53 protein-coding genes and 1 tRNA gene (2 of these 54 running past the window's edge) are annotated in these 56,444 nt (G+C 63.7%); 28 read left to right on the top strand and 26 right to left on the bottom strand.

Annotated features, from left to right (window positions below; translation table 11 throughout):
* The 4 genes from RBH77_RS22955 to RBH77_RS22940 all read right to left on the bottom strand — a co-directional run.
* Positions 1-366, bottom strand: partial view of a glycosyltransferase family 4 protein gene (locus tag RBH77_RS22955; protein WP_311029891.1) — the 5' end (the start) only. Its footprint begins 789 nt before the window's first position; 366 of the gene's 1,155 nt are visible here — the first part of the coding sequence; it begins with the start codon at positions 364-366; its stop codon lies off the left edge, out of view.
* Between the two features lie 73 nt (positions 367-439).
* The gene (locus tag RBH77_RS22950) at positions 440-1,597 is read right to left on the bottom strand and encodes a glycosyltransferase family protein (RefSeq protein ID WP_311029890.1); all 1,158 of its coding nucleotides are present in this window, start codon (positions 1,595-1,597) and stop codon (positions 440-442) included.
* The gene (locus RBH77_RS22945) at positions 1,594-2,859 is read right to left on the bottom strand and encodes a glycosyltransferase family 4 protein (RefSeq protein ID WP_311029889.1); all 1,266 of its coding nucleotides are present in this window, start codon (positions 2,857-2,859) and stop codon (positions 1,594-1,596) included. Before RBH77_RS22945 ends, RBH77_RS22950 begins: the two co-directional genes overlap by 4 nt.
* Positions 2,856-4,076 carry a glycosyltransferase family protein gene (locus RBH77_RS22940; RefSeq protein WP_311029888.1) on the bottom strand — a complete coding sequence of 407 codons (1,221 nt, stop codon included), beginning with the start codon at positions 4,074-4,076 and terminating at the stop codon, positions 2,856-2,858. The genes RBH77_RS22945 and RBH77_RS22940 overlap by 4 nt, the downstream gene beginning before the upstream one ends.
* A 238-nt stretch (positions 4,077-4,314) precedes the next feature.
* Between RBH77_RS22940 and RBH77_RS22935 the strand changes: the two genes are divergently transcribed.
* The 5 genes from RBH77_RS22935 to RBH77_RS22915 all read left to right on the top strand — a co-directional run bounded on the left by RBH77_RS22935 (position 4,315) and on the right by RBH77_RS22915 (position 9,452).
* Complete coding sequence (locus RBH77_RS22935; protein WP_311029887.1) at positions 4,315-5,277, top strand: DMT family transporter; 963 nt, start codon at positions 4,315-4,317, stop codon at positions 5,275-5,277.
* A gap of 129 nt (positions 5,278-5,406) precedes the next feature.
* Positions 5,407-6,501, top strand: coding sequence for a polyamine ABC transporter substrate-binding protein (locus RBH77_RS22930; RefSeq protein ID WP_311029886.1), 1,095 nt, complete (start codon positions 5,407-5,409; stop codon positions 6,499-6,501).
* A 70-nt stretch (positions 6,502-6,571) separates the two neighbouring features.
* On the top strand, positions 6,572-7,714 hold the full coding sequence (locus RBH77_RS22925) for an ABC transporter ATP-binding protein (RefSeq protein ID WP_311029885.1): 1,143 nt from the start codon (positions 6,572-6,574) through the stop codon (positions 7,712-7,714).
* A gap of 8 nt (positions 7,715-7,722) precedes the next feature.
* Positions 7,723-8,634, top strand: a complete 912-nt coding sequence (locus RBH77_RS22920; protein ID WP_311029884.1) for an ABC transporter permease subunit — start codon at positions 7,723-7,725, stop codon at positions 8,632-8,634.
* Positions 8,631-9,452 (top strand): ABC transporter permease, encoded by an 822-nt coding sequence (locus tag RBH77_RS22915; RefSeq protein ID WP_311029882.1) that lies wholly within the window; start codon positions 8,631-8,633, stop codon positions 9,450-9,452. The genes RBH77_RS22920 and RBH77_RS22915 overlap by 4 nt, the downstream gene beginning before the upstream one ends.
* Before the next feature lie 131 nt (positions 9,453-9,583).
* Here RBH77_RS22915 and RBH77_RS22910 read toward each other — a convergent pair whose 3' ends face one another.
* Positions 9,584-11,485: an AsmA family protein gene (locus RBH77_RS22910; RefSeq protein WP_311029881.1), complete on the bottom strand. Its 1,902-nt coding sequence runs from the start codon at positions 11,483-11,485 to the stop codon at positions 9,584-9,586.
* A gap of 181 nt (positions 11,486-11,666) precedes the next feature.
* Here RBH77_RS22910 and RBH77_RS22905 point away from each other — a divergent pair, with 181 nt between their 5' ends.
* Entirely contained in the window at positions 11,667-13,622 is a 1,956-nt protein-coding gene (locus RBH77_RS22905) for an acetoacetate--CoA ligase (RefSeq protein ID WP_311029880.1), read from the top strand.
* A 272-nt stretch (positions 13,623-13,894) separates the two neighbouring features.
* On the opposite strand, the gene RBH77_RS22900 is transcribed toward RBH77_RS22905, so the two are convergent.
* The gene (locus tag RBH77_RS22900) at positions 13,895-17,611 is read right to left on the bottom strand and encodes a PAS domain S-box protein (protein ID WP_311029879.1); all 3,717 of its coding nucleotides are present in this window, start codon (positions 17,609-17,611) and stop codon (positions 13,895-13,897) included.
* 287 nt (positions 17,612-17,898) lie between these two features.
* Between RBH77_RS22900 and RBH77_RS22895 the strand changes: the two genes are divergently transcribed.
* Positions 17,899-18,351: a phasin gene (locus RBH77_RS22895; protein WP_311029877.1), complete on the top strand. Its 453-nt coding sequence runs from the start codon at positions 17,899-17,901 to the stop codon at positions 18,349-18,351.
* 237 nt (positions 18,352-18,588) lie between these two features.
* Positions 18,589-18,665: transfer RNA gene (locus tag RBH77_RS22890), tRNA-His, on the top strand.
* Positions 18,666-18,818: 153 nt separating this feature from the next.
* Here RBH77_RS22890 and RBH77_RS22885 read toward each other — a convergent pair.
* From RBH77_RS22885 to RBH77_RS22870, 4 genes are all read right to left on the bottom strand, one after another.
* Entirely contained in the window at positions 18,819-19,598 is a 780-nt protein-coding gene (locus RBH77_RS22885) for an anti-sigma factor family protein (protein ID WP_311029876.1), read from the bottom strand.
* Positions 19,595-20,101, bottom strand: coding sequence for a sigma-70 family RNA polymerase sigma factor (locus RBH77_RS22880; RefSeq protein ID WP_311029874.1), 507 nt, complete (start codon positions 20,099-20,101; stop codon positions 19,595-19,597). The genes RBH77_RS22885 and RBH77_RS22880 overlap by 4 nt, the downstream gene beginning before the upstream one ends.
* 3 nt (positions 20,102-20,104) lie before the next feature.
* A complete protein-coding gene (locus tag RBH77_RS22875; protein WP_311029873.1) occupies positions 20,105-20,491 on the bottom strand; it encodes a COG4315 family predicted lipoprotein in 387 nt (128 codons plus the stop codon).
* Between the two features lie 89 nt (positions 20,492-20,580).
* On the bottom strand, positions 20,581-21,147 hold the full coding sequence (locus tag RBH77_RS22870; protein WP_311029872.1) for a YceI family protein: 567 nt from the start codon (positions 21,145-21,147) through the stop codon (positions 20,581-20,583).
* Positions 21,148-21,330: 183 nt separating this feature from the next.
* Here RBH77_RS22870 and RBH77_RS22865 point away from each other — a divergent pair, with 183 nt between their 5' ends.
* Positions 21,331-21,501, top strand: a complete 171-nt coding sequence (locus tag RBH77_RS22865; RefSeq protein WP_311029871.1) for a hypothetical protein — start codon at positions 21,331-21,333, stop codon at positions 21,499-21,501.
* A gap of 112 nt (positions 21,502-21,613) precedes the next feature.
* Here the strand turns inward: RBH77_RS22865 and RBH77_RS22860 are convergent, their stop codons facing one another.
* Positions 21,614-22,045: a hypothetical protein gene (locus RBH77_RS22860; protein ID WP_311029870.1), complete on the bottom strand. Its 432-nt coding sequence runs from the start codon at positions 22,043-22,045 to the stop codon at positions 21,614-21,616.
* A gap of 861 nt (positions 22,046-22,906) precedes the next feature.
* Between RBH77_RS22860 and RBH77_RS22855 the strand changes: the two genes are divergently transcribed.
* The 3 genes from RBH77_RS22855 to RBH77_RS22845 all read left to right on the top strand — a co-directional run bounded on the left by RBH77_RS22855 (position 22,907) and on the right by RBH77_RS22845 (position 24,711).
* Complete coding sequence (locus RBH77_RS22855; RefSeq protein ID WP_311029869.1) at positions 22,907-23,914, top strand: acyltransferase family protein; 1,008 nt, start codon at positions 22,907-22,909, stop codon at positions 23,912-23,914.
* Entirely contained in the window at positions 23,896-24,192 is a 297-nt protein-coding gene (locus tag RBH77_RS22850) for a hypothetical protein (protein WP_311029868.1), read from the top strand. The genes RBH77_RS22855 and RBH77_RS22850 overlap by 19 nt, the downstream gene beginning before the upstream one ends.
* Before the next feature lie 192 nt (positions 24,193-24,384).
* The gene (locus tag RBH77_RS22845; protein WP_311029867.1) at positions 24,385-24,711 is read left to right on the top strand and encodes a GCG_CRPN prefix-to-repeats domain-containing protein; all 327 of its coding nucleotides are present in this window, start codon (positions 24,385-24,387) and stop codon (positions 24,709-24,711) included.
* Positions 24,712-24,898: 187 nt separating this feature from the next.
* Here the strand turns inward: RBH77_RS22845 and xseA are convergent, their stop codons facing one another.
* Together xseA and RBH77_RS22835 are read right to left on the bottom strand one after the other, a co-directional pair.
* Positions 24,899-26,455 carry an exodeoxyribonuclease VII large subunit gene (xseA, locus tag RBH77_RS22840; RefSeq protein WP_311029866.1) on the bottom strand — a complete coding sequence of 519 codons (1,557 nt, stop codon included), beginning with the start codon at positions 26,453-26,455 and terminating at the stop codon, positions 24,899-24,901.
* 37 nt (positions 26,456-26,492) lie between these two features.
* Positions 26,493-27,449: a LysR substrate-binding domain-containing protein gene (locus tag RBH77_RS22835; RefSeq protein ID WP_311029865.1), complete on the bottom strand. Its 957-nt coding sequence runs from the start codon at positions 27,447-27,449 to the stop codon at positions 26,493-26,495.
* Positions 27,450-27,624: 175 nt separating this feature from the next.
* On the opposite strand from RBH77_RS22835, the gene RBH77_RS22830 reads away from it, so the two are divergent.
* Complete coding sequence (locus RBH77_RS22830) at positions 27,625-27,903, top strand: YjiS-like domain-containing protein (protein ID WP_311029864.1); 279 nt, start codon at positions 27,625-27,627, stop codon at positions 27,901-27,903.
* Positions 27,904-28,585: 682 nt separating this feature from the next.
* On the opposite strand, the gene RBH77_RS22825 is transcribed toward RBH77_RS22830, so the two are convergent.
* Positions 28,586-30,010: an MFS transporter gene (locus RBH77_RS22825; RefSeq protein WP_311029863.1), complete on the bottom strand. Its 1,425-nt coding sequence runs from the start codon at positions 30,008-30,010 to the stop codon at positions 28,586-28,588.
* 465 nt (positions 30,011-30,475) lie between these two features.
* Positions 30,476-31,360, bottom strand: a complete 885-nt coding sequence (locus RBH77_RS22820) for a DUF937 domain-containing protein (protein WP_311029862.1) — start codon at positions 31,358-31,360, stop codon at positions 30,476-30,478.
* 148 nt (positions 31,361-31,508) lie between these two features.
* Between RBH77_RS22820 and RBH77_RS22815 the strand changes: the two genes are divergently transcribed.
* The 3 genes from RBH77_RS22815 to RBH77_RS22805 all read left to right on the top strand — a co-directional run bounded on the left by RBH77_RS22815 (position 31,509) and on the right by RBH77_RS22805 (position 34,573).
* Complete coding sequence (locus RBH77_RS22815; RefSeq protein ID WP_311029861.1) at positions 31,509-32,771, top strand: ABC transporter substrate-binding protein; 1,263 nt, start codon at positions 31,509-31,511, stop codon at positions 32,769-32,771.
* Positions 32,772-32,870: 99 nt separating this feature from the next.
* The gene (locus tag RBH77_RS22810; RefSeq protein ID WP_311032659.1) at positions 32,871-33,743 is read left to right on the top strand and encodes a carbohydrate ABC transporter permease; all 873 of its coding nucleotides are present in this window, start codon (positions 32,871-32,873) and stop codon (positions 33,741-33,743) included.
* A complete protein-coding gene (locus tag RBH77_RS22805; RefSeq protein WP_371832812.1) occupies positions 33,740-34,573 on the top strand; it encodes a carbohydrate ABC transporter permease in 834 nt (277 codons plus the stop codon). The genes RBH77_RS22810 and RBH77_RS22805 overlap by 4 nt, the downstream gene beginning before the upstream one ends.
* Positions 34,574-34,585: 12 nt before the next feature.
* Here the strand turns inward: RBH77_RS22805 and RBH77_RS22800 are convergent, their stop codons facing one another.
* Positions 34,586-35,530 (bottom strand): DMT family transporter, encoded by a 945-nt coding sequence (locus RBH77_RS22800; protein ID WP_311029860.1) that lies wholly within the window; start codon positions 35,528-35,530, stop codon positions 34,586-34,588.
* 192 nt (positions 35,531-35,722) lie between these two features.
* Here RBH77_RS22800 and RBH77_RS22795 point away from each other — a divergent pair, with 192 nt between their 5' ends.
* Positions 35,723-36,421 carry a DUF899 family protein gene (locus RBH77_RS22795; RefSeq protein WP_311029859.1) on the top strand — a complete coding sequence of 233 codons (699 nt, stop codon included), beginning with the start codon at positions 35,723-35,725 and terminating at the stop codon, positions 36,419-36,421.
* A 12-nt stretch (positions 36,422-36,433) separates the two neighbouring features.
* On the opposite strand, the gene RBH77_RS22790 is transcribed toward RBH77_RS22795, so the two are convergent.
* On the bottom strand, positions 36,434-37,807 hold the full coding sequence (locus tag RBH77_RS22790; protein WP_311029858.1) for a glutamate--cysteine ligase: 1,374 nt from the start codon (positions 37,805-37,807) through the stop codon (positions 36,434-36,436).
* Positions 37,808-37,931: 124 nt separating this feature from the next.
* On the bottom strand, positions 37,932-38,666 hold the full coding sequence (locus RBH77_RS22785) for a 16S rRNA (uracil(1498)-N(3))-methyltransferase (RefSeq protein ID WP_311029857.1): 735 nt from the start codon (positions 38,664-38,666) through the stop codon (positions 37,932-37,934).
* A 126-nt stretch (positions 38,667-38,792) separates the two neighbouring features.
* On the opposite strand from RBH77_RS22785, the gene RBH77_RS22780 reads away from it, so the two are divergent.
* Together RBH77_RS22780 and RBH77_RS22775 are read left to right on the top strand one after the other, a co-directional pair.
* Entirely contained in the window at positions 38,793-39,938 is a 1,146-nt protein-coding gene (locus RBH77_RS22780; protein ID WP_311029856.1) for an Acg family FMN-binding oxidoreductase, read from the top strand.
* Positions 39,938-40,384: a MarR family winged helix-turn-helix transcriptional regulator gene (locus RBH77_RS22775; protein WP_311029855.1), complete on the top strand. Its 447-nt coding sequence runs from the start codon at positions 39,938-39,940 to the stop codon at positions 40,382-40,384. Before RBH77_RS22780 ends, RBH77_RS22775 begins: the two co-directional genes overlap by 1 nt.
* Positions 40,385-40,391: 7 nt before the next feature.
* Here the strand turns inward: RBH77_RS22775 and RBH77_RS22770 are convergent, their stop codons facing one another.
* Positions 40,392-41,039 (bottom strand): hypothetical protein, encoded by a 648-nt coding sequence (locus RBH77_RS22770; RefSeq protein ID WP_311029854.1) that lies wholly within the window; start codon positions 41,037-41,039, stop codon positions 40,392-40,394.
* A 5-nt stretch (positions 41,040-41,044) separates the two neighbouring features.
* On the bottom strand, positions 41,045-41,464 hold the full coding sequence (locus tag RBH77_RS22765) for a GNAT family N-acetyltransferase (RefSeq protein WP_311029853.1): 420 nt from the start codon (positions 41,462-41,464) through the stop codon (positions 41,045-41,047).
* 400 nt (positions 41,465-41,864) lie between these two features.
* Here RBH77_RS22765 and RBH77_RS22760 point away from each other — a divergent pair, with 400 nt between their 5' ends.
* On the top strand, positions 41,865-42,005 hold the full coding sequence (locus RBH77_RS22760; protein WP_311029852.1) for a hypothetical protein: 141 nt from the start codon (positions 41,865-41,867) through the stop codon (positions 42,003-42,005).
* Here RBH77_RS22760 and RBH77_RS22755 read toward each other — a convergent pair.
* The 4 genes from RBH77_RS22755 to RBH77_RS22740 all read right to left on the bottom strand — a co-directional run bounded on the left by RBH77_RS22755 (position 42,002) and on the right by RBH77_RS22740 (position 45,907).
* Positions 42,002-42,763, bottom strand: a complete 762-nt coding sequence (locus RBH77_RS22755) for a metallophosphoesterase (RefSeq protein WP_311032656.1) — start codon at positions 42,761-42,763, stop codon at positions 42,002-42,004. The two genes, RBH77_RS22760 and RBH77_RS22755, sit on opposite strands and share 4 nt — an antisense overlap.
* A gap of 9 nt (positions 42,764-42,772) precedes the next feature.
* The gene (locus RBH77_RS22750; protein WP_311029851.1) at positions 42,773-43,447 is read right to left on the bottom strand and encodes a LutC/YkgG family protein; all 675 of its coding nucleotides are present in this window, start codon (positions 43,445-43,447) and stop codon (positions 42,773-42,775) included.
* Entirely contained in the window at positions 43,444-44,880 is a 1,437-nt protein-coding gene (locus tag RBH77_RS22745) for a LutB/LldF family L-lactate oxidation iron-sulfur protein (protein ID WP_311029850.1), read from the bottom strand. The genes RBH77_RS22750 and RBH77_RS22745 overlap by 4 nt, the downstream gene beginning before the upstream one ends.
* Positions 44,881-45,133: 253 nt before the next feature.
* Positions 45,134-45,907: a (Fe-S)-binding protein gene (locus tag RBH77_RS22740; RefSeq protein WP_311029848.1), complete on the bottom strand. Its 774-nt coding sequence runs from the start codon at positions 45,905-45,907 to the stop codon at positions 45,134-45,136.
* 217 nt (positions 45,908-46,124) lie between these two features.
* Between RBH77_RS22740 and RBH77_RS22735 the strand changes: the two genes are divergently transcribed.
* From RBH77_RS22735 to glcF, 5 genes are all read left to right on the top strand, one after another.
* Entirely contained in the window at positions 46,125-47,621 is a 1,497-nt protein-coding gene (locus tag RBH77_RS22735; protein WP_311029847.1) for an FAD-linked oxidase C-terminal domain-containing protein, read from the top strand.
* Between the two features lie 152 nt (positions 47,622-47,773).
* The gene (locus tag RBH77_RS22730; RefSeq protein WP_311029846.1) at positions 47,774-48,130 is read left to right on the top strand and encodes an endonuclease domain-containing protein; all 357 of its coding nucleotides are present in this window, start codon (positions 47,774-47,776) and stop codon (positions 48,128-48,130) included.
* Positions 48,131-48,211: 81 nt separating this feature from the next.
* Complete coding sequence (glcE, locus tag RBH77_RS22725) at positions 48,212-49,426, top strand: glycolate oxidase subunit GlcE (RefSeq protein ID WP_311029845.1); 1,215 nt, start codon at positions 48,212-48,214, stop codon at positions 49,424-49,426.
* A gap of 35 nt (positions 49,427-49,461) precedes the next feature.
* Positions 49,462-49,839, top strand: coding sequence for a DUF4870 family protein (locus RBH77_RS22720; RefSeq protein ID WP_311029844.1), 378 nt, complete (start codon positions 49,462-49,464; stop codon positions 49,837-49,839).
* Between the two features lie 12 nt (positions 49,840-49,851).
* Positions 49,852-51,207, top strand: a complete 1,356-nt coding sequence (gene glcF / locus RBH77_RS22715) for a glycolate oxidase subunit GlcF (protein ID WP_311029843.1) — start codon at positions 49,852-49,854, stop codon at positions 51,205-51,207.
* Here the strand turns inward: glcF and RBH77_RS22710 are convergent.
* Positions 51,168-52,124: a bifunctional 5,10-methylenetetrahydrofolate dehydrogenase/5,10-methenyltetrahydrofolate cyclohydrolase gene (locus RBH77_RS22710; RefSeq protein ID WP_311029842.1), complete on the bottom strand. Its 957-nt coding sequence runs from the start codon at positions 52,122-52,124 to the stop codon at positions 51,168-51,170. The genes glcF and RBH77_RS22710 overlap by 40 nt on opposite strands.
* A 165-nt stretch (positions 52,125-52,289) precedes the next feature.
* On the opposite strand from RBH77_RS22710, the gene RBH77_RS22705 reads away from it, so the two are divergent.
* On the top strand, positions 52,290-52,445 hold the full coding sequence (locus RBH77_RS22705) for a hypothetical protein (RefSeq protein WP_311029841.1): 156 nt from the start codon (positions 52,290-52,292) through the stop codon (positions 52,443-52,445).
* Between the two features lie 109 nt (positions 52,446-52,554).
* On the opposite strand, the gene RBH77_RS22700 is transcribed toward RBH77_RS22705, so the two are convergent.
* Positions 52,555-53,400, bottom strand: a complete 846-nt coding sequence (locus tag RBH77_RS22700) for a L,D-transpeptidase (RefSeq protein ID WP_311029840.1) — start codon at positions 53,398-53,400, stop codon at positions 52,555-52,557.
* Positions 53,401-53,659: 259 nt separating this feature from the next.
* On the opposite strand from RBH77_RS22700, the gene RBH77_RS22695 reads away from it, so the two are divergent.
* A complete protein-coding gene (locus RBH77_RS22695) occupies positions 53,660-54,298 on the top strand; it encodes a DNA-3-methyladenine glycosylase I (protein WP_311029839.1) in 639 nt (212 codons plus the stop codon).
* Positions 54,299-55,254: 956 nt separating this feature from the next.
* Positions 55,255-56,444: the 5' portion of a histidine--tRNA ligase gene (gene hisS, locus RBH77_RS22690; protein ID WP_311029838.1), read on the top strand. Its footprint extends 436 nt past the window's final position; the window shows 1,190 of its 1,626 coding nt (coding positions 1-1,190); it begins with the start codon at positions 55,255-55,257; the stop codon falls past the right edge of the window.

Below are 56,444 nucleotides of genomic sequence, written 5' to 3'. Positions count from 1 at the left end.
CTGATGCGTCCGGCAGGCTTCCGCCGTAACGTACGGGATGGAAAGCGCGCGCGCGACTTCCGGCCCGATCCAGTCCGGCGCCTTGCAATAGGGATGGTAGGTGAACCAGATGTCCGGAGCGGTGCGGCGTCCGCAGCGCGCGGCCGCAACGATCCGCGCCGCTTCTGCTTCGCCCTCAACTTTGAGAGCCAGGAAACGCGCCTGGTCCGGCAGCTTCTGGTAGGAAATGAAGCGTGAGGCGGTTTCGACCTCGAAGCCGGCCGCTTCCAGCGTGGTCACCATCAGCCGGGCAATCTCGCGGTCGCCGGAAGCGATAGCGTGATCGGGTGGCTTCATTGGCGCGTAGAAAGCAATCCGTGCGGGCATGTTCTCTGCGCTCGATCGTCTGAAACTCAAGTGCGATCTACGCCGTCGCAGGCGCTCCGGCAATCTCGACGCTTCAGCGATATCGGTCGACCGGTTCGCCGGCGACAAGCCGCTTCAGTATCTGCGCCGAGTTGCGTGCCCCATCCAGATTGAGGGATGAGCGGTTCGGCGCCGGGCGCGCCATGGCGCGGTCGATGGCCGCAGCGACCGCCTCGGGCGTCTCGTTCTCATGGCCGATCGTCTCGGCAAGACCGCGTTCGGCGAGCAGTTCAGCCCGCCGGATCTGCTCTGTCTCTATTCCGTCGGAGAACGGTACGACGATCGCCCGGCATCCGGCCCGGTAGATATCGGCGATGGTGTTGTAACCGACCCGCGAGATCGAAAGCTGCGCGCCAGCGAGGATCGCCTGCAGATTGGGTAGGAATGCCTCGACCGTCACACCGCCGTCGATATAGGTGTTCAGTTCCGCCCGGTGTTCGGCCGAGAATTTGATCCCGGTCACGATCAGCCAGCGCGCATTGCGCAGGCTGGAGATCGCCTTCGCCTGCGCCGAAGCCATGAGCAACCGGTGACCGAGCGCGCCGCCGCCGACCGACACGACGACGTCGAACTGCCGATCCGCCGCCGGAGGGCAGGGCTCTGGCGCCACGATGCCCGTATAAAGCAGCTTGTCGGAAATTTCGCCCGTCAGCGGAAAGGTCCGTTCGAGCCTTACCAGGTTCGGGTCGGCATGGACCAGCACATGGTCGAAATGAGCCTTGAGCAGTTCGACGGTTTCACGATCCTTGTAGGCCTTGGCGTTCTCCTGAAGGATATCGCGCACAGAGCCGACAATGAGCGGCCGGTTCGGTCTTGCCTTCGCCCGTTCGAGCAAGGGCAGGAGTTCGAAGCGCATCTGCCGGCGGCCGAAGGGAAAAGCCTCCGTAATGACGATATCCGGCGCCGCCCGATCGAAAAGCGAAAGCAGCATGGCCCGCCGCCGCTCCTTATAGGTGTCGTCGATCGGGTTGCCTTCGGAATCCTCCAGCCGATTGAACACCTCGCCGCCGGCCCTCACCGGCGGCAGATAGTGGATGCGCGCGCCGGGAATATCGAAGCCGCCGATCGGCTCGCCGCCATAGGCGACATCGGCGTCGAGGCCGCCGGCGACGAGCGCGCGCACGATACGCGCGGCGCGAAAGACGTGCCCGACACCTTGCAGGTGCTGGACGTAGAAGAGGATACGCGTCACGCCGCCGCCCTTTCGTGACCGGCGGCCGCGCCGGTACCCATGCTTTCGAAGAGCGCGATCAGCCGCCCGATCGTCGCCCTGTGGTCGAATTCCGCATGGACTCGTTCCGCGCCGGCGGCGCCCAGCCTTTCACGAAAGTCCGGATCACGAATCGCACGTGCGATCGCGGCGGAAAGCGCCTCAGGGTCGTCGGGCGGTACGAGCAGTCCGTTCACTTCGTCGGTCAGGAGTTCCGTTATGCCCGAGACCGGGGTCGATATGCAGGCAAGCCCCTGGCTCTGCGCTTCGACCAATACGTTGGGCAGGCCGTCGCGATCTCCGTTCGGTGCGATCCGGCAGGGCAGCACGAAGAGGTCGGAGGAGCGGTAGGCTGAAAGGATTTCCGTCTGCTCGCGAGAGCCGAGCAGCGTCACGTGGCTGTCGAGTCCGAGCCGGCCCACCTGCGCCTTTAGCGCTTCATGTAGTTCGCCGCCACCGATATGGGTCCATTGCCATGAAAGATCGCTCGGAAGGAGCGCCAGCGCCTCAACCAGCGTATCGAGCCCCTTCTTGGCGACGGCGCGCCCGACGGTGAGCAACCGAGCCGGATCGCTCTTGTCCAACCCGTTCCGGCTCAAGACGCGGTTGGCAGGGTACGGAAAGCGCGACAGGTCGAGTCCGTGATAGACGAGGTTCACCTTTTCAGGGGCTGCCGCGAGTGTCCTTAGATGGGCCGCGCCGCCCGCCGTGCAGGTCACGGTCCATTCCGCCGAGCCCAGCTTTTCGGAAAGCTCCCAATCGGGCGAGGTCCAGATGTCCTTGGCATGGGCCGAGGCGCACCATGAAAGATCGCGCATCTCCGCCGCGTAGCGCGCGACGGATGAGGGCGTGTGGATGAAATGACTGTAGATCCAGCCGGCGTTTTCGGGGAATTCCGCGGCCAGCACCAGCGCCTGCCCGAAGCGGCGACCGCGATTGGCGGTGAAATCACGTCGAAAATCGGCGAGCCACTGGTTGCGCGCCTTGCGGTAGCCGGGCAGCTTCCGCGCCTTCCGCCACGCGCGGAAGACGCGCAAAGGCTCCTGGTAGAGATATTCGGGAAGGTAGACCACCGGCGCCCGGATCTCGTCATTGACGGGGTGGGTCTTCTTGTCCGTCGGATGACGGAGTGAGACCAGGGTGAGATCGAATCCCGCGCTTTCCAGTGCGTGGATTTCCTGGGCGATGAAGGTCTCTGAAAGGCGCGGATAGCACTTCAGCACCACCGCGATCGAGCTTTTCATATCTGCGCGGCTTTGGGCAGGCGCCCGGCCGCTTCGGCCTCGAAACGGTCGAACAGGATTTCGGTAAGCGCGCAGACGCGGTTGAGTCCGTCGAGGTCGGGCCGCGCGACCGCCTCGGAGGGAAGGGGACCACGCGTGAGCTGGTTGACGGCGGCGCGGAAGGCGGAGCCGTGCTTGGCGTCCTCGATGTCGAGCACGTTGACCCAGCCGAACTCTTCGGCGCGATAGGCGCGGATGCTTTGCTCGCGTCGGGGCGCCGTGCGCGGCACGAAAAGTGCGCGCTTGTCGAACGACATCACCTCGCAGAACGTGTTGTAGCCGCACATGCCGACGACGGCCCGCGCATTGGCCACCAGCGTTTCCAGATTGGCGAGGAAGTCGACGATCTCGATGTTGGGCACGCTTTCCGCGCGAGCCATGATCTCGAAGCGCTGCCGGTCGGTCATGAAAGGGCCGAGCACGAAGAGATAGCGGGTCTCGCGATCCGGCCCTTGTTTGATGGCCGAGAGCGCCGCCGCCATGAGGTCGTGCCCGTCGCCGCCGCCACCGGCCGTGACCAGCACGAAATCCTTGCCGTAGCGCGCAGCCGTCCCGTCATCGAGATCAGGCAGCGAACGGCGCAGGAAACCCGTATAGCGGGTCCGCGAAAGCACCGGCTCATGCAGGTCTATGCCCGCGAGCGGGTTGTAGAAGCTGCCCGGCCCGTAGATCCATATCTCGTCATAGAGTTCCTCGAGATAGTCGGTGATGTGCTTGCGTTCCCACTCCTCGTTGAGGAGTTCAGGCGCGTCGAGCACATCGCGCAGGCCGAGCACGCAGATGGCGCCGCGATCCTTCAGCATGCGCAGTGTAGGCAGCATCTCGCGCGCCAGGCCGAGAGGCTCCTTGTCCACGATGACCATGTCGGGCCCGAGCCGATCCGCTGCCTCCCGGATGATCGCCTCGCGCGCGGCGATCGTCTGTTCGAAGGAGCGTGCATCGTTACCGGATGCGTAATCGCCGTTCGAGAGCTTCTTGGCGGCAGGCATCTGGACATAGCTGACGCGCGGCTCGAAGGAGAAGGCGTCGACAACCGGCGAACCGGAGATGATCGAGACCTCGGCATTCGGGAAATGTGCCACCAGCGCATGCGCGATCGTGCGGCTGCGGCGCAGATGCCCCAAACCGAACGTGTCGTGGCTGTACATCAGGATCTTGAAGTTTGCAGCCGGGTCCATCGAGGTCTGAAGTGACTGTTCAAGAAAAGGCGAGCGCGGCTTGATAGTCGAAATCCGCAACGAGCGCAACGAAGGGTCGCCCGGCGGAGATATGGCCGCCGTACGGAAAGTAAACCCAGGGTGAATTGCAACGCCGGATTTCCGGCCAGCAGCATCGGATTGATAGGCCAGCCGAAAACGGCGATCAAGTGTCGCAAAGGATATGTTACTCGACGGAAAATGACGGCACGGTGCAGGAATGAACGAACGAAGTTCGCCAACGTCAGCCATGCCGGCCGCTTCTTCGGGCGCGGCCTCGCGCGAGGAACGTCTCGGCGTCATCCTCGTCTTCCTTTCTGCGCTTCTATGGAGTCTCGGCGGCACCATCGCGCGCTTCATCGAGACACCGGATCATTGGGCGGTTGTGTTCTGGCGCTCGATGTGGGCGATCGCGTTTCTGGTCGCCTTCATGCTGTGGCGCGACGGGGTGCGGCGCAGCCTGGTCCTTTTTCGTGAAATGGGCGCTCCGGGTATCGTCGTAGCGCTATGTTTCGCCACCGCATCGACGGCCTTCGTCGTCGCGCTCGGCTATACGACCGTGGCCAATATCCTGCTGATGCAGGCAGGCGCACCGCTGATCGCGGCCCTGCTGGGATGGCTGGCCTTCCGTGAGCCCGTCGGTTGGACGACATGGCTCGCTATCGCCGCCGTCATCTTCGGCATCGTCGTAATGGTCTCTGATTCGCTCGACGGGGGGATTTCCCCCCTCGGCGACGGCCTTGCGCTGGTGATCGCTGTCTCACTCGCCGTCGCAACCGTTCTGACGCGCCGCTACGCGCATGTGCGGATGACGCCGGCCGTCTGCCTTGGCACGATCATCGCGGGAGTGCTGGCTGCGACGCAGACGACGAATTTTGCCGTGACCAGGGCCGATATGGGCTTCCTGTTCGCCTTCGGCGCCATCAATCTAGGGCTTGGTCTTGCCCTGTTCGCCTCCGGCGCGCGGTTGATACCGGCGGCGCTCGCGGCACTCCTCGGCACATTCGAACCCATCCTCGGGCCGATCTGGGTCTGGCTAGTACATGGCGAGGAACCGTCCGAACGTACTCTGGTCGGCGGTGCTATCGTCTTCGCCGCCGTCCTTGTCCATATCACGCTCGAATTCAGGCGCCGCGCGCGCCCGCGCAAACCTGGGGTCACCGGTCTTCCCACTCCCCATTGAGGTGAGGATGGCGGCAATTCGACGCTTGTCGCACTGCAAAAAGGCCAATAGGGTCGTCGCAAAAAGGCCCGCCATCCTCGGACGGGCCAAGTGGGTGAAGTCCCCTGGGGCAGAGATGAGGAGTACCCGATGATCCGCAAAGCATTGCTGGCTGCAGCCGTCGCATCGGCCGCCGTCTGGACAGGTCCGGCGCATGCGGAGGATCGCGTCGTCAATGTCTACAACTGGTCGGACTATATCGACGATTCGATCCTGAAGGACTTCACCAAGGAGACCGGCATCAAGGTCACCTACGACACGTTCGATTCCAACGAGATCCTGGAGACCAAGCTTCTCGCCGGCGGCACCGGCTATGACGTGGTGGTTCCGACCGCCAGCTTCCTCCAACGCCAGGTCCAGGCGGGCGTCTTCCAGAAGCTGGACAAGTCGAAGCTGCCGAACCTGAAGAACATGTGGGATTTCATTTCCAAGCAAACCGCCCGCTACGATCCCGGCAATGAATATTCGATCAACTACATGTGGGGCACGGTCGGCATCGGCTACAATAAGAAGATGGTCAAGGCGGCGCTTGGCACCGACACGATCGATAGCTGGAAAGCCGTCTTCGATCCCGAGACGATGGCCAAACTCAAGGATTGCGGCGTGCATTTCCTCGATTCGCCGACGGATGTCGTTCCCGCCGCGCTGCAATATCTCGGCCTCGACCCGGACAGCCACAAGAAGGACGATCTCGACAAGGCCGAGGAACTGCTTTTGAAGATCCGGCCTTACGTGCGCAAGTTCCATTCCTCCGAATACATCAACGCGCTGGCGAACGGCGATATCTGCGTGGCGATCGGCTATTCGGGCGACGTGCTGCAGGCGCGCGACCGCGCCGATGAGGCCAAGCAGGGGGTCGAGATCGGCTATGCCATCCCCAAGGAAGGGGCGCAGATGTGGTTCGATCAGTTGGCGGTTCCGGCCGATGCCCCGCATGTCGCGGAGGCTTATGAATTCATCAATTATCTGATGAAGCCGGAGGTCATCGCCAAGTCGTCCAACTATGTCTACTACGCCAACGGCAACAAGGCCTCGCAGCAATTTGTCAACAAGGACGTGCTGGACGATCCCAACATCTACCCGACCGAGGAGGTGCTGCAGAAGCTCTATACGACCTCGCCGCTCGATCCGAAGACGCAGCGGCTCATGACCCGCATGTGGACCAAGGTCGTCACGGGCCACTGACCGGTTTCGCGTGCCCTCGCGGACAACCGGGGGCGCGCTGATGACGAAACGATGAACAGGCGGAGGGGCCATGCCGTCGTTAGGAAGCATCCGCCGCAGCTTCGCTCCCTGGAACGATCCCGCCGCGAAGCCCTATATCGCCTTCGAGAACGTCACCAAGAAATTCGGCGATTTCACCGCCGTCGATAACCTCTCGCTCGTCATCTACGAGCGAGAGTTCTTTGCGCTGCTCGGCGCTTCCGGCTGCGGGAAATCGACACTTCTGCGCATGCTCGCCGGCTTCGAGGAACCTACAGCCGGCCGCATCCTGCTCGACGGCCAGGATTTGCGTGGCATCCCGCCTTACCGTCGGCCGGTCAACATGATGTTCCAGTCCTACGCGCTCTTCCCGCATATGACGGTCGAGCAGAACATCGCCTTCGGGCTGAAGCAGGACCGCATGCCGAAGGCCGAGATCGCCGAGCGCGTCGCCTCCATGCTGAAGCTTGTAAGGCTGGAGCAATTCGCGCGCCGCAAGCCGCACCAGCTTTCCGGCGGCCAGCGCCAGCGCGTGGCGCTCGCCCGCTCGCTCGCCAAGCGGCCGAAGGTGCTGCTTCTCGACGAGCCGCTCGGCGCGCTCGACAAGAAGCTGCGCGAGGAGACGCAGTTCGAGTTGATGGACCTTCAGCACGAGCTCGGCCTCACCTTCATCGTCGTCACCCACGATCAGGAGGAGGCGATGACCATGGCCGACCGCATCGCCATCATGGACAAGGGCGAGGTCATGCAAGTGGCGACGCCGGGCGAGATCTACGAGGCGCCGGTGACCCGCTTCGTCGCCGATTTCGTCGGCACGGTGAATTTGTTCGAGGGCAAGGTGGCCGACAGGCAAGGCCAGACGGGGAGGCTCGTCGGCACCGACGGGTCAAGCCTGCGCATCGATAATCTGGCCGGGGCGGAGAACGGCGCCGCAGCCTGGTTCGCCGTCCGGCCCGAGAAGATCGGCATCTCGGCCGCCAAGCCGGAGGACGAGAGTCTGAATGCGATCGACGGCGAGGTCTGGGACATCGCCTATCTCGGCGACATGACGATCCATCATGTCCGGCTCGACGACGGTCGCATCGTGCGCACGAGTTCCATCAACGACCGGCGCGCCGCCGCCGAACAACTCACTTGGCACGACCGCGCCTGGATATATTTCCGGCCGGATGCCGGCATTGTGCTGACGCGGTAGGGGGCGGGATGCGGCGCATCGCTTCGGCCATCACGGAAAGGCTCGTCATCGCCATTCCATATGCGTGGCTGCTGGTCCTCTTCCTCGTCCCCTTCTTCATCGTCTTCAAGATATCGCTGTCAGAGACGGCGATCGCCATGCCGCCCTACAACCCGGCTTTCTCCTTCGCCCATGGTTTCGCGGGCGTCTGGGAGAAGATGAAGGAACTTAGCTTCGACAACTACGTCTGGCTGACCCAGGACAATCTCTACCTCCTCTCCTATCTGTCGAGCGTGAAGATCGCGGCCATCTCGACGCTTTTGACGCTGATCTTCGGCTATCCGATAGCATACGGCATCGCGCGGGCGCCCTCGACCATCCGCCCGACGCTTTTGATGATGGTAATCCTGCCCTTCTGGACGAGCTTCCTCATCCGCGTCTACGCTTGGATCGGCATCCTGAAGCCGGAAGGGCTGCTCAACCAGTTGCTGATCTCGCTGAACGTGATCGACGACCCGCTGATCATCATCAACACGACGAAGGCGGTCTATATCGGCATCGTCTATTCCTACCTGCCCTTCATGGTCCTGCCGCTCTATTCGACGTTGGAGAAGATGGACCATTCGCTGATCGAGGCGGCGGAAGATCTCGGCTGCACGCCGATCTCCGCCTTCTGGAAGATCACTTTCCGCCTGTCGCTGCCGGGCATCGTTGCCGGCTGCCTGCTCGTCTTCATCCCGGCCGTCGGCGAATTCGTCATCCCCGATCTTCTCGGCGGGTCACAGACGCTGATGATCGGCAAGACACTGTGGAAGGAATTCTTCGAGAACCGCGACTGGCCGGTGGCTTCGGCCGTCGCGATCATCCTGCTCCTGATCCTCGTTATCCCCATCGTCTATTTCCAGCAGGCGCAGGCGCGCGCCCAGGGGGAAGGGCGATGAACGGGCAGAGATGGAGCCGCTTCAACATCACCTCGGTCACGCTCGGCTTTGCCTTCCTTTATCTGCCGATCGTGCTTCTGGTGATCTATTCCTTCAATGCCTCCAAGCTGGTGACGGTCTGGGCCGGCTTCTCGACCAAATGGTATGTCGCGCTCCTGAGCGACCGGGCAATGCAGGACGCCGCCTGGGTAACGCTGCGCGTTGCGCTGATCTCGGCGAGTGTCGCGACGGTCCTCGGCACGATGGCGGCCATCGCCCTTGTCCGCTACACGCGTTTTCGCGGCCGTCTCCTCTTTTCCGCGATGATCTACGCGCCTCTGGTGATGCCCGACGTCATCATCGGCCTGTCGCTCCTGCTTCTCTTCGTGGCGACCGGCCTCGATCGCGGCTTCTTCACCATCGTCCTCGCCCACATCACCTTCTCGATGTGTTTCGTCGCGGTGGTCGTGCAATCGCGGCTCCTGACCTTCGACCGCTCGCTCGAGGAAGCGGCGATGGATCTCGGTGCGCCGCCGGTGAGGACATTCTTCCTGATAACGCTGCCCATCATCCTGCCGGCCGTCGTCTCGGGCTGGATGCTCGCCTTCACGCTTTCGCTCGATGACCTCGTCGTGGCGAGCTTCACGTCGGGTCCCGGCGCGACCACGCTGCCGATGAAGATATACAGCCAGGTCCGCCTCGGCGTGACACCGGAGATCAACGCGGTCTGCACGATCCTGATCGCCATCGTCACGACCGGCGTCGTCATCGCATCGATCGTCAACAAACGCCGCGAAGTAAGACGCCTGCGCGACGAGCAGGCCGCACGGCGGGCGTAAGTGCATGGTTCGAGGCTCGTCCACGGGCTCGCACCTCACAATGAGGGAGGATGGCGCCACCAACGGTCCTCATCCTGAGGTGCGAGCGAAGCGAGCCTCGAAGGACGCACCGGGAGCGATAAGCGAAAAGCCTATTCCGGCATCATCGAGGGATAGATCGGCGAGATGTAGGGCGCGCTCCAAGAGCCGCCGACGAAGAACGCCGCGGTTGGCCGCGTGTCGGTAGCCGGGGCCGCCGGTTGGGCCGGGTCAACGGCCGGTTTGGCGGCATCCTTGCTGGTGGGCGCCGGCTTTGGCGTGGGATAGATCGTCCCCGACAACGCCAGGCCACGGTCGACGAAGGGCACCAGCCCGGCAAGCGAAATGATCTGGTCGCCGCTCTTCGCCTCGGCCTTGTCGAGCGTTGCCACTCCTCCCGCTATGGTCGCCTTGAGATCGAGCTTGTCGAGGGCAAGCGTGCCTTTTCCCACCGCGCTCAGCGGAAAGAAGCCCGCGCTTTTGGCGCGCTTGATGAAGCCGGCCAGATCGATGCCGGGAACCTTGCCGGCGCCGAAGCTCACCGATATCTGCCCTTCGCCGGTATCCAGCACCGTCTCCCAGTCCCTACCCATTCCCTTCAGCATCAGCGAGGCGTTTCCGGTCGCCTGCGGAAACAGTCGCGTCAGGCCGAATGCCTTGGCGATCTGCGCCCCGTCGATATCGGTCGCGTGAAAGCGCAATTCGACCTGGTTGCCGTTCGGCTTGCGGTCGATACGCACGCCTGTCTGCAGATCGCCGCCGAAGGCAGAGGCGTCCGATACGTCGAAGACGGCGAGCCCCTGCTTCACCTGCGCCGTCGCGGCGACGTTGGCGAGCGTCACGGGTCCCGCCGTCGCCTTCACCGCCGACAACCTGAGATCGACATTGGTGCCCTGGATAAGCCCGGCGCCCGAAGGCGGGCCGGGATTTCCGTCCTCGAGCGAGGCAAGCGGCGTGAAGGCGGCAAGGAAGGAATGCAGATCGATACTATCGAAGGCGAGCGTGCCCGATATGCCGGGTACGGCACTCCCGATCGAAACGTCGAGCGCGCCGATGCCGGGATTGCCGTCGAGCGTGATTTCGGCATGGTCGAACTTCAGGCGCTGCGCATTGCCGCTGACCTTGCTGTTCACCGAGATCGACCCGATCGACGCCCTGGCCGAGACGTCCGCGCGCGACCATTCCAACATGCGCCGGAGCGACGGCGAGGAGAATTTCACCGTACCGTCGACGAAGGCGCCCTCGGAAATGTTCGTTGTTCCGTCGAAGGAAACCGTCAGCGGCGCGGATTTCATGCCGAGGTTGACCGGCGCGTTGCCGCCGGCAAACAGGATCAGCGGCTGGTCCGAGGCGAGTGTGAGGGCAACGTTCTCGCCGCGCCAGATGCCCGTCGCGGTAAGCGATGCCGCCCGGTTGAGCGCCGCCCAACTCACATTTCCGGCGATACCGGTGATCAGTTCCGCTTCCTTGCCGCCGGCCATGGTGATGATGCGGCCGTCCGAAAACTCGATCGTGCCGAAAGGATCGGTCGCAAGCGCGGCCGGATCGGGGCTGGCCGGATTTGCCTTGACGGCGGCGCGCGCAAGCTGGATCGAGCGAGCGATGCGGCCGCCGCTCGGCATCGGTGGGAGATAAAGGTCGGCAGAACGGCGCTGGACATAGAGCGTCGGGCGGAAAAGCCGCACCCGCGAAAAGGACACTTCGCCGCGCAGCGCGGCAATGGCCGACAGGTCTATCTCGACCCGCTCCGCCCGTATGACCGGCGAGCGTCCGTCGGTCCCCCATTCGGCCAGCGTCACGTCGTTCAGCGTGGCGTGGAAATTCGGCCATACGCGGATTTCCGGCGCCTGGCCGAGAATGACCCGATAGCCGCTCCAGGCGCCCATCTCCTGGGCGATCCTGTTACGGACGATCTGGGTCGAGGCGATCAGCGGCAAGGCGGCCGCCAGGAGCATGGCAGCGAACACCGCTAGAACCGCGGCCCATATCGTTCTTCTGACCGTAATCAACGGCATATTGTTCCTGGCCCCTTCGGATATGAGCGCTAAAGGGGCGGTCATGCCATTTCAAGTCATTGTGGCCCGGCGATGACGATTGCGAACAGGATGTAACAATTCTCGACAGGCCACGGATGCCATATTGCCCTTGATGGTTGCCATATGCATAACCGGCGCATCCATTCTCCGGAGGTCCGTTATGTCCGAAGCCCCGCTCTGGTCTCCTTCACCAGCCGCGATTGCAGCGTCACCGATGACGGCCTTCATGAAAGCGGCCGCGCGTGCGAGCGGAAGCGACATCGGCGATTACGGCCGGCTGCACCAATGGTCCATTGAGGACCGCGAGGCGTTCTGGGGCCTTGTATGGGATCAATGCGGCGTCATCGGGGAAAAGGGCAGCCGGGTGATGGTCGACGGCGACCGGATGCCCGGGGCTTCCTTCTTCCCTGATGCAAGGCTGAACTTCGCCGAGAACCTCCTACGCAAGAAAGGCGGCGAAGACGCGATCGTGTTTCGCGGCGAGGACAAGGTGGAACGTCGCCTGTCCTGGGACGACCTCCACGCGCTCGTGTCGCGCATGCAGCAGTTGTTCCGCGCCGAAGGCGTGAAGGCCGGGGACCGCATCGCCGGGATGATGCCCAACATGCCCGAAGCCGTGGCGGCGATGCTGGCCGCGGCTTCTCTTGGCGCCATCTGGTCGTCCTGCTCGCCGGATTTCGGCGTTCAGGGCGTGCTCGACCGCTTCGGCCAGATCGAGCCGGTTCTCTTCATCGCGCCGGACGGCTACTGGTATGCCGGCAAGCGCATTGATGTCGGCGAGAAGGTCGCCCAGGCCGTGGCTAGGATGCCGAGCGTCCGCAAGGCGCTGATCGTCGATTATCTTGGCGCCGCCGATGAGGTGGCGAAGGCCACGCCGCGCGGCGAGGCGCTGACGGCAGCACTTTCACGCTTCACCCCGGCCGAGGTCACGTTCGAGCTTCTGCCCTTTTCGCATCCGCTCTACATTCTCTATTCCTCTGGCACGACCGGCATCCCGAAATGCATCGTCCATTCCGCCGGCGGCACGCTCATCCAGCATCTGAAGGAGCAACGGCTCCATTGCGGTATCGTCGAGGGCGACCGCTTCTTCTATTTCACCACCTGCGGCTGGATGATGTGGAACTGGCTCGTCTCCGGCCTCGCCTCCGGCGCGACGCTGCTTCTCTATGATGGTTCGCCCTTCCATCCGGACGGGCGCGTGCTCTTCGATTTCGCCGATGCCGAGAAGATGACCTATTTCGGCACTTCCGCGAAATTCATCGATGCGGTGCACAAATCGGGCCTGAGACCGATCGATACGCACGATTTATCCACCGTGCGGCTGATCTCTTCGACCGGCTCGCCGCTGTCGCCGGACAGCTTCGTCTTTGTCTATGAAGGCATCAAGAAGGACGTGCATCTCGCCTCGATATCGGGCGGTACCGATATCGTCTCCTGCTTCGTGCTCGGTATTCCGACCAAGCCGGTATGGATCGGCGAGATCCAGGGGGCGGCGCTCGGCATGGCAGTCGATGTCTGGGACGAGGAGGGGCGCCATATCGCCGGCGAGAAGGGCGAACTCGTCTGTACGCGCGCCTTTCCTTCCATGCCGATCGGCTTCTGGAACGATCCGGACGGCGCGAAGTATCGCGGCGCCTATTTCGAACGCTTCGACAATATCTGGTGCCATGGCGACTTCGCCGAATGGACGAAGCATGGCGGCATCATCATCCACGGCCGCTCCGACGCGACGCTCAATCCCGGCGGCGTCCGCATCGGAACCGCGGAGATATATAATCAGGTCGAGCAGATGCCGGAGATCGCCGAGGCGATCTGCATCGGCCAGGACTGGGACGGCGATGTGCGCGTCGTCCTGTTCGTGCGGCCGGCCAACGGGGTGACGCTAGACAAGGACCTCGAACAGCGCATCCGGGCCAAGATACGCTCCGGCGCCAGCCCGCGCCATGTACCCGCGAAGATCGTCGCCGTGCGCGACATTCCGCGCACCAAATCCGGCAAGATCACCGAGCTTGCCGTGCGCGACGTGGTGCACGGCCGGGCGGTGAAGAACAAGGAGGCGCTCGCCAATCCGGAAGCGCTCGAACTCTACAAGGATATCCCCGAATTGCAGGCCTGAGCATGGGCATCGTGGTTAACGATTTCCTGCTGCGTTATTTACCTCGATTGCACGGATGAAACAGTTTGGTAAGATTTCTTTCGGGCAGGTAAGTATCTATTAACAAATGATGCCGATAGTCGCGGGTGACTTGGGGATAAGTCCGCCAATGGAACGGTCCCCGAGGCTGAATTCGCCCCATACCCCATTGTGACAGCATTCTATCTTAGGCGCCTTCGCAGGCGCCTTTTTCTTGTGCGGCGGAACGCAGAAATGGCTGCGGCGTTGTGTTGTCAATCCGCCAGGACGCGGGTCGACGGGAAGGTGACTTCCACCAGCGTTCCGGCGCCCGGCGTGGAACTGATTGAGAAGCGGGCACGGTTCGCCTCCACCATCGCCTTGGTCAGCGGCAGGCCAAGCCCGGTGCCGTCCCCGCGTGGCCGCCTCAGCGTATTGACCTGCTTGAACGGCTTCATCGCCTGTTCGATCTCCGGCTGGCTCATGCCGACCCCGGTATCGCGCACGCGCATGACGATGTCGCCGTTCGTCTCGTAGGAGGTCGAGACGATCACCTGTCCGCCGGCCTGCGTATAGCGGACGGCATTCGACAGGAGGTTGAGCGCGATCTGCCTGACGCTGCGCAAATCGGCCACGACTTCCGGCAGCCGGGAAGGGAAGCTCGAGCGGATGATGACGCGCTCGCGGTTGGCCTGCGGCTGCATCATGGCGACAGTCTCGGCGAGCGTGTCGTTGAGCGACACCGCCTCGTAGTTCATCTCCTGTTCGCCCGCCTCGATCTTGGATATGTCGAGCAAATCGTTGACGAGGTCGAGGACGTGGCTGCCCGAGCGATTGATATCGCGCAGGTAGTCGCGGTAACGGTCGTTGCCGACCGGCCCGAATTTCTCGTCGATCATCAACTCCGAGAAGCCGATAATGGCGTTGAGCGGCGTACGGATCTCGTGGCTGACGCGCGCCAGGAATTCCGTCTTCTGCGAGGACGCGACCTCCGCCTGCGACCGCGCCTGTGTCAGTTCTTCCTCGGCGCGTTTCCATTGGGTGACGTCGCGCAGCACGGCGCAGAACCCGTTGTCGCCGGGCAGGCGGCCGATCGTCATGAAGAGCGGGATGAAGCGGCCCTGCGCCTCGCGCCCGATGACCTCGCGCCCGTCATTCAGCACGCTGGCGACGCCGTTGTCCGACAGCCCGTTCAAATAATCCTGTGCGGCGCGCTGGCTTTCGATGGCGAAAAGTGCGGCAAACTGCTTGCCGGCGACCTCGTCGCTGTCGAAGCCGAAAAGAGCCTCGGCCGGCCGGCTGATCGAGCGTATTGTCCCTTCCGGCGATATGAGCACCACACCGTCAGTCGCCGTGTCGATGATGGCCCGGAGCTCCTCGACCCGCGCTTCGGGGCTGCTCTTCGTTTCGGCGTCGCTCTTCGTTTCAGACGCGGTCTGGGGGAGAGGAAATTGCCGGATTTCCGCCGATGTTTCCTGCTCGGCCGGCTGCGCAACCGGGCGGAGCGCCAGCATCAGCGCCTTGCCGCTCTTCCACGGCACCGATTGCAGGAGCGCCTCGACCGGCCTTGTGTCGCCGGATGCCGTCCTGAGGCAGAGCTTGCGGCCGCCGGCCTCGCCTTCGGCGTCATAAGGGTCGGCGAAAAGCTCGCCCAGCCCACCGGCGGAGCGGATCGCCTCGAGAGACGGATAGCCGGTCAGGCGCAGGAATTCGTCATTGGCATAATGCAGTTCGTCGCCGGAATGGACGAGCACCGGCGTCGGCAGCTTAGACAGGATAGCCTGATAAAGGCGAGGCTGCGCGGCGGCCTCCTCCGCGACAAAATCGGGAGACACGAAAGCAGAAGGAATTACCGGCTCTTGCTCGACCGCTGCTTTCTGCTCCTTGGCGGGGGCGCCGTCTTCGGTGGCGTCCGTCTCCTCGCTGGCTTTCGTGGTTCGTTGACTGGAATCCCCTGACGTCCCGGTTTCATCGCCGGCGACCGTCGTCTTCACGCCATCGTCCATGGCGGCGTCGGAAGGGATGGGCATATCCTCGGCGTCGGTGTTCGCCGCTTCCATCGTACTCACGGTGTCGCCGGCTTCGCCCGGTGGGGATTCCGGCGGAAGACTTTCGGGCGCGCCGGCTTTTTCGGCTGCTTCCGCGTCATCCGGGGTGCTGCTGGCCTCCGCCGATGTCGGCGCATCTTCGGTGTCGGCGCCGGATTGCCCGGTTTGCGGTTCCGAGAATTTCAGCCAGTCGCGCTTGCCGAAACTTTCCCGTACGATCGGCAAAACCTTGTCGGCGTCGGTTTCTTTTTCAGCGACGCTCTTTTCAGGGGCCTCATGAGGCTGCTCCGCGTCGCGGCGCTTCTCGCTGTCCTTCCTGAGGCGGGCGCCGATCTCGCGGAAGGCGTTGCGTTCCGTCTGCGACAGGCCGTCCTCGGTGGGAGCCGCCGGCCGGTGCTCGGCCAGGCGGATGATCTTGTCGCTGTAGCGCCGTTCCGGCTTCGGGACGATGGCGAGTGCGGGAATCTCACCCTGGAAAGGATCGGCCTTTTCCTTTGCAGTCTCTTCCGCCGCCGGTGCGGCGGCCTCGTCTTCGTTGATTTCGGGCGAGGGTGGTTTGCCTCCGCCCGCTGCTGCCTCCTCGGCTTGCGACGCGGCCGGTTCCGGCGCTGGTGCCGCCACCGCATCGGCCGTGCGCGCGACCCCGAAGCCACGGAACCCTTCGAAGTTGCGGTCGCGCCCATAGATCGGCAGCGCGGCAAGATCGACAGGCACGCGCATGTCCGCGCCGATGACCGGCCACAGGACAGAGCGGCCCGACCATGTGTCGCGCCGTTCGAGCAGGCCGGCGATCTCGCCATCCGTGTCGAAACCGAACGCCTGCGCGACTTCCACGAACGGGCGACCGACGATGTCGGCCGAAGCATCGCCGAGCGCTGCTGCGAATTCATCCGAGATGGACGTGAAGCAGCCGTCGGCGCCCGTGCGCCAGACGAATTTCACCGGCGTCGTGCCAAGGTCCGCCTGGCGCGGCGGGGACATCGTCGCGGCGGGCTCCGCAGCCGGTTCGCCGGATTGGTCCACGACCGGCGCAGCCTCCGGTTCTCGCTTATTTTCCTCGTCGTGAAGGAAATACCAGCGGTCGACCGAACCATGCTGGACCGCCTTGTCCTCGGTTGCCTTCTCAGCGGCTGGCGCATCTCCGGACGTTGTCGGCTTGTCTTCGGCTGCGGTCGCTTCGTCGGCCGGATCGGCAGCTTCGAGAGGTTCCGTAGCGGCCGGCGTCGACCCGGGTTCGGGCGCCTGCGTGTCAGCCGCTTCGGTCCTCGGTTCCTCGGCCTCCTCGCTATCGTCCACGACGACGATGAGATGTGTTGCCGGTTCGTCGGTCAGCCGCGCCATGCCGGCCGGCATCATGAGGGTGCGGACCGGAATGCGCCGCTTCGCCAGACGCTCCGGGCCCTGCACCTCCCGAATGAGGCCGAGAAGCGTCGCCTCGCCGATCGCCAGAGACGCGAAATCCGGCGAGGCGGCCACGATCTTACCTTCGCCGTCCACCAGTGCCGTGAACTGACCTTCTCCGCCAAAGCCCTCGATCGCGCGCTTGGCTCGTACGCCGGCGTCTGCGGAAGGCCCTTCGCTGGCCGGTACGGCAAGCAGGATCGCCCTCTCGCCGTCCGGCATGGCGATGCAGGAGGCGAGCGGGCGAACGACATGGCTGGTGAAGCCGTTGGTGATGCGGACGGCTATCGACCGGTCGCGACCGATATGCGGATAGCCCGGCGTCGACGATATCTGGCGCTCGGCGGGCAGGCCCATCTTGGGGGGCGCACCGATGATACTGCCGATATCGCGATAGCCGAAGAGTCGCGCGCCGGGCCCGTTCGCCCAAAGCACCTCGCCGAGATCGGCCGACAGCACGACCAGCGCGTCGCCATCGGCGAAGCGGCTCCGGATTTCATCCAGAACCACGATGTCCATGAAGGAATACTGGCTCGATCCCATAAGCTGACCCGGATCTGCTCCCGCAGTTTGGCTAATATTCCGTTAATAAGTGGAACGCGCAACCGCGTCCACAAAGAGGCGGAGCCGTCAAAATCCTTTTTCGGTCATGTGGTTAACGCGGCTCGAATGCTGCATTGCAAAAAAAATGTTGCAATGCACAAAAACTGTGCCTATATGCTGGCCAGGAGCAAGCGCCGGCCCCAATGCCGCCCCGAAGGCCGATCCAGTGTCGTCCCGGAGCAGGATCAGCCAAGATCAGGCGAGAGCAACACGAAAGGACGAGTTTCATGGCCAAGACCGAGAAAGTAAGCGAAACCATCGAATTCCCGAGCTTCGACGCGAGCAAGGCGACCGACCAGTTCCGCGCCTTCACCGAGAAGGGCGTCGAGCAGTCGAAGGAAGCCTATGCCAAGTTCAAGACCGGCACCGAGAACGCCCAGAAGGCGCTTGAGACGAGCTTCGAGACGGCCAAGTCGGCCGGCAGCGACCTGTCGCTGAAGACCATCGCCGCTCTCCGCGCCAACGCCGAGACCGATTTCGCCCATCTCGAGGCGCTGGTCGGCGTCGCTTCCGTTTCGGAGCTGTTCGAGCTGCAGACCTCCTACCTCCGCAAGCGCGTCGAGCTGGCCGTCAACCAGGCGAAGGAACTGCAGTCCGCGTCGGCCAAGGCCACGGAAGAGGTCGTGAAGCCGGTCAAGGACATCTTCGAGAAGTCCTTCAAGGAACTGAAGGTCGCGTAACGCGTTATCAAGCGTTCCTTCGCGCGGTATCCTCCCGCCGCGCGGAGTGGCGGCTCCGACGCTCTATGAGCTGAAAGCCGCGGTTTAAAGGCCGGTCCTCCCCCGGCCTTTTTCTTTGCCCGCTTTTTCCTTGCCCCCGGAAAGGGTCGCCGAAGCCTTGGCGATTGGCCTTGAAAAAACTCGGCTTTGCTTTTATTGACCCGGGCGTCGGCTTCGCGCGCGTCGCGGCTGCGGCATGCGGTTGTAGCTCAGTTGGTTAGAGCGCCGGATTGTGGATCCGGAGGTCGGTGGTTCGAGCCCACCCAACCGTACCAATCTTTTCAAAGGCTTCCATGCGAATCTCGATCGAGCCGAAACGGCATGGAGCCCCGATAAAATCTGGCCAGAGAAAAGCAGCGCGATCGTCCAGTGAAAGATGATCGCCACGAAGCCGAAGGTTTCCCGGCTGTTACGTCACGTGGCGATGCCTAGCCCAGTTGCTTGTATGTCTGCGTGGCGATCTCATGCAGCCGGTCGCGTGGTAATTGACCGACAAGCGCGCAACTTATCGTCTCATCGGTCCAGAAGAATGCTTCCAGCCGGTCGAGCGTGGCATAGCGGAATGAGGTTTCCCGGCCTTCTTTCGCTGGAACGATATAGAGCGTCACCCGATGGCCGGTATCGTCTTCATACATGAACTGGGCGGCAGGCCCGCCTGCCGCAGGCAAGAGCCGCCCACCGACGAGGGTGAGTCCTTCCGCTCTCAGGTCAGGAACGATAAGCGTGCGGTCGAGGCGCTTCGACAGCCATGCCCGAAGGTGGTCCTTCTCGCTGGCGCGTACTTCGACGGGATGGACCACTTCGCTGGAATAGATCCGGTGCGCTTCCATCGCTTCGTCGACCAGACTCTGTTGGAGCGGCGCGGGCGCGGGTGGGACAAGAACGCTGCGTCCGTACCAGCCGGCGCTACCGCCTGCCGCAACCAGCAGTACGGCGGCGGCGGCCATCCGAAGCCAATGGCCTGCTTTCATCCGGCTTTCCCGCTCGATGCGATAGGCGCCAAGACGGGGTGGCGCAGGCTCGGCCGCGACATTGCCGTAAAGCGTCCGCAGGGCTTCGTTCTGACGCCGCCAGCAGGCCACGTCCTCTGCCGCTGAGGGATTCTGCTGGATATGGGCCTCGACTGCCGCGCGTGCTGCCTCTTCCAGCACGCCGTCCGCATAGGCGTGCAGATCGTATTCGGTGATCTTGCGCTGCTCGCGGTTCATTTCACGGACCTCAGCTTTGGTGCGCCCGCTTCCGTCATCTGGCGCAGGGCAGTCCGCCCCCGCGCCAGCCGCGACATCAGCGTGCCGACAGGAATGGACAGCGTCGATGCTGCCTCGGCATAGCTCATCTCTTCCACGGCGACGAGAAGGAGCGCTTCGCGCTGATCGAGCGGCAGTGCCTGCATCGCCCGTGCGGTCTCGGCCAGCGCCAACCGGCCCGGTTGTGCATCGGGGCCGGCAGGATCGCCCGGCAGGATATCGAGCGGGAGAGAAACGGGCGCCCGGCGCATTCGCCTCAGATCGTTGCGATGGATGTTCAGGAGGATCCGGAACATCCAGGAACGGACCGAACCCGATGGGCGCCACAAGCCGCGCTTGCGGATCGCCCGTTCCAGGCAATCCTGAACGAGATCGTCGGCATGGTCGGCATTGTGGGTCAACGCGCGCGCATAGCGGCGGAGCGCTGGGACGCAGCCTTCGATCTCGTCCAGGATTTGCGCCATCGGCTATTCCTTGGCGACGTGCCAGACCCCGCCGACACCATCGCCGGTGACATCGCCCGGCTTCTTGTCCTTCTGCCAAAGGTAGAGCGGCCGGCCATTATAGGCCCACTGCATGCTGCCGTCCTTCCGTTTCACCAAGGTGTAATCGCCATCTGCCTTGGCGTTGGCGGCGGCGGCCAGTGGCGGCCATTTCGTCGCGCATTGATCGTAGCAGTTCGACTTGCCGGCCGCATCCTTGTCGAAAGTGTAGAGCGTCATACCGTCGGCATTGGTGAGAACCTCGCCCTTGGCGGTATCCGACGATTTGATCGCGCCGGCGGCATAGTCGTCGGCATGGGCGAGCGGTATTGCGGTTGCCAGCATGGCGGCAGCCAGTATGAGAGAACGCATGATCTGGACCCTCTTCCTCATCGTTGATGCGAACCTTATGTCCGCGGGGAAGAGAACACCGGTCGGCAACAAATAATCCCGCCGGTCGGTTATTTCCGTTCGCCCTTCAGAACCATGTCAAAGTGAGCGACGTTGGAATAGATCGGCGTGCCGACATCCATGCCGTAAGACGAGCGCAATATGTCGCCCACGACGTGGAAGGCGACTGTTCGTCCTTGTCGACCGGTCAGGGTGGCCTTGAATGTTTCGCGGCGCGAGACACCGCGTGCGGTGAGCGATCCTTCGACGATCGCGCGATCGCCACCCTCCGGATGGATCCCGGTCGAACGGAAGGTGATCACCGGGTAGGCGGCTGCATCGAAAACGGCCGAGGAGCGCAGGAAGTTCTCGACACGCGGTTCGGCGGCCTTCACGCTGGCCGGCTCGAGCGAGAAAGTCACACTCGATCTTGCAATGTCGTCGGGGTGCAGATCGAACGTGCCGGAAAAGTCCGAGAAGGTGCCGGCGATGCCGCCGCCACCAAGCTGAGCCACAGAGAAGGCGATGCGAGAGGACGGTGCGATCATGTATTGGCCGTGAAGGCTGGACAATTTGTCGGACCTGGCGGAAATCGCAGTCGCAAGCAAAAGCGCGACAGCCAACGAAATCTTGAGCATGGGAACGATCCTTCCGCACGCGGACTGGCGAACATGCAGGAAGGACAACACCCCGCGAGGCGGAATAATCCATCCGATCCGGCGGCCGACCGGGCCGCCTCTTCACTTAACAGTGATGGAAGAAATGCAGGCGCGAGATTGTTCTTCTTCGGTGCGGGTTGGGCCAGGGAAGGAGACAATCCGATGTTCAGACACACGACGATCGCTATCCTGATTTTGATCATGGCTGGCGTCGCAGGCTGCACGACCAGCAACGGAATGCAGCAATCTCCATCGGACACCACGAGCGGTGTCGGGAGCGGCGGCGCCGGAACCGGTGGTATGGGCGGGGGAGGTGGCGGCGGGGGTTACTAGGCAGCAGCTTCGCCTGCCATCATACGCTTGATTTCAGTCGTCGATGCCGCCGGGCAGCTTCTTTGTCACCTTGGCTTCAGCGCAGCGGGCATGTCCGGCGGACGAGGGAAAATCACACCGGGTCGAGTTGGAAGATGATGAAGCCGTTACCGCGTTCCCGCTCTCGAAAACCCAGAACCCGAAACCATTTCGCCACCTCGGGTCGACTGGACCAGCTATAGGAATCAACCGGCAGATTTCCGCACAAGGCCTGTATGCGCCTGATGTGCTGTTTGCAGAAACGAACGGTCGAGCGGGAAAAGAAGCTTTCGTGGGCCGCGAATGCGGTTTGCGCCGTATCGCCGATCTCCCGCCATGCGACGATGGCAAGCGGTTTCCCGTCCTGCAGCAGAGTGTGAGCCCGTCCTTCTTTCAGGCTCATCAGGAATTCGTCTTTTGCGTCCTCGATGTTGAGGCCCGCGGCCGAGTATTGGTCGGCGATGCGAAGGGACAGGTCCCGGAAGATGGTGGTAAGATCGAGTGCGCTTGCTGTTCGGTAATCCATTGCCGGCTCTCAGCTTATAAGGACGGAAACGTCAGCGGCGGGCGCCGCGACCTTCTTGGAGGCCCATTCGATAGGCGGTGCGTTGCAGCCATCTGTTCGCGCTAACGCTGCCGTCGCGTTCGACCCGGCGCTCATATTCCGGCTTGAGCCGACGCATGAGTTCGTTCATGCGAGCCTGTGATGGCCGTGCGGCCATGTGGCTCTGTCTTTGGCGGCGTGTCGGCCGATGCGTGCCGGCAGACCCTTGTGAGCGCTCAAGCTGTCGCCCGTAGCTCTCGGCTCCCAGGAACGAACCAGGATAATCCTGAGCCGATGCGGTCGGTGTCAGGCACAGGGTCATTGCGGCTGCGAGAACAAGCCTCATGCTGGTTCCTCGGTCTGCAAGCCCTACTACAGGAAACCATACATGGGGCGGACCGACAAGGAACGACTGTGCTGCTGCCCTATCTTTATGCAGACGGGCGTGTTCAGACGATCGCGCTTTCAAGGAATGGGTATGCGGCAAGCACCGGCAGATCGTACCCTATCGGCTAATACAATCGCGCAGTCTCGCCGGGACGACATGCTGCGCCGTGCGCCCGTTATTCTGCATCCAATCGAGTCGTCGTGGTCTAGAGGATGGCACCGGACGGTCGGGTCAACCCGTAGCAGGTCACATTCGAGGCCGCGCTTTTATCCTTTTTGATCGCCCCGCGAGTTGGCCACCGGCAGAGGCCGCAATGCATGAAATGGCCGGGATTGCGGCTTCCGAGGCTGGCCGCAACCGGCAACGCGACAATGCCTTGCGCGTGCTGGGCGTGTGGGAATCGCGTTGCGATGCACTAACTCCGAGGCGTGAGCAGTGCATGCAGTGACTACGGAATGAATTCATCAAGGAGCGGCCGCTACGGTCATATCGACGCGTTGAAGGGAGCAGGCATCCTGCTCGTCGTCTTCGGCCACCTGATCGAGAAGCCCTCCACGCACTCGATCCTGCTACAGATGCTCTATACAGGCATCTACAGCTTCCACATGCCGCTGTTCGTGTTCCTGTCCGGCATCTTCGCGCGCGAGACGCTGAAAAGCCTGGATTACCAGAAGATCGTGTGGACGCTGTTCCTCCCGCTCGTGGTCTTTCAGTTCATCTATCTCGGCGTTGGCCAGCTCACCGACTGGTACAGCTACTCGCCCTTCACGCCCTATTGGCTGCTCTGGTTCATCGCCAGCCTGATCGGCTGGCGCATCCTGTTGCCGCTGTTCGCCTCGCCCGCCGGGCTCGCGGTGGCGCTGCTCGCGGCGGTCTTCGTCGGGTATGACGACGCTGTCGGCTATGCGCTTAGCGCGGCCCGCACCATCTATTTCCTGCCATTCTTCGTGCTCGGGCACCTCTACGGCCTGCCGCTGGTGGCACTGACCAGGCGCCACCGCCTCGCGTTTTCGTGCCTGTTCGGGCTCTCCATGCTGATCGTGGCGGTATGGTGGCTGAATGGCCTCGACGGTTCCGCGCTGACCGGCAGCCACGATTACGACAGCGCGCCGCCCTTCCTTGCCTATCCCGGTCTCGGCCGGCTTTTGGTGCTGTCGTTGAGCCTGGCCGGCGTGCTGGGCTTCTGCGCCCTGTTGCCGGTCAGTTCGCCGCTGCTCGAATGGTTCGGCGAGCGCTCGCTTTCGATCTATCTACTGCACGGCCTTGCCGTCATGGTGCTGGTCAGCGCCGGCATCGCCGATATGATTCCCCAGCCGCTGCTTCTGCCTGTCCTCGCTGGCGCCGCCGTGTCGATGGCGGCCGCCGCGGCCATGCTCGACGGTCTCATGCGACACCTGTTCAGTCCTCCAGCAGACACCTTCGATGTGGTCGAAATGATTGCCGATTGGCGCCGATCGCGCTGATCCTGAGCGCCACCGACCGTATCATCCCGCCGCTATCGGATTTCCACGGCTATCTCGTGGAGCTTGTCATGGTCCGGTCTACCGTCCGGATCGGGCGATCCTCGTGCCCGGCAAGAAAGAACATCATTGCCAGGCTGACGACGAACGGCAGGAAGAGGGCGGCCACGGCTGCTTGCAGGACAAGGGCGTTTCGCCACTGGCGTGCTTTGCGGGGGTTCATCATGATACTCTCGCAGATGCCCGGCCGCCTGCGCAAGAGCATGGGCGAAATCAGTTAAGCGTTCGCTGCGCTCTCTGTTAACCCGGTAAACGGACGGCCAGCCGGTCGCCGCCGCCCTCGCCCCCGACACCCCATCACCGCAGCTTTCAACGGCAACAATTCTTGAAGGGCCGAAGGGAACTGCTTTCCGCCGCGATCATTTCCGCGCCGAAGGGAAGACTCTTGTCGAAGGAAGACGAGGAGAAGTCCTATGTTTCGCAAATACGCAATGGCGGCGATCGTCGCCGCGGGCGCTTTCGGCGCCGGATTTGTAGTATCGGCTCCGGTTAGCGCGATGCCGATGGTGACGGTCCATTCCGACGGCATGCCGCTGGTCAGGGTCCGTGACGGCTGCGGCCGCGGCTGGCATCTCAACAGATGGGGTCGCTGCGTGCCCAATCGCCGGTATCATCACTATCGCCACTATGGCTGGTATCAGCCCTACTACTATCGTGAATGGCACCGCCCGCATCACCGGCACTGGCGTCATCACGACAACCGGCGACACCATCACGATCGTCATCATTGGCGCAGATAGCTGCCGGCAGGCGGTGCTATCGGCCGTTTGGAATGCTGCCGGGAACTTCCTCGGCTCCCGTCCGTTGAGAGGCGCCGTCACGGGCGGCGTCTCAGGTGGCTGCCCCGTCGCTGAAGCCTTTACAGGCTGAGGCGGCGGGGTTTTGCTTCTCGCACGCCATGCTCGAAACCCGAGTCCCGACCGGTTCCTAAAAAAGCGAACCCTGTCCGCTGCCGGGCTTGCCGCGGGGCGCCGGCTTCGGCCGTACCGTGCCGCCGCCGGCGACCGCAGCGACCTTGCCGTCGGCGAATTCGATGTCGAGAACGTCGCCGGCGGAGACGGAAGCGGCCCGTTTCACGATCCTTCCTTCCGCGTTCTTCACGACCGCGAAGCCGCGCGCCAGCACCGAGTGATGGGAGAGCGTGTCGGCCAGCCGCCATGCCTGCGCCAGCCGGACGCGCCTTCGATCCCGCGCGAGGTTGACCGCCTGATCGGCGCGCCGGCCAAGCGCCGACACCGTCTCGGCCAACATCTTCCTGCGCCGGATGAGCGCGACGGGCGATACACGCGCCGCGTCGCGGTCGAAGCGTGAGCGGCAGAGCCTCACAAGCGCCAGAAACACGTTGGGGAGTCGGTCGGCCGCGCGGTCGGTGCGCGCCCTCGCGTCGGCCACGCGCCTCGCGAGCAGGGAAGGTGACAGCCTGAGGCCGCGATAGCGCGCGCGTTTCTTTTCCGTATTCGCCGTCAGCGCCCGCCCGAGCCGGCTCGCCGCCTCGTCGAAGCGGCGGCGCGGCAGCGCCAGAAGCTGGTCGGCGGAGGGGAGCGCGCGCGACGCGGCCCTCAATGCATGCCGCTTGCGATCGGAGGCGCGCAGCACCGCGCCTTGCAGCCGGGCCGACAGATTGGCGATGCGCGCCTCGAGTTCGGCTTTCACCGGCACGGCAAGCTCGGCAGCTCCCGTCGGCGTCGGCGCGCGGACATCGGCGACGAAATCGATCAGCGTCCAGTCGGTCTCGTGCCCGACCGCCGAGATCAGTGGGATCGCGGAGGCTGCCGCTGCACGCGCCACCGCCTCGTCGTTGAAGCCCCAGAGGTCTTCGAGGCTGCCGCCGCCGCGCGCCACGATCAGCACGTCCGGGCGCGGGATCGGCCCGCCTGATGCCAGCCGGTTGAACCCTGTGATCGCGGCCGAGACCTCCGCGCCGGTCGTCTCCCCCTGGACACGCACCGGCCACACCACGATGGTGAGCGGGAAGCGGTCGTCGATGCGGTGGATGATGTCGCGGATGACCGCGCCGGTCGGCGAGGTCACCACGCCGATCACGCGCGGCATGAAGGGCAGGGGCCGCTTGCGCGATTGATCGAACAGGCCTTCAGCGGCGAGCCGCCGCTTGCGCTCCTCCAGAAGCGCCATCAGCGCGCCGGCGCCGGCCGGCTCGATACCGTCGATGACGATCTGGTATTTGGATGAGCCGGGATAGGTGGTCAGCTTGCCGGTGGCGACGACCTCCATCCCCTCCTCGGGTCGGATCTTGAGCCGCGAGAACGTACCTTTCCAGATGCAGGCTTCCAGCCGCGCCCGGTCGTCTTTCAGCGCGAAATAGGCATGGCCGGAGGAATGCGGCCCGCGGTAACCGGAGATTTCCCCGCGCACACGCACGTAGCCGAATGCGTCCTCCACCGTGCGCCTAAGCGCGACGGAAATCTCGCTGACGGTGAATTCCGCCGCGTTCGATTTCGAATCGGTGCTCACGGTCTCAGGCATGGGCGTATTGGAGGAAGGTCCCCGGCCGCCGTCAACCCTACCACCCCGGCAGGATGTGGCTTGGCTTCAGCCGCCGCCCGCGCGCCGCGGCGAAGGCGGCGAAATCGAAGCTGCCGGTCTCGTCCGGCGCCGGCACGGAGATGTTGTCGAGGCTTTCCGCGATATGCCGCGCCAGCGCTTCGACGATCTCGGTATGGCCGGTATGGCCGCGCATGATGCCGATCTGGCAATCCGGCAGCCTGCCGAATCCGTCCGCCTCGCCGAGCACGCGCATGCCTGGCCGGAGCGCGCATTCCGGCAGGACCGAGATGGCGAGCCCCGACAGCACGGCCGCAGCCACCACCGTCGCCGACCAACTGGTGAAGAGCACGCGATAGTCTTGTCCCTTGCTTTCCAGCATCTCGCACGCCGCTTGCCGCCAGATGCAGCCCGGCCGGCCGAAGGCCATCGGCAGTACTTCGGCCTCATGCGTCGAATGGTTGGCGGAACAGACCCACAGAAGCGGCTCTCGCCGTACGACTTCGGAATGCCGGACCTCGTCGTTCTGTGTGACGAGCGCGATGTCGAGCGCGCCGCGCCGGATAAGCGCATCGAGGTTGGGGCTCGGCTCGCAGATGACTGAAAGTTCCACTCTCGGGTTGGAGCGCCCGAAGCGCGCCATGATCTCGGGCAGGAAGCGGTCGGCATAATCGTCCGGCGTGCCGATGCGGATATGCCCTTCGAGCTGGGCGTCGTCGAAGGCTGCGAGTGTCTCGCGGTTGAGCTGCATCAGGCGGCGCGCATAGACGAGCAGCTTTTCGCCTTCGTCCGTCAGCTTGTTGGTGCGGCCTTCCTTCTCGAAGAGTGGCTTGCCGATGCGCTCTTCCAGCCGCCGCATCTGCATGGAGACGGCGGATTGCGTCCGGTGCACGCCATCGGCCGCCTTGGTGAAGCTGCCTGTGTCGGCAATGGCGATGAAGGTCTGGAGCTGGTCGAGATCGAGCGGCGTGGCCATCGCGAATTCCCATCAGAATAGTTGATGCTAAAGATTAAAAACATTCGTTCGACTAATCAATAGGTCGGTGGCATAGTTTGATGGTCCACCGAAAGGCGCGAACGATCGCGGATATGCGCATCCTCCCGGCGCTTCCTGCAGATCATTGGCGTTGCTACACAGAAGGAGAAATGAAATGACGACGCTCGAACACGCCGCCCTGCCGATGACCGCTTCATCGCGCCCGGTGATCTTCGTGCGCGTCCTCCAGCGTTTCTTCGCCTTCGCCCGCGCGCTGAAAAACCGCCGCGAAATCTATCGCCTCGGCGCCATGACGGACATCGAACTGGCCGATATCGGCCTCACCCGCTCCGATCTGCATATCGCCGTGCGCTCGCCGCTCGGCATCGATCCGACCGCTCGTCTGGGCTCGATCGCGTCCGCCCGCGAAGATGCCGCGCGCCAGGTTTGCTGAGCGGAGTATCGACACGTCCGCTAATCCGTATCGCAGGCATCTCACTCCCCTACCGGCTCCCACCGGTTGCCTGCTCGCTGCCCGGCCCTCCAAGGGCCGGGCTTTTTTTATCGAGTTTTGCCCGTTAACCACGTTTTCCACAGGCGCGCGGTAATTGGCATCGCCCGCTCTCCGGGTTAGCCTTCAATCATCTCAGGTCCCGATGGATGGTTCGTTTGGTCGGCGGATCGAACCTCGGGAGTTCCAGGGACCCGCCCCGGAAGGGCATCCGAAGGTTCGCCGGAGGATGCGCAGCCGGAGACCGGCGGGAGCCGACGAAAAGCGGTTGCAAACGCTGGCGTTGGACCGATGCTGCCATGAAGGGCCGGTAGTCCTTCGATGGTGCGCCCTGCGAAGCCTTCGGGCAGCGCGGGAGCGGTTCCGGAAGACGATGCTTTTGCAAAAGAGCAGTCATTTCGGACCGTCAACATCAGGGCCGCCCCGGTGGTTCTGAATTGACAGGGAGGCGCTGGGAGCAATCCCGGCGCTTTCTGTTCATGCCTGTTCGCTCGTCGTTCCGATAGAGGATTGCAGGATCGGCACCTCGCCGGCGAATTGCCCGTACCTGCCGATCATCCGGCGCCGAACCATTCGATCTGCGAGCAGAGGACGATGGCACCCGGCTACGACGCCTGCTCCCGCCTCACCAGGAGCCGTGATGCTCTGGAACGCGGGAAATAAGCGGTAGCGCCGCGACAAGCAGCAGAGCCGCCACGGTATAGACCCAGGCCTGAACGTTGCCGGGATCGGTGGATCCGGCGAGGATCGCGGTGGTAGTCGAGATCGTGACGATCGACCCCGTCTGCAGGGAAAGGGTGCGGAGCGCGGCCAGGGTCGAGGCCTGCTTGGGCGCCAGTTGAAGCCCGGCATTACGGCTTGCCGGATTGATTGTCCCCAGGCCGGCGCCGATGAGGAATGCCGCGCCAGCCAGCCATGCATAGGGCGGGATGCCGAATGCCGGTCTGAAGGCCAGCAGAACCGTTCCGATAGCAATAACGATACCGCCGGCAAAGATCGGTGGTCGATGGCCGGTGCGACGCAGCGCCAGCGCCATCGTGACCGACATCATTATGGTCGCGATCCCCTGCGCGATCAGCAAGGTGCCAGCGTCGAGCGGACCGATCCCATAGCGATTGGCGGCATAGAGCGGGATAAGTGCTACCACCCCGATGGTGATGCCGCCGAAAATCATATTGACGAGGTTGACGGCCCCGAAATTCGGCCCGTGAATCAGTTGCGGCGAGACAAACGGGTGGGTGGAGCGGTCGATGTGCCGAAAGAACAGCCCTGTGGCGATGATCGCGATTGCCAGCGGTGCGGCGAATGCCGGCGACCACACACTCGTGTTATCCTCCCCGAGATAGGTCACGGCAAGCATGGCCGCGAGCAATCCGCTGCCAAGCAGCAACATGCCTGGGAGGTCCATGCCGAAACGTGTCTTCTGCCGCCGAGGCAGGTCGCGCGGTATGTAACGCAATGCCAGTATGATGACGGCGATCCCGATCGGAACGTTGACCAGGAACGCGACCCTCCATGTCCAATAGGAAACGAACAGGCCACCGAAGATCGGCCCGACCATCGCGCCAATCGGAAAGACGCTGCCGAACAGGCTGACCGCACGATCCCGCGCATCGCCAAAATGATCGACGATGATACCGGTTGCCGAGGGTGTGAAGCCCGCTCCGCCGATCGCCTGCAGCGCGCGAAGCGCGATGAGCGCAAAGATGCTGTCGGCCAGGCCGCAAAACAGCGACGCCAGGGTGAAGGTGACGACTGAGCCGATAAAGACCCTGCGGCGGCCATATTGCTCGCTCAGCCTGCCGCTGATCGGCAGCATGACCACGAAGCCGAAGGAATATGCCGTAAGGGTCCATCCGGCCCAGTTGACCGTTGTTCCGAGCCCTTGCTGCAAGGAATGGAGCACCGTGGCAACGATCGTCGAATCAATCGACATCATCAGGAGCGTGAGGGCCACGATAGCGAACACCATGCCGCGGCGGACGGGTTCGGTTGCCTCTGCCGCATCGCGGGCGCGTTCGGTCGTGCGGATTTCTGGCTGCGAACTCATTTCCTGCATGCTTCTGGCGCCGCCGTGAGGCCGAATTCCCACTCGGACCAGGGCAAGCACGGATGGTCTTTCATTGCGGAACAGACGTGAGGGGAGCGCTTCGGTTCCCTTGGTTATGCGGCTCTTGCCACTGCGTCAACGGCACACATTCGAGCGAGGCGCGGTCCACGGCCAGGCCGTCCTCTTCTCGCCGCTGCTGCTGAAGCGTTTCAGCCGAAGTAAGCGCGCGGTGAGCGGCAAATGGCACATGAGCGATACGGCAGTCAGACCAACCGGGAAGCTGTCATTTCGTGCGATGCCGAGAACCGTCTACGTCGTTGGCCGCGGCGACCACCGCGACGGTCGCATGGGGCACCGGCGGTTCCGACGAACGCGACCCCCGCTGCTCCAGCTTGGCTTCCCTTGCCGCATTTGCGCGACACCAGCCGACTCCGTCCGGCTGCAAAATGCTGCGGCAGGCCAGCCTCACACCCGCCGGTCCATGCCTTTCATGAACTGGTCGAAGATCGAACCCATCGCCTTCTCGTGCTCGTCGCGGACGTCGCTGCCGGCCTCGAACATCTTGCCGAAGAGATCGTCGTAAGGATTGCGCGGTCGGCCGCTTGGGTTGGCCTGGGGCTCGGGCGAGGACCGGGGCGTCGGCTGCGGAGAAGGCTGGGCTCCCTGTCCGCCGCCCAGCATGTCCTCCAGCATCTTGCCCCACGGATTGCCGGCCATGTCGCCCATCCCGCCGGAGCCTGCTTGTCCGGCCGCGCCGCCGAACATGCCTTCCAGTATCTTGCCGAAGGGGTTTTCGGCCCCTGCACCGCCGCCCGGTGCCGAGGCCTGCGGGCTCGTTGCGCCGCCCATACCGCCGCGCATCATCTGCTCCATGATCTGGCCGAGGAGCCCGCCGCCGGCGTTCGCGCTGGAGCCGGAGCCTGGCATCTGGCCGGTGGACTGCTTGAACAGCCCGCCCATGACCATCGAGGCGATGACGGGCAGCATCTGGGCAAGGATGTTCTGGCCGATGCCGGTCATCTGGGCCGCCTGGCTGGTGACGGCATTGCTCAGATCCTTTGAGCCGAACAGATGGCCAAGAATGCCGTTCCCCTCGGCCACGCCTTCCGGCGAGTTGGCGCGTGCCGCGTCCTCGAAATATTTGGCGTGCTGGCCGCTCGCCATGGCCTTCATGAAATCCGCCATGCCGTAGGGGTCCGACGCATTGCGTTTCAGGCCCTGGCTGAAGGCCGGCATCAGCGCCTGCAAGGCTGCCTGCGTCTGCTGCTGCGAAAGGCCGAACTGGCGCGACAGCGCCTCGATGCCGTTGCCGTTCTGCGCATTGGCGATCATGTCGAACAGGGGAAGCATGGCTCGGTCCTCCAGTCAGTTTCGCTATTCTGGTGAAAGCCTATTCCAATTCCGCCCGCCCGCCTACCGGTCGCCCTCTCAGACCTTTGCCCTAAGTGAAGGGCATGCAGAGTAGCCACGTCACGAGGAGGATGCCGGGAGAGGACAGGTGAACTGGACCAAAACGCTCGCCACGCTTCTTTTGGCCGCAACAATTCCTATTGCGGCGAGCCGCGCGGCGGAGCTTTCGATCGTCACCGGATCGGTCGGCAACGATCTGAACGACATGCGGGCGCTGCTCGCGGAGTTTCACGAGAAGACCGGACACAGCGTCGATATCGTTACCATGCCGTCCTCATCGACGGATCAGTTCGCGCAATACCGCCTGTGGCTCGCCGCCCGTGACGCCGATGTCGATGTCTACCAGACCGACATCATCTGGGCGCCGCAGCTTGCCGCGCAATTCATCGATCTGGCGCCCTATGCGCAGAAGATCGCGCCCGACGAATTCAAGACGATCCTCGATTCGCAGACCGTCGACAGGCGGCTCGTGGCCCTGCCCATGTTCGCGGACGCGCCGGCCCTCTACTACCGCAAGGATCTGCTCGACAAATACGGCAAGGAAGTGCCGAAGAATTGGGCCGACATGGCTGCGACCGCGAAGGCGGTCATGGAAGGCGAGCGCAAGGCCGGTAACCCGACGATGTGGGGCTTCGTCTTTCAGGGCGCGGCCTATGAAGGTCTGACCTGCAACGCGCTCGAATGGATCGCGTCGCATGGCGGCGGCCATGTCGTCGAGCCGGATGGCACGGTCTCCGTCGATAATCCGAAAGCCGAAAAGGCGCTTCTGCAGGCGAAATCATGGATCGGCACCATCGCGCCGCCGGGTGTGCTTGCCTATCAGGAAGAGGAATCGCGCGGCGTCTGGCAGACCGGTAACGCCGTATTCATGCGCAACTGGCCCTATGCCTATGCACTTGGAAACGGCGAGGATTCGCCGATCAAGGGCAAGTTCGATGCCGTGCCGTTACCAGCAGGGAAGGGCGGAGAGCCCGCCGCGACGCTCGGCGGCTGGGCGCTCGCCGTCTCGAAATATTCGAGGCACCCGAAGGCGGCCATCCAACTGGCGCTTTTCCTGGCCTCGGCGCATGCGCAGAAATACCGCGCGCTCAAGAGTTCGCGCCTGCCGACATTGCGTTCTCTCTATAACGATGCGGAGATCGCCGAGAAGCAGCCGATCATCCCGCGCTGGAAGAAGGTGCTGGAAAGCGCCGTTGCGCGGCCGACGGCGGCGACGGGATCGAAATACAACGAAGTCTCCTCCGATTTCTGGACCGCCGTCCACAACACGCTTTCCGGCGAGGGCTCCGCGGCCGCCAATCTCGAACTTCTCAAGGCGCAGTTGACCGACCTGAAGGGGGGAGGCTGGTAGATGCCGGCCGCGCCCGCGAAGAGTTCTCCCCTTGGGCGCTCCGCCTTCGCACGCTTCGCCCGTCGCCGTGGCACGGCCGCGATTCTGTTCCTTGCGCCGATGCTGATCGTGCTTGCCGCCATCGCCGCCTGGCCGCTTGCCCGCACGATCTGGTTCGGCCTCACCGACGCCTCGCTCGACAATCTCGATGCCGCGAAATTCGTCGGTTTCCGTAACTATTTCCACGTGCTGACGCTGGAGAGCGGCCGGCGCTATATGTCCGGCCTCCTGGTCGATCCGCTCTGGTGGGCGGCCGTCTGGAACACGCTGAAATTCGCCGCCATCTCCGTTTTCTTCGAGACGGTCTTCGGCACGATCATCGCGCTGGTGCTGAATGCCGAATTCCGGGGCAGAGGCATTGTCCGCGCCGCCGTGCTCGTGCCCTGGGCGGTGCCGACCATCGTCTCGGCCAAGATGTGGGCATGGATGCTGAACGACCAGTTCGGCATCCTCAACGACCTGTTGATGAGGCTCGGCATCCTTTCCCATCCCGTAGCCTGGACGGCCTCGCCCGATACGGCGCTCGCGGCCGTGCTGATCGTCGACATCTGGAAATCGACGCCCTTCATGGCGCTGCTCATCCTCGCCGGGCTTCAGATGCTGCCTGCCGATATCTACGAAGCGGCGCGGGTGGACGGCGTCCACCCCGTCAAGGTGTTCTGGAAGATCACCCTGCCGCTTATCCGGCCCGCCATGCTGGTCGCCATGATCTTCCGCACGCTCGATGCGCTGCGTGTCTTCGATCTGATCTACGTGCTCACGCCCGACAATGAGCATACGCAGACCATGTCGGTCTTCGCGCGCCAGAACCTCTTCTATTTCGACAAATTCGCCTACGGTTCGGCGGCCTCGACGCTGCTTTTCCTCGTCATCGCTCTCGTGACCATCCTCTTCATCCGCCTCGGCCACCTGAACCCGGAGGAACGGCGATGAGGGTGCCGCGGCCGATCCGCGTCGTCGCCTTCTACCTGCTCGTGGCGGGGATCGTGCTCGAATCCGTCTTCCCGTTCTATTACGCGGTCGTCACCTCGTTCAAATCGGGCCAGGCTATCTTCCACGTCGACTACTGGCCGTCCTCCTTCTCGCTCGCCAATTACGTTTCTGTGCTCGGCACCGGCCATTTCGCCCGCAACATATTGAATTCGCTGATCGTCGCGGCGGCGACCGTTGCGCTGTCGCTGTCGCTCGGCGTTACCGCGTCCTATGCGCTGGCGCGCATTCGGTTTCGCGGCCGGCGGCTGCTTCTCTTCACCATCCTGTCCGTCTCGATGTTCCCGCAGGTCGCCGTGCTTGCCGGGTTGTTCGAGATGGTGAGCGCCTTCCGGCTCTATAATTCGCTGTGGTCGCTCGTTTTCGCCTATCTGATCTTCACGCTGCCCTTCACGATCTGGGTGCTGGCCGCCTTCATGCGCGACTTGCCGACGGGCATCGAGGAGGCGGCAATCATGGACGGCGCATCGCCCTTCGCCATCGTCACGCGCATCTTCATCCCGATGCTGTGGCCGGCGATGGTGACAACGGGCCTGCTCGCCTTCATAGCGGCATGGAACGAATTCCTCTTCGCTCTCACCTTCATCTCGACCGATACCCAGCGTACCGTCCCGGTGGCGATCGCGCTTCTCTCCGGTGCGTCGTCCTTCGAGGTGCCCTGGGGCCGCATCATGGCGGCGTCGGTCATCGTCACCGTTCCGCTGATCGTCCTGGTGCTTGTCTTCCAGCGCCGCATCGTCGCCGGTCTGACGGCGGGCGGCGTGAAAGGGTGATGTCCTGTCGCCTCACTGGCGGAGGCGACGATAGTGTCGCGCCGTCGGCGCCATGGTCGGCGAAACCACGGTCTCCGCCGCCACGCGCTTTTTCGACACCAGCCGCTCGCGGTAGAGCGTATAGAGGCCCGAACCGGCGATGACGGCTCCGCCGACCAGCATGTAGAGGTCCGGCACATTGCCGAAGACCAGGAAACCGAGCGCGAAGGCCCAGATCAGCGTCGTGTAGCGAAACGGCGCCACCGCCGAGACTTCGCCGGTGCGCATCGCCTTGATGATGAAGATATAGCCGGCCAGCATGAAGCTGGCGCACGCGAAGAGCAGCCCTATCAAGCCCGGCTCCATCGGCGACCAGCCGCCCATCGGTAGCATGAGGATCGCTCCGCAAATCGCGATCGTAAATGCGGTGACGGAAGAAACGAGTAGGGTCGGAACCTCGTTCGGGATGCGCCTGGTCGCGAGATCGCGCACCGCGCAGAATGCGACACAGAGAAGGACGAGCAGCGAGAAGGCATCAAAACCTTCCGTGCCGGGCCGGACGATGATCAGCGTACCGAGGAAGCCGATGGCGATGGCGATCCATCGACGCCTGCCGACCGCTTCGCCGAAGAACAGGGCCGCGCCCATGGTCACCGCCAGCGGAAGCGCCTGAAAAATTGCCGCCACGTTGGGCAGCGGCAGATGCGCCAGCGCTATGACATAGGTCACCGTACCGCCGATTTCGCCCGTCATCCTGAGCCAGACCATCGGGTGAAGAAGGCTGCTTGTATTGCTGAGTAGCCGCTGCTGCCAGGCGAGCAGCAGGACAAGGAGCGTCGCGAACAGGCCGCGCACAAACATGACCTGCCCGACATTGATGGATTCCGATGCGAACTTGACGATCGTGTCGTTGATGGTGAAGGCTGCCATTGCCAGCACCATGAACAGCGAAGCGCGTTGATTGTCGGAGGTGAACACCTGGCCTCGCCGGACGCCTGCGGATCGTCATTCGCCTCTAGCAGTCCGTAGGCCAATGACAACGCCATTCGATTGGGCCAGAAGGGCCGACGCATTCCCGAAGTGACGGATGCCATAATTCGCTCATGCGCTGTCGGTTTTGGCGTGTCCCATTCGTCCTCTGGCGGGTCCCAGTAGATTCCGGAGGTCGAAATGTCCGAAAAACTTATTCCCGCCGAAGAACTTGCCCATAGTGGTCCGGTCCGTTTCCCGAACGAAAGTGCCGAATACCGCGCCGCACGCACCGTGCTTCTTGCCGAGGAGATCGAATTGCGCCGCCATCTGGAGCGGGTGGCGGCCCAGCGCCGGGCGCTGCCGCCGGGCGGCGAGGTGATCGGCGATTACCGTTTTGAAGGCGAGAAGGGAAAGGCCGATTTCGCCGGCCTGTTCGGCAGCAAGGACACGCTCATTGTCTACAGTTTCATGTTCGGAGCAATGCGTGAGCGACCGTGTCCGATGTGCACCAATCTTTTGAACACGATGGAAGGCAACGCCGCCGACATCATGCAGAAGGTCGCGCTCGCCGTCGTTGCTGGTTCGCCGATGGAGCGGCTGAAAGCCTGGAAGAAAGAGCGTGGCTGGCTGGACCTGCCGCTTTACACCGATCTCAACGGCAACTACTCGCGCGACTATTTCGGCGTTCTGCCCGATGGCTCGGAGATTCCGGCCTACAACGTGTTCACGCGCCGTGACGGCACGATCCGCCATTTCTGGGGTGGGGAGATGACGGGGGACATGTCCGATCCCGGCCAGGATCCGCGTGGAGCGCCGGACTTCGCGATTCTGTGGAACGTGCTCGACACCACGCCGGAAGGTCGCGGCACGGACTGGTATCCGAAGCTGGAATATTGAGCGAGGACGCCCTCAATACGCCTGTTCCATGAAGACAGGTTCGATCGAGCCGCCCCACCGCGTGTGATAGGCGCGCACCATATCTTCGGCGCTGGTCGTGCCGCGCGCCACGACTTCTTCCAGCGGCGCGAGATAATGCGTCTCGTCGAACCCGTCGCTGTTCAGCCGGCGGCGGTTCAGGAGCCCGAGCCGCGAGATGCCGAGCACCTCGCGTGCGATTTCGCGCAGCGAGGAATTGCGCATCGTGACGTTGAGCCCTTCCTTCGGCACGGCGTCGCGCATGGCGCGGGTTTCCTCGTAGGTCCAGTTCGCCGTCAGCGCGTCGATCTGGTCGAGTGCCTCTCCGTCGTAGAGCAGCCCAACCCATAAGGCCGGCAGGGCGCAGATGCGCCGCCATGGGCCGCCGTCCGCCCCGCGCATCTCCAGGAAGCGCTTCAGCCTGACATCCGGAAAGAGGGTTGAAAGGTGATTGGTCCAGTCGCCCATCGTCGCCTCGCCGTCGGGCACCTCGTTGCGTGCCGCGCCGTCCATGAACTGACGGAAGGTCATGTGCGTCATGTCGTGGTAGCGGCCGCCGCGGATGACGAAATACATCGGCACGTCGAGCGCCCATTCGACATAGTCGGCAAAGCCGAAATCCGCCGCGAAGCAGAATTCCTTGAGGCCCGAGCGCTGGTTGTCGGTGTCGCGCCAGATGTCGCCGCGCCAGGATTGCAGTCCGTTCGGCCTGCCGTCCGTGAAGGGCGAGTTTGCGAAAAGCGCGGTGGCGAGCGGCTGCAGCTTCAGGCCGACCTGCATCTTGCGGCGCATGTCCGCCTCGCTCTCGAAGTCGAGATTCACCTGGATCGTGCAGGTGCGGTACATCATGTCGAGACCTTGCGTGCCGACCTTCGGCATATAAGCGGTCATGATGTCGTAGCGCGATTTCGGCATGCGCGGCGTTTCGGCAAGCGTCCATTTCGGGCTGCCGCCAAGGCCGAGAAAGCGGATGCCGAGCGGCTCGGCGATCTCGCGCAATTGCGCCAGATGGGCGTTGCCTTCGCGGCAGGTCTGGTGGATCGTCTCCAGCGGTGCGCCGGAAAGCTCGAACTGCCCGCCGGGTTCGAGGCTGATCGCGCCCTGGCCGGTCGGCCCGCCGAGGCCGATCAGTTTGCCGGCATCGAAGATAGGTTCCCAGCCGAGTTTTTCGCGCATTCCTTCCAGAAGCGCTTCGATGCCGCGCCCGCCGGGATAAGGAACGGGCGCGTTGCCGTCGACATAGAACGGGAATTTCTCATGCTCGGTGCCGATCCGCCATTTCTCGCGCGGCTTGCAGCCTTTGGCGATGTCGGCGACGAGATCGTCGATCTTCTCGATCGGCCGGGAATCGGTGGTATCGCGTGCCATGGATATCTCTCCTGCGGCCGGCCGCTTTCACGGGTGACGCTTGATGGACGAAGGGCAACGCTTTGATCAAGCGAAAAATCTTGGCCCAGCCTGAAGAAGGTTTGATCGCCGGGACCTGCCGGTTTCACCAGTCGCCGATGGTTGCCTGCACGACTGCGAGTGCGGCCACCGCCGCCGTGTCGGCGCGCAATATGCGTGGGCCGAGCGGGATGGCAGTGACGAAGGGCAGCGCGCGCAATTCCTTTCGCTCCGCATCGGAGAAGCCGCCTTCCGGCCCCACCAGCAAGCCGAGTTTGTGTTCAGCGATAGCTTGAAGCGTCGACAACGGATTGTCCGTCCCGGCATCCTCGTCGCAGAAGATCAGCCGCCGGGCCGCATCCCAGTCTGCGAGCAGCCGTTCCAGCTTCATCGGTTCGCAGACCTGTGGGATGGCGAGGATGCCGCACTGCTCGGCGGCTTCGATCGCATTGGCCTGCAGCCGCTCGATGCCGAGTTTCGTCACCTGCGTATGCTGTGTGATGACGGGCTGCAGCACGCCCGCACCCATCTCCACCGCCTTCTGGACCAGATAGTCGAGCCGGCCCTGTTTCAGCGGCGCGAAACAATAGAGAAGGCCGGGCAGGGGAGGCTGCGGGCGTGTCTGCTCGACCGGTGTCAGCATGATCTTCTTCTTGCCGGCCGACGTCAGCGTCATCCGCCATTCGCCGTCACGGCCGTTGAAGGTCAGGATTTCCGCGCCATCGCCAAGGCGCAGAACGTTGAGGAGGTAGTGCGTCTGCTGCGGGCTCGGCTCGACCGCCTGTCCTTCGGCGAGGTCGTCCGGCACGTAGAGCCGCTGCATCCGGTAATTGGCACGCATGGCCCCTGATGCGGCAGGGCAGGCGGGCCGTCAAGCGGTGGTCGCAATCCTTCAATCTCGGAGTCTTGAAACCGATTTAATGTTAAACTATGTAGTTTAGTATTAAATCAGTTCAGGAGACGAGCGATGACACTCTCCAGAAGGAATTTCATCCATATTCTCGGCGGCGGCGTCGTATTGGCGGCGGCGGCCGGTGGCGCCTGGGCGGGAACCCGCGACCCGGCTTCGGCGCGCGCGCCATGGCGTGTGGCCGGCATCGACGACACGGATATCCGCCGCGAAGCGCTTTCCTACGCGATTCTGGCGCCCAATCCGCACAATCGCCAGCCTTGGCTGGTCGAGTTCAATGGAACGGACAGCCTGACGCTCTATTGCCAACTCGACCGCCGGCTGCCTGAGACCGATCCATTCGATCGGCAGATCACGATCGGTCTCGGGGCCTTCCTCGAAATCCTATCCATGACGGCGGCCGAACGTGGCTGGCGCGCGGAGATCACGGCTTTCCCGGAAGGCGAGCCGCATCCCCGGCTCGACAGGCGCCCGGTGGCACAAGTCCGCTTCCGCAAGGACAAAGGTATCGGCAGGGACCCGCTCTTTGGCTACGTGCAAAGGCGGCGTACCAACCGCCAGGTTTATGATGGCCGGCCGGTTACAGCGGAAGTGCTGGGCCAGGCGGCCGGCGCCGCCCGCATAGTGCGGATGAACTGGACGAATGATCCGGCCCGCCGCAAGGCGCTTTCGTCGCTTGCCATCGCCGCGCTGGCGACCGAGATGGGACTGCCGCGCAAGACATGGGAAACGGTCGACGCGCTGCGTGTCGGCAAGGCCGAGATCGACTTACGACCGGACGGCATCGCGCTCGCCGGGCCTGTCGTCGAAGGCGCATACGAACTCGGCCTGTTCGACCCTGTCGACCTTCTCGATTCGCGTTCGTCCGTTTCAAAACGCGAACGCAACGACGAGCGCGCGCAGATCGAAAGCTCAGCCGCCTTTGCCTGGCTTGTCACCGACGGCAATAGCCGTGCCGGCCAGATCGCGGCTGGACGCGATTATCTCCGTTTCTGCCTTGCGGCAACGGCGGCGAGTCTTTCCATGCAGCCGCTCAGCCAGGCGCTGCAGGAATATCCCGAGATGGCCGGCCACTATCGGGACATGCGCCATGAACTCGGCATCGGGTCCGATCAGGCCCTGCAAATGTTCGTGCGGCTGGGCTATGGTCCGGCGGTCGAGCCGGCGCCACGCTGGCCATATGAAAGCCGGATACGGGCCTGATGACGGACGATGCTCGGATCGAGGAACTGTTCGATTTCTTCACCGAGATCGGTATTATCGCCCAGTTGAACGAAGCGGCGATAGAGCGGCAGCTTCCCGAAGGCATGAGCCTCGCGCAGTTCGTCATGCTGCACCATCTGAGCAGGCTCGGCGGGGAATGGACGCCGGCCAGGCTTGCCGCTGCCCTGCAGGTCACGCGCGGTGCCATCACCAATACGGTGAAGCGGCTGGAGAAGAAGCGCTTCGTGTCGGTGCGTGCCGCCGGCGACGACGGACGCTCAAAGCTCGTCTCTCTGACGGAAGAGGGCGTAGCGGCGCGGGATGCCGCGCTTGCCCGGCTGGTGCCGGAAGTAGCGGAGCTTTCAGGCGAATTGCCGCTCGCTGAAATCTCCGCGATGCTCCCCGCCCTGAAAGCGGTGCGGAAAGTCCTCGACGAGCACCGTTAGGCGGCTTTCAATCGCCGATGCTTGGATGCCAGATTGGCCGAAATCCGCTGCGCAGCACGGCCAGTGTCGTCGGCGGCGTAAGCAGCTTTGCGTCGGGGCCGAGCTCGGCCGGGTCAACTGATTCGTGGCGCCAGCCTTCGAAATCCCATTCCCACAGCTTCCCGCGGTGCAGGGTGAAGGCGCGGTGGCCGACAGCCATCATGGCGCCGTCGGGCAGGCGCGCGATTTCCGCCTTACCCACCGCCTGTAGCGATCCCCCGGAAGCAAGCCGCTCTCCATGCAGCCGCGCATCGATTTCCGTTGCCCTCGGCCCGGCGATCCCGAAGGCATCGGCGTAGCATTCGGCGAATTCCTTGGCGCGGCTGCGCCGGCAGTAGAAGCAGGGCCGGTGTCCGGCCGCCAGCGCCGTCACCTCGTCGAGGAAGAAGAGTTCGGTCCAGCCGGCGTTACCCGATGGCGCGTTGCGGCCCATCACCTCGCGCCGGCGGCCGCGGAACTCGCATTCGCAGATGATCCAGGCCTTCGTCGCCCAGCGCCGCGAAAGAAGCGTCTTCGTCGCCGGGTCGTGGATCACGCCGCGATTGCCCGTAAAGAGCCCGCGGGCCCCGACGGCGTGGATATCACCGAAAGGATCGACACGGTTCTGAAGGGGCATGAGGGCTACCGTTCCCGCTCGAGCCAGAACGTGTCTTCCATGCGCGCCATCCCGATTCGTTCATAAAAGCCGGCCGCGTCGGGCACCGACGCCAGGAAGATAGCCACTTCCGGCCCAAGCCGCTGGCGCACTTCGGCGACCAGCCCTCGACCGATACCCAGGCCCTTTGCAGTTGACGAAACCGCAAGATCGGAGAGATAGCAGCACCAGCAATGGTCGGTGATGCAGCGGGCGACGCCGATGAGTTCGCCGTCCTCCCGTCGAGCGGTGACAATAAGGTTCGCATTTCCCAACATGCGGGCAAGCCGTTCCGGATCCTCGACCGGGCGAATAGTTGCCAAGCCTGAGTCGATCAGGACACGACGGAACTCCTGGGCATCCAGCTTGTCTTCCGAGGCGAAACGTATGCTGCCATCGCGACTCACGGCATCGTCCTTCCTGACTCGAATGAGGATGTATCGGCGTGTCGGCCAAGTCCGTTAAGTAGCGGATACCACGCTCGACCGAAAATATTGGTGTTCGGATACGGCTCCGCCACGGCTCGGTTGTCGATGCGTCGGCCTTGCCTCGGTCCGCGCCTTGACTGCCGTGATCCCACGGGAACACTGCTTCCCGTTGCCTTTTTAACACGTCCGAAAATTTGTCGTCGAAGAGTGCGTCGGGCCTCTTTTCGGCGAGCCCTGCCGGCCTTATGTGGCCATCCGGCAACGGCCGCTTCCATTGAACGGAAAAAATCGGAATTGAGGCAACTTTGTCCTCTTTGCGGCGTTTGTCGGCAAGATTTTGGTAACTTTGATCGTGCGAAGTGACAGGACACAAACCGAGATGACCCCCGTGAAAGCAGCGCTTCTGTCCTTCGTAATGCTGTCCGCAATTCTTGTATGGGGGGCCGGCATCTACAGTGCCGACGCATCCACCAAGCACGCCGTGGTCGACGGCTACGGCGTCGTCGCGGCGGTCCGTTAATACCGCGAATCCGGCGCACCGCGCACGTCCATCAGCATCTTGTCCTGCCCGTCCATGATGGCGCAGGTGAGCACGCCTGAATAGAACGCGCCCGTGTCGACATTGATCCGGTTCGCCATAATCTCGGGCTCGTCCGAGGGCGTGTGGCCGTGGACCACCACTTTTTCATAAAGCGCCGGATGGTCGAGGAATTCGTGCCTGATCCAGATCAGGTCGTGCGGGTCCTGCCGTTCCAGCGATGTGCCCGGCCGGATGCCGGCATGGCAGAAGAAGAAATCGCCGAAGGTGGCGGAACGCGGTAACGAGCGGAGGAAGGCGGCATGCTCTTCCGGTACCGCGGCGCGCAACTTCGTATGGCCTTCCATGAGTGCCGGGACAGGTGAAAACCGTAGCTCCACCCCGTAGGAGCGTGCCGTCTCTTCCCCGCCATTGGTGGCGAACAGGCCGTAGGGGTTCGGCTCGGCGAGGAATTCCAGCACTCCCCAGTCATGGTTGCCCATCAGGGAGATGATGCGGCGGTCGCGCGTCCCGGCTGCGATCAGGAAATCGAGCACGCCCTTCGAGGAAGGACCGCGGTCCGTGTAATCACCGAGATGGATGATGCGCCAGTCTGCCGGCATGCGCGCCGCGATATCGGCGCGGATGCGCTCATGCATGGCTTCGAGCAGGTCGAGCCTTCCATGGACGTCGCCGATGGCGTAGAGCCGCATCCCGTCCGGACCGCATGCGTCGAGAAAGTGGATGCCGGCCACCGACAGCCGCCCGGTCTACCCGCCCACCATGATGATGTGCAGCGCCCGCGGGCCATGCGCACCGAGAAGCAGCTTCTGCTCGATATCGCCGGAGCGCGACGGGCCGGTAATGAAGTTCAGCGTGCGCGGCATCTCGCCCTTGCCGTATTGCCGGCGCAGCTTCGCCAGCACTGTCTCCATGTCGCCGGCCACATCATTGGCGTCCACGACGACGATGTGGTGCTCGGGCAGGAAGTTGATCGTGGTCGGGTTGTCGCCGCCGGAGGTCAGCGCCAGCGTGCCGCTTTCCGCGATGGCGCCGAAGGCATGGCTGACACCGGCCTCGTCGTCGCCGTCAGAGGCGCCGTGCTTCACGTTGAGCGCCTTCTGTTTGGCCCATGGCATCTGCGCCAGCCGCTCGTCGGCGCCCACCCGGATTGCCGCCGGCAGATTGCGTGAGCGCAGATATTCGGCCACCGCCTTCGGCACGTCGTCATGGGACTTCACTTGCCGAACGCTTGCCGAGACCCTCTCGGCCATCGCGACGAACAGCCGCCGGCGCGCCTTGTCGTCGAGTTGGCCGCGTTCGGGGATGACCCCCTTCGGCGCCTTGTCGAGCCGCGCTTCCACCGCAGCCAGCCGCGCCGCGTCGTTCTGCCCGCCGCCGAGCGACTTCCTGACCTTGGCGAGGATCGCCTCGCGACCGCTCATCGCACGGCTCCCTGCTTTTGCACCTCGCGGCCGCGCCATTGCTGCATGAAGGTGCGGCTTTCCGGCGCCGGCAGGTCGCGATGTTTCGTCCAGCCACCGGCAAGCGGCAGCGAGCGGAAGCGGCCCTTCCGCCCGCCGAAGAGCGAAAGGGCAGGGATCGCCATCGACGTGGCTAGCCGGTAGAGCCACGGCCGCTTGGCGAAGAAAGCCCAGAATTTCAGCCCGCCACGCACCGTCGCCGGGTTCAGCCCGCGCTCGAACTCGCGCTCGCGCCAGTGCCGCATCATCTTCGGCAGCGGGATACGCATCGGACACACGCTCTCACAGCGCCCGCAGAAGGTCGAGGCGTTCGGCAAATGGCCTGCCTTGTCGACGCCGATCAGCGCCGGCGTCAGCACCGCGCCCATCGGCCCCGGATAGACCCAGCCATAGGCGTGGCCGCCGATCTCGTGATAGACCGGGCAATGGTTCATGCAGGCGCCGCAGCGTATGCAGCGCAGCATGTCCTGGAACTCCGTGCCGAGCATCGAGGAGCGGCCGTTGTCGAGGAGCACCACATGGTATTCCTCCGGTCCGTCAGGATCGCCAGCCCGCCGAGGCCCCGTCGAGACGGTCGTGTAGACGCTCATGTCCTGCCCGGTCGCCGAGCGCGCCAGCACGCGCAGGATCTGCGCCGCGTCCTCCAGCGTCGGCACGATCTTTTCCAGCGACGCCAGAACGATATGCACCTTGGGCAGGATCTGCGTCAGGTCGCCGTTTCCCTCGTTGGTGACGATGATCGAGGAGCCTGTCTCGGCGACGAGGAAATTCGCCCCGGTGATGCCGACATCCGCGTCGAAATAGGCCGCCCGCAGCACCCGCCTTGCCTCGCCGAGCAGCGCCTCCGGCTCCGACAGGTCGCGCGAAGCCGGCAGGTGGTCGTGCACCCGGCGGAAATCCTCCTCCACCTGCTCCTTGTTGAGGTGCACCGCCGGCGCAATGATGTGGCTCGGATGCTCGCCGCGCAGCTGGATGATGTACTCGCCGAGATCGGTCTCGACCGGCTTGACGCTGTTCTTCTCGAAGAACTCGTTCAGCCCGATCTCCTCCGTGATCATCGACTTGCCCTTGGTCACGGTGCGGGCGCCCGCCGCGCGGCAGATGTCGAGGATGATGTTGCGCGCGTCTTCCGCTGTCTCCGCCCAGTGCACGAAGCCGCCTGCCGCCCGAACCTTCGCCTCGTAGGCTTCGAGGTAGAGGTCGAGATTGGCGAGCGCATGGTCCTTGATGGCGCGGGCATTGTCGCGCAGCGCATCGAACTCCGGCAGTGCGTCAACCGCCGCCTGCCGCTTGTCGATGAAGCCGGAGCGCACATTGCTCATCGCCTTCTGCAATTGCGGATCGGCAAGTGCGGCGCGCGCGTTCTGCTTGAAGCGAGGGGAGGTTATCTGCATGGGCACTCCCTCCGCGGCTCAGCAATGCGTAATGCCATCCTTCCAGCGCGTATCAGCACCCCCCTCTGTCCTGCCGGACATCTCCCCCTCAAGGGGGGAGATCGGCTGTCGTCACGGCTATCGCCAATGATCGAGGTCGCAGAAGGAAGAGCGACGAGTGCGGCAGGCTTGATCTCCCCCCTTGAGGGGGAGATGTCCGGCAGGACAGAGGGGGGTGTGAAGGGGCGCCGTCCCTCAAGATTGTACATAATCCTCACCCCCTCCCGCCGATCGGCGGGCCATCGGTCATGCCGGCCAGCACTTCCGCGACGTGCCGCGTTTCCACCGCCGAGCCCTCGCGCTTCAGCTTGCCGGCCATGTTCATCAGGCAGCCGAGATCGCCGGCAAGCAGCGTGCCGGCCCCGGACTCCTCGATGCGCTCCGTCTTCTTCTCGACGATACCGTTGGAGATATCGGGATATTTCACGCAGAACGTCCCGCCGAAGCCGCAGCAGACATCGGCCTCCTTCAGTTCCTTGAGCCTGAGACCCTCGACGGTGGAAAGCAGGGCGCGTGGCTGCGCCCGGACACCTAGCTCGCGCAGGCCCGAACAGGAATCATGGTACGTCACCGCGCCGTCGAAGCGCGCTTCGACCGACTGCATGCCGCGCACGTCGACCAGGAAACTGACCAGTTCATGCACCTTGCCGGCGAAGTCGGCGGCGCGTTGTTCCCACTTCGTGTCGCCCTTGAACAGCGCCGGATAGTGCTTTTTCAGCATGCCTGCGCAGGAGCCGGAGGGCGCTACGACGTAATCATATTCCTCGAAGGCCTTGATTGTGTTCTTTGCGATCGCCTTGGTGTCGGCGCGGTCGCCCGAATTGTAGGCCGGCTGGCCGCAGCAGGTCTGTGCCGAAGGCACGTCGACAGTGCAGCCGGCCTCCTCGATCAGCTTGACGGCGGCAAATCCGATCGTCGGCCGGAAGAGATCGACAAGGCAGGTCACGAACAGGCCGACGCGCGGCCGGAAGGGCGTCTGGTCGTTCATTGCCCGCACTTTCTGGGACCGCGCTTCCTGGGACTGCGCTTTCTGGAAACCGGATTGTACATTGTCGTATATGCTCTTGCTGCCGTTCTGCCGCCCGGAAAATAGAAGCGTCGGCAAGAACGGGTCAAACGATTTGTCGTATATTTTCCGTGGCTGTTTGCCAGTGTAACAGAACGTGGCTAAACAGCCATGATCCTAACAGGCGGGTAAAGGCACGATGTCCGGTCTGACGATGCCACCTTCGGACAAGGCGACGCTGGCAAGGCGTGCCGAGATCGTCGCCGATATGCGGACCATAGTGCCCGGCGAGGGCGTGGTGGAAGCCGAACGCGAAATGCGCGTCTTCGAGTCGGACGGGCTCACCGCCTATCGTCAGCTTCCCATGGTCGTCGTCCTGCCGGAGAATACCGCGCAGGTTGCCCGCATTCTCAAATACTGCTCCGACCGCAACATCAAGGTGGTGCCGCGCGGCTCCGGCACATCGCTTTCGGGCGGTGCGCTGCCGCTGGAGGACGCCGTCCTGCTCGTAATGAGCCGCTTCAACCGCATCCTCGACATCGATTATCCGAACCGCGTGGTGGTGGCGCAGCCCGGCGTCACTAATCTCGGCATCTCGGTCGCGGTCGAACAGGACGGCTTCTATTACGCGCCGGACCCTTCCTCGCAGATCGCCTGTTCGATCGGTGGCAATGTGGCGGAGAATTCCGGCGGTGTGCATTGCCTGAAATACGGGCTGACCGCCAATAATGTGCTCGGGATCGAAATGGTGCTGATGAACGGCGAGGTCGTGCGCCTCGGCGGCAGGCATCTGGATGCCGAAGGCTACGATCTGCTCGGCATCATGACCGGTTCGGAAGGCCTGCTTGGCGTCGTCACCGAAGTCACCGTGCGCATCCTGAAGCGGCCGGACATGGCGCGCGCGCTCCTCGTCGGCTTCCCGTCGAGCGAGGAGGCGGGGCAATGCGTCGCCGACATCATAGCTGCCGGCATCATCCCGGGCGGCATGGAGATGATGGATCGCCCGGCGATCCGCGCGGCCGAGGATTTCGTCCATGCCGGCTATCCTCTCGATGTCGAGGCGCTTTTGATCGTCGAACTCGACGGCTGCGGCGCGGAATTGGATCACCTGATCGGGAGTGTCGAGGAGATCGCGCTCAAGAACGGCTCCGTCACCTGTCGCATCTCGCAATCGGAGGAGGAGCGGCTGGCCTTCTGGCTCGGTCGCAAGGCGGCATTCCCGGCGGTTGGCCGCATCTCGCCGGATTATTACTGCATGGACGGCACCATCCCGAGGAAGGAACTGCCGCGCGTGCTCCACGGCATGCGTCAGCTTTCAGAGCAGTACGGGCTGCGCGTCGCCAATGTCTTCCACGCCGGCGACGGCAATCTCCACCCGCTCATCCTTTACGACGCCAATATCCCCGGCGAGCTCGACAAGGCCGAAGCCTTCGGCGCGGATATATTGAAGCTCTGCGTCAAGGTCGGCGGCGTCCTGACCGGCGAACACGGCGTCGGCGTCGAGAAGCGCGACCTGATGGGCGAGATGTTCAACCAGACCGATCTCGATCAGCAGATGCGCGTCAAATGCGCCTTCGACCCCGGCCATCTCCTCAATCCCGGCAAGGTGTTCCCGCAATTGCGCCGCTGCGCAGAACTCGGCCGCATGCACATCCATCGCGGGCAGATGCCGTTCCCGGACATTCCGAGGTTTTGATGATGTTGCAGAAAAGAGGTTCCTCGCCCCGGCGCAGCGGGGGAGAGGTGGCTCGGGCGAAGCCCGAGACGGAGAGGGGGACGGCCGATCTGCCGAGCCGACGCTCACCGGAGCGAATCGCACGTGCGCGTCGACTCCGGCAAGGCGACAACATGGCCGAGGCCCTTTTGTGGAATGGGCTGAAGGCAAAAAAACTTGGCGGATACAAATTTGCCCGGCAAGTTCCTATTGGACCATACTTTGCCGATTTCGTTTGCCGACAGAGCGCCCTAGTCATCGAATTGGACGGCAGCCAGCACGCGGAAAGCAGCTACGACCGGCAGCGCGACGAATTCATGCGATTGCAAGGCATGTCGGTCCTTCGGTTTTGGAGCGCCGACGTTTTCAGGCAATACGACAGAATTTGCGAAACCATTCTGGCTGCGCTCGAAGGACGGTTAAGCGAGGATATACTTGCGCCAGATCTGAGGTTTGTCTTCGCCAGGACAAAGACATCGCAAGGTGCTTAAGGTGGCTTCCCCCTCTCCGCCTCGCTTTGCTCGGCACCTCTCCCCCGCTTCGCGGGGGCGAGGAACCCAGGTTCTGCCAAGATGACCACCTTCACTCCTTCTACCTCCGCAGAAGCCCTCGCCGCCGTCCAATGGGCGCTGTCGGAGGAGGAGCCTCTGGAGATCCTCGGCCATGGCTCCAAGCGCGGTATCGGCCGGCCGGTGCAGGCGGCGCATACGCTCGACCTTTCCGCCCTTTCAGGCGTCACGCTTTATGAACCAGAAGAACTGGTCTTATCGGCGAAGGCCGGGACGCCGCTTGCCGAGATCGAGAAGCTGTTGGCCGACAACCGCCAACAGCTTGCCTTTGAGCCGATGGATTTCGGCCCGCTTTTCGGAGCCGAACGGGGCAGGGGAACCATCGGCGGCGTGCTCGCCTCGAATACATCCGGCCCGCGCCGCATCAAGGCCGGCGCGGCGCGCGACCACATCCTCGGCATCCATGCCGTCTCCGGGCGCGGCGAGGCCTTCAAATCAGGCGGCCGCGTCGTCAAGAATGTCACCGGCTACGACCTTTCCAAGGCGATGGCCGGCTCGTGGGGCACGCTCGCCGTCGTCACCGACCTTACCTTCAAGGTGCTGCCGGCAGCCGAAACCGAAACGACGCTCGTCCTGCGCAACCTCACCGACGATCAGGCGGCGAACGTCATGGCGCACGCCATGGGCTCCAGCGCCGAAATCTCCGGCGCGGCGCATCTGCCGGTGCTGGTCTCCGGCAAGGTCGCCAGCGGTGCGCTTTCCGGCGCAGCGGCGACCGTGCTGCGCATGGAAGGTGTGGCTCCCTCCGTCGCCTGGCGCATCGGCCATCTGAAGGACCTGCTGAAAGCCGCAGGCGAAATGCAGGAGATTGGCGCGGAGCAGTCGCGCGCACTGTGGCGCGAAATCCGTGACTGCGCGCCTTTCGCCGGCGGAAAAAAGCCGGTCTGGCGCGTGTCGATGGCGCCGTCGCAAGGCCACCGCATGATCGACGCGTTGCGCCGTGAGGCCGGTGTTAACGCCTTCTACGACTGGCAGGGCGGCCTGATCTGGCTGGAGATGGCGGCCGACCCGGAAGCCGCCGCGCTGCGCGCCATGATCCGCCGCTTCGGCGGCGGGCACGCCACCCTCATCCGCGCCGGCGAGCCGGAGCGCGCTTCGCTCGACGTATTTGAACCTCAGCCGCCGGCGCTCGCCGCACTTTCTGCACGCCTGAAGGCCGAGTTCGATCCGAAGGGTATTCTCAATCCGGGGCGGATGTCTTCCGTCCGGCCGATCTGATAGCCTGCCGATGTCGATGAACGGGGGAGACCGACATGAGCGATATGAACACCGCACCGCCGCCGCGCCAGACCGACCGCTGGCTGGAGTCCGGCCCGTCCAACATGATGGCGATCTATATTCTCTATCTGGCCGGCTTCGTCATCGGCGTCACGCCGCTTATCGGCGTGGTTATGGCTTACATCAATCGCGGCAAATCGGAAGCCTGGGTCGAGACGCACTATACCTGGGCGATCCGCACCTTCTGGATCGGCCTGCTCTATTCGCTGATCGCCGTGGTGCTCACGATCCTTTTGATCGGTTTCATTCTATTCATCGCGGTGGCGGTATGGTTCATCGTCCGCGTCGTGCTCGGCATGCAGGCGCTCAACCGCAACGAGCCGATCCGTAAGCCCGAGAGTTGGGTTATCTGAGAAAGTCCCGCCGTGCAGACCTCCTTCACGCTCGCCCAACTCGCCGACCCGCATGTCGCGGAGTCGGAGAAGATCCTCCGCGCGTGCGTCCATTGCGGCTTCTGCACGGCGACCTGCCCGACCTATGTGACACTCGGCAATGAACTCGATAGCCCACGCGGCCGCATCTATCTCATCAAGGACATGCTGGAGGCCGGCCGTGACGCCGACGCCGAGACGGTCACCCATATCGACCGTTGTCTCTCCTGCCTCGCCTGCATGACGACCTGCCCGTCCGGCGTGCACTACATGCATCTGGTCGACCACGCCCGTGCCCATATCGAGAAAACGTATCGCCGGCCGCTCCTCGACCGCGCCATCCGCGCCATGCTGGCGGCGGTGCTGCCTTATCCGGAACGTTTCCGCGCCACGCTTGGTCTGGCGAGGCTCGGCCGTCCCTTCGCGCCACTCTTGCGGCGCATTCCGGCGCTGAAGCCGCTTGCGGCGATGCTCTCGCTCGCGCCGGCGCATTTGCCGGAAAAGAAGGCACCCCCCGCCGTCCGGCCGGAAGGCACATCGCGCGGTCGCGTCGCGATCCTCGCAGGCTGTGCGCAATCCGTGCTCGACCCCGGCATCAACGAAGCGTCAGCGAGGCTGCTCGCACGCCTCGGCGTCGAGATCGTCGCCGCGCCTGGAGAGGGGTGCTGCGGCGCGCTGGTCCACCATATGGGCCGCGAGGCCGACGCGCTCGATTTCGCCCGCAACAACATCGACGCGTGGATGCAGGCGATCGACAATGGCGGGCTGGATGCGATCCTCATCACCGCGTCCGGCTGCGGCACCACGATCAAGGATTACGGCTTCATGCTGCGCCTCGATCCCGCCTATGCGGAGAAGGCCGCGCGCGTGTCGGCGCTGGCGAAGGACATCACCGAATATCTGGCCACGCTCGACCTACCGGCGCCGGCGACCGCGTCCGGCCTTGCGGTAGCCTATCATTCCGCCTGCTCCATGCAGCACGGCCAGAAGATCACGCGCCAGCCGAAGGATCTTCTGAAGAAGGCCGGCTTCGTGGTGAAGGAGCCGCGCGAGGGGCATCTGTGCTGCGGCTCGGCCGGCACCTACAACATATTGCAGCCGGATATCGCTGGTCGCCTGCGCGACCGCAAGGTCAGGAACATCGAGGCGACGGAGGCGGCGCTCATCGCCACAGGCAATATCGGCTGCATGACGCAGATTGGAAGCGGCACGGCGCTGCCAATCGTCCACACCGTCGAACTGCTCGACTGGGCCTGGGGCGGCCCGAAGCCGGCCGCGCTCAAGGATATCCGACTTCCGGCGCCGTCCGCTCAGGAAGCCAGCCGCTCGGCCTCGGTGCCGGCGCCGTAGGTCGCCTCGTAGAATTCGCGCTGGCGCCTGAGCGCCACCATCGTGTTGCGCAGAAGGATCGCCACCGTCACCGGACCGACGCCGCCCGGCACCGGCGTGATCCACGCCGCCACCTCGCGCACATTTTCGGTATCGACGTCGCCGACAAGCCGGCTCGTCCCGTCAGGCGCGGTCTCGGCGTTGATGCCGATGTCGATCACCGCGGCGCCCGGCTTCACCATGTCCGACTTGATGAGGCGCGGCTTGCCGACGGCGACGAACAGCGCGTCGGCGCGCCTGGCATGCGCCGCCACCGACCGCGTCATGTGATGGCAGACCGTCACCGTCGCCCCTTCGCTCATCAGGAGGAAGGCGATCGGCTTGCCGACGATCTCCGAATGACCGACGACCACGACTTCCAGCCCCTTCAGTTCGAGGCCGGTTTCCTTGAGCAGTTCCACCGACGCCGCCGCCGTGCACGGCGCGAGGTCGAGCTGGTTGTAGACGATGTTGCCGATCGAGGCGGGATGCATGCCCTCCACATCCTTCAGCGGATGCACGGCGCCTTGCAGCATACGGATCGGGATATGGTCGGGTACCGGGCGCTGGATGATGATGCCGGTCACGCGCGGGTCGACATTCATGCCGCGGATTGCCGCTTCCAGTTCGCCGGCGGTCACGCTGTCGGGAAAATGTCTTTCCTCGAACTCGATCGTGGCCTGCTCGGCCTTGCGCCGCTGGTTGCGCACGTAGACCTGCACGGCGTCCGTGTCGCCGACGCTGATCGAGACGAGCCTCGGCATCCAGCCCTGCGCGCTTGCCGCCTCCGCTTCGGCGCGCACTTCCGCGAGAATGCGCGCCGCGACCGGCGCCCCCTTGAGATAGCGGTCGTCGCCGGGCGGAGCGCCAAGTGGCTTGCCAGATGGCTTGATAGTCACATTCGTTCTCCCAGGATGTGGCGCGGACACTGACCTTTTTTCGTGTGAAAAGGCAACAGGATTGCGAAGTAGGCTGCACCGTACGCGACACCGTGCCGCCCGTCCCCCTCCGATGGAACGAAGTCCGCTCGAAGCCAGTTAAGGAGAACGGATTGGGAGATGACGATGAAGATGCTGTTCCTCGCCCTTTTGGCTTTTACAGGCTACCGGCTGGCGGTCGGCATACGCCGGGAAAACGCCGACGAGCCGCTGCTTCTGCGCAACCGGCACGCCCGGACGATGAAGCGGCGAGGGCAAGGCGCATTGCGCGCCCGCGATTGAATGTCTGCCTGAAAGCGAAAGGGCAGCGCGGTTTCCCCTCCGCGCTGCCCCGGCTCGCGTCGGAACGAAGCCCTATACCCCTCGGGCTCCGCTCCTTCCCCCGCGATTCCTAAAGTACCACCACCTTTGTGCCGACTTTGACGCGTTCGTAAAGGTCAACCACGTCCTGATTGCGCATCCGGATGCATCCGGACGAGACATTGTGGCCGATTGTCCACGGTGCGTTGGTGCCGTGGATGCGATAGAGCGTGCCGCCGAGGTAGAGCGCGCGCGCGCCGAGCGGGTTGTTCAGCCCGCCTTCCATATGGACTGGTAGCACGCGCCCCTTCGCTTTCTCGCGCTCGATCATCTCGGACGGTGGCGTCCAGCCGGGCCATTCCGCCTTCTTCGTGATTGCTTCGGTGCCTGTCCAGCCGAAGCCTTCCTTGCCGACGCCGACACCGTAGCGGCGGGCCTTTCCGTCTGCCTGCACGAGGTAGAGGAATTTCGTCTTGGTATCGATGACGATCGTGCCCGGCTTCTGCGGCCCGTCGTACGCGACTTCGCGCGGCAAAAACTTCGGGTCGAAGGGCTGCTTCATCTCCTTTTCGGTGTACATCGGCACGACCTTGGGTGCCCGATTCGGCCCCTGCGGCACGACGTAAGCGTTTTGAAGATTGGGAGTGTTTTGCCTGTCGTGCCTCTCCTGAAGATCGGGTGCCGGCATGCGGGCATAGGCTGTGCGCGAGGGCAGTGGATCGCCGGGCTCGTAGCGCTCCACCCGGTAACGTTTCACCGGCGCCGGCTGGACCCGGACACCCCTCGGCACTCGCCGAAGCTGCAGCACCCAGGGCGCCGACAGGTCGGGGCTCACCACCAGCGGCGGCGGTTCGGCGTAACGCTGGCCGGCTGCGGAAGGGCCGGAAAGAAGCGCCAGCGCGACGGCCGCGCCGAGGATCGGATACATGCTTTTCATGACGACACCATTCGGACCAGTACGTTCGGTACGGGAACGAAAGCGGCTTGACGCGCGCCCCGCCCCCGGGTTTTCGTCGTTGAATGTGCGCTTCGGCTGCAAGCAAAAGGTGAATCGCAATCGATAAGATGCGGGATTTTCTTGAAAGCTTTCGCTGTGGTTACCGGCGGGTTCCCGAATCTGGTAAAGACCAAGTAAATATGCGGGATCAATGCGTTAGGGCGCATGTCCTGAATCATTTCATGACCGGAGTGAGAAAATGGATGAAGAAAGGCCGGGACTGATAGAGGGGACCGACGGCCGCACGCGCTGCTTCTGGCCGGGCGCGGACGAACTCTATCTCGCCTACCACGACCATGAATGGGGAAGGCCGGTCGACGACGATACGCGGCTCTTCGAGAAGATGTGTCTGGAGGGGTTCCAGTCCGGCCTCTCCTGGATCACCATCCTGAGGAAGCGGGAGAATTTCCGCCGCGCCTTCGCCGGCTTCGATATCGAGAAGGTGGCTTCCTTCGGCGAGGCCGACATCGAGCGCATGCTGGGCGACGCCGGCATCATCCGCCATCGCGGCAAGATCACGTCCGCCGTCAACAACGCCCGCCGCACCATCGACCTGATCGAAGAGAAGGGGTCGCTCGCCGCCTATTTCTGGAGCTTCGAACCGGCGGCGCATGAGCGTCCGGCGCTGGTCGATCTGGCCACCCTGAAGGCCAACCCGACCACACCCGCCTCGACCGCGCTCTCAAAGGATCTGCGCAAGCGCGGCTTCACCTTCGTCGGCCCCACCACCATGTACGCCCACATGCAGGCCATGGGCATGGTCAACGACCACATCGAAGGCTGCTTCTGCCGTGCGGAGGTCGAGGCGGAGAGGGGAGCATTCGCGCGGCCGGGATGACGCCCGCAATCCTCTTCCCGGCTTTGTCATTCTAGGGCGAGCGAAGCGGAGCGATCCTCGCCGCTTCGTCATTCTCGGGTCGCGCTCCGCCTCGCTTGCCCGGTGAATGACAAGGATAGAGGGCGTCGAAACCGTGGATAGGATCGCCGGGTTATTTCCGTAACCTGCTCTTTCCGCTCACCATTCGTATTTTCTTTCTCGCTGCTTCTCCACGCCTTCCGAGCTTCCTCCATAATCCCCGTCAGTTCCTTCCATCGGGAACACCGATCATGACGGTGGTTTGGTGGGAAGGGACCGGTGCCTCCGGCGGTGGGTTAACGTGACCCGGGCTCAGAGGGAGGCGGCTGCCGTCCTTCTCAATAGGAAGACGGCACTCGAAAAGAGAGCCGGCGGGCGCGGTATGTCGCCGTGCCAGTCAATAACATTGAGAGGCATGGCCTCGCGCCCGCTTCCCAGTTCCTTGATAATGGCCAGACCGGAAACGGGGCGTGGTGAGGATGAAGCATGTCTGCAACGTAAAGATGGATCGTCTCCTGCCCTTTCGCACCCCCCTCTGTCCTGCCGGACATCTCCCCCTCAAGGGGGAGATCGGCTGTCGCTACCGCGTCTGCAACCTTCAAAGCTGCAGAAGAGGTGCAGGCGGCGCGGCCGGTTCAATCTCCCCCCCTTGAGGGGGAGATGTCCGGCAGGACAGAGGGGGGTGCGCAAGGGCGCAGGACGAGAAGAACGTTCGCAAAGGCAATGAGCATCGGGCAAGCACCCCAAACGCCCGACCGAGTATCGTGCCCCTGCGGAGCCTCGCTGCGCAAGCGACGGTACGGGCGCGAGCGAAAGGAAACCTCGCGTGAGCGAAACAAACCCAGAGTGAAGGGAAACTCCCAAACCCTTGCCGCCTGTCGCCCATTCGGCTACCACGCGCTCACGAAAATCCCCGATCTGCCTGACAGAAGAACGAAATGCCCGACAAGCAGGAAAAGATGAAGGCGCGGCTGCCGCGCGGTTTCGCCGACCGCACGCCGGAGGACATCCGCGCGGTGGACGAGATGGTGGCGAAGATCCGCGCCGTCTACGAGCTTTACGGCTTCGAGCCGGTGGAGACGCCGCTGGTCGAATATACCGACGCGCTCGGCAAATTCCTGCCCGATCAGGACCGCCCCAACGAGGGTGTTTTTTCCTTTCAGGACGACGACGAGCAATGGCTGAGCCTGCGCTACGACCTGACCGCGCCGCTCGCCCGCTACGTCGCCGAACATTACGAGCGCCTGCCGAAGCCGTACCGCAGCTACCGCGCCGGCTGGGTGTTCCGTAACGAGAAGCCCGGGCCGGGCCGCTTCCGCCAGTTCATGCAGTTCGATGCCGATACGGTCGGCACGCCGGGCGTGGCGGCAGATGCCGAGATGGCCATGATGATGGCCGACGTGATGGAGGCGCTGGGGATCGCGCGCGGCGACTACGTCATCCGCGTCAACAACCGCAAGGTGCTCGACGGCGTGCTGGAAGCGATCGGCCTAGGTGGCGAGGAGAATGCGGGACGACGGCTGACGGTACTGCGCGCCATAGACAAGCTGGACAAGTTCGGGCCGGAAGGGGTGCGCTTGTTGCTCGGCCCCGGTCGCTGGGACGGCGGCAAGGAAGGCGAGGGGGATTTCACCAAGGGCGCGGGGTTGGATGAGCGGCAGATAGAGAAAGTTATTATATTCACACTCCTTCAATCAGGCGCTGTGACGGAACTAGAAGATGTCACTAATCTTTCGGACGAAGCGGCGAGAGAAAGGGGCGAAGTTCTTGAATTTAAATCAGATAACGGCGAAGAAGCTGGGCGATTTGTAGAATCGAACAAGGGGATCATTGACGGCTTGCTGGGGCACTTTGGCTCCAATCAAACCTCTAGGAGCGGCATCGAAGAACTCCGCTCTATAGCAGAGATGGTCGAAGCAGCCGGCTATGATCGCAAACGCATCCGCATCGACCCCTCCGTCGTCCGCGGCCTGGAATATTACACCGGCCCCGTCTACGAGGCCGAACTGCTCGCTGAAATCCCCAACGAGGACGGCGTGGTCGTGCGCTTCGGCTCGGTCGGCGGCGGCGGGCGCTATGACGGGCTGGTGTCGCGCTTCCGCGGCGAGCCGGTGCCGGCGACGGGTTT

This window comes from Mesorhizobium koreense, assembly GCF_031656215.1.
Taxonomy (GTDB): domain Bacteria; phylum Pseudomonadota; class Alphaproteobacteria; order Rhizobiales; family Rhizobiaceae; genus Mesorhizobium_L; species Mesorhizobium_L koreense.
This window is presented reverse-complemented; position numbering and strand designations above follow the sequence as displayed.

Coding starts and splice junctions, on each gene's coding strand:
- RBH77_RS22945 (WP_311029889.1), bottom strand. CDS start 2,859: ATGAAAAGCTCGATCGCGGTGGTGCTGAAGTGCTATCCGCGCCTTTCA.
- RBH77_RS22940 (WP_311029888.1), bottom strand. CDS start 4,076: ATGGACCCGGCTGCAAACTTCAAGATCCTGATGTACAGCCACGACACG.
- RBH77_RS22935 (WP_311029887.1), top strand. CDS start 4,315: ATGAACGAACGAAGTTCGCCAACGTCAGCCATGCCGGCCGCTTCTTCG.
- RBH77_RS22930 (WP_311029886.1), top strand. CDS start 5,407: ATGATCCGCAAAGCATTGCTGGCTGCAGCCGTCGCATCGGCCGCCGTC.
- RBH77_RS22925 (WP_311029885.1), top strand. CDS start 6,572: ATGCCGTCGTTAGGAAGCATCCGCCGCAGCTTCGCTCCCTGGAACGAT.
- RBH77_RS22920 (WP_311029884.1), top strand. CDS start 7,723: ATGCGGCGCATCGCTTCGGCCATCACGGAAAGGCTCGTCATCGCCATT.
- RBH77_RS22915 (WP_311029882.1), top strand. CDS start 8,631: ATGAACGGGCAGAGATGGAGCCGCTTCAACATCACCTCGGTCACGCTC.
- RBH77_RS22910 (WP_311029881.1), bottom strand. CDS start 11,485: ATGCCGTTGATTACGGTCAGAAGAACGATATGGGCCGCGGTTCTAGCG.
- RBH77_RS22905 (WP_311029880.1), top strand. CDS start 11,667: ATGTCCGAAGCCCCGCTCTGGTCTCCTTCACCAGCCGCGATTGCAGCG.
- RBH77_RS22900 (WP_311029879.1), bottom strand. CDS start 17,611: ATGGGATCGAGCCAGTATTCCTTCATGGACATCGTGGTTCTGGATGAA.
- RBH77_RS22895 (WP_311029877.1), top strand. CDS start 17,899: ATGGCCAAGACCGAGAAAGTAAGCGAAACCATCGAATTCCCGAGCTTC.
- RBH77_RS22885 (WP_311029876.1), bottom strand. CDS start 19,598: ATGAACCGCGAGCAGCGCAAGATCACCGAATACGATCTGCACGCCTAT.
- RBH77_RS22880 (WP_311029874.1), bottom strand. CDS start 20,101: ATGGCGCAAATCCTGGACGAGATCGAAGGCTGCGTCCCAGCGCTCCGC.
- RBH77_RS22875 (WP_311029873.1), bottom strand. CDS start 20,491: ATGCGTTCTCTCATACTGGCTGCCGCCATGCTGGCAACCGCAATACCG.
- RBH77_RS22870 (WP_311029872.1), bottom strand. CDS start 21,147: ATGCTCAAGATTTCGTTGGCTGTCGCGCTTTTGCTTGCGACTGCGATT.
- RBH77_RS22865 (WP_311029871.1), top strand. CDS start 21,331: ATGTTCAGACACACGACGATCGCTATCCTGATTTTGATCATGGCTGGC.
- RBH77_RS22860 (WP_311029870.1), bottom strand. CDS start 22,045: ATGGATTACCGAACAGCAAGCGCACTCGATCTTACCACCATCTTCCGG.
- RBH77_RS22855 (WP_311029869.1), top strand. CDS start 22,907: ATGAATTCATCAAGGAGCGGCCGCTACGGTCATATCGACGCGTTGAAG.
- RBH77_RS22845 (WP_311029867.1), top strand. CDS start 24,385: ATGTTTCGCAAATACGCAATGGCGGCGATCGTCGCCGCGGGCGCTTTC.
- xseA (WP_311029866.1), bottom strand. CDS start 26,455: ATGCCTGAGACCGTGAGCACCGATTCGAAATCGAACGCGGCGGAATTC.
- RBH77_RS22835 (WP_311029865.1), bottom strand. CDS start 27,449: ATGGCCACGCCGCTCGATCTCGACCAGCTCCAGACCTTCATCGCCATT.
- RBH77_RS22830 (WP_311029864.1), top strand. CDS start 27,625: ATGACGACGCTCGAACACGCCGCCCTGCCGATGACCGCTTCATCGCGC.
- RBH77_RS22825 (WP_311029863.1), bottom strand. CDS start 30,010: ATGAGTTCGCAGCCAGAAATCCGCACGACCGAACGCGCCCGCGATGCG.
- RBH77_RS22820 (WP_311029862.1), bottom strand. CDS start 31,360: ATGCTTCCCCTGTTCGACATGATCGCCAATGCGCAGAACGGCAACGGC.
- RBH77_RS22810 (WP_311032659.1), top strand. CDS start 32,871: ATGCTGATCGTGCTTGCCGCCATCGCCGCCTGGCCGCTTGCCCGCACG.
- RBH77_RS22805 (WP_371832812.1), top strand. CDS start 33,740: ATGAGGGTGCCGCGGCCGATCCGCGTCGTCGCCTTCTACCTGCTCGTG.
- RBH77_RS22795 (WP_311029859.1), top strand. CDS start 35,723: ATGTCCGAAAAACTTATTCCCGCCGAAGAACTTGCCCATAGTGGTCCG.
- RBH77_RS22790 (WP_311029858.1), bottom strand. CDS start 37,807: ATGGCACGCGATACCACCGATTCCCGGCCGATCGAGAAGATCGACGAT.
- RBH77_RS22785 (WP_311029857.1), bottom strand. CDS start 38,666: ATGCGTGCCAATTACCGGATGCAGCGGCTCTACGTGCCGGACGACCTC.
- RBH77_RS22780 (WP_311029856.1), top strand. CDS start 38,793: ATGACACTCTCCAGAAGGAATTTCATCCATATTCTCGGCGGCGGCGTC.
- RBH77_RS22775 (WP_311029855.1), top strand. CDS start 39,938: ATGACGGACGATGCTCGGATCGAGGAACTGTTCGATTTCTTCACCGAG.
- RBH77_RS22770 (WP_311029854.1), bottom strand. CDS start 41,039: ATGCCCCTTCAGAACCGTGTCGATCCTTTCGGTGATATCCACGCCGTC.
- RBH77_RS22760 (WP_311029852.1), top strand. CDS start 41,865: ATGACCCCCGTGAAAGCAGCGCTTCTGTCCTTCGTAATGCTGTCCGCA.
- RBH77_RS22750 (WP_311029851.1), bottom strand. CDS start 43,447: ATGAGCGGTCGCGAGGCGATCCTCGCCAAGGTCAGGAAGTCGCTCGGC.
- RBH77_RS22745 (WP_311029850.1), bottom strand. CDS start 44,880: ATGCAGATAACCTCCCCTCGCTTCAAGCAGAACGCGCGCGCCGCACTT.
- RBH77_RS22740 (WP_311029848.1), bottom strand. CDS start 45,907: ATGAACGACCAGACGCCCTTCCGGCCGCGCGTCGGCCTGTTCGTGACC.
- RBH77_RS22735 (WP_311029847.1), top strand. CDS start 46,125: ATGTCCGGTCTGACGATGCCACCTTCGGACAAGGCGACGCTGGCAAGG.
- RBH77_RS22730 (WP_311029846.1), top strand. CDS start 47,774: ATGGCCGAGGCCCTTTTGTGGAATGGGCTGAAGGCAAAAAAACTTGGC.
- glcE (WP_311029845.1), top strand. CDS start 48,212: ATGACCACCTTCACTCCTTCTACCTCCGCAGAAGCCCTCGCCGCCGTC.
- RBH77_RS22720 (WP_311029844.1), top strand. CDS start 49,462: ATGAGCGATATGAACACCGCACCGCCGCCGCGCCAGACCGACCGCTGG.
- RBH77_RS22705 (WP_311029841.1), top strand. CDS start 52,290: ATGAAGATGCTGTTCCTCGCCCTTTTGGCTTTTACAGGCTACCGGCTG.
- RBH77_RS22700 (WP_311029840.1), bottom strand. CDS start 53,400: ATGAAAAGCATGTATCCGATCCTCGGCGCGGCCGTCGCGCTGGCGCTT.
- RBH77_RS22695 (WP_311029839.1), top strand. CDS start 53,660: ATGGATGAAGAAAGGCCGGGACTGATAGAGGGGACCGACGGCCGCACG.